The organism is Niallia endozanthoxylica (assembly GCF_008710145.1).
GTDB lineage: Bacteria > Bacillota > Bacilli > Bacillales > Cytobacillaceae > Bacillus_BD > Bacillus_BD endozanthoxylica.
Genome location: NZ_VYKL01000006.1, coordinates 1 through 57,671 on the forward strand (window position 1 = coordinate 1; position 57,671 = coordinate 57,671).

53 protein-coding genes and 3 pseudogenes (1 of these 56 running past the window's edge) are annotated in these 57,671 nt (G+C 39.1%); 25 read left to right on the top strand and 31 right to left on the bottom strand.

Annotated features, from left to right (window positions below; genetic code table 11):
• Positions 1-235: 235 nt before the first annotated feature.
• Genes F4V44_RS02045 through F4V44_RS02055 form a run of 3 tightly spaced genes read right to left on the bottom strand, consistent with a single transcriptional unit; the run spans position 236 to position 3,191 of the window.
• A complete protein-coding gene (locus tag F4V44_RS02045; protein WP_150438329.1) occupies positions 236-1,540 on the bottom strand; it encodes a TRAP transporter large permease in 1,305 nt (434 codons plus the stop codon).
• Entirely contained in the window at positions 1,530-2,102 is a 573-nt protein-coding gene (locus F4V44_RS02050; RefSeq protein ID WP_150438330.1) for a TRAP transporter small permease, read from the bottom strand. The genes F4V44_RS02045 and F4V44_RS02050 overlap by 11 nt, the downstream gene beginning before the upstream one ends.
• A 24-nt stretch (positions 2,103-2,126) precedes the next feature.
• Complete coding sequence (locus F4V44_RS02055; RefSeq protein WP_223881760.1) at positions 2,127-3,191, bottom strand: TRAP transporter substrate-binding protein; 1,065 nt, start codon at positions 3,189-3,191, stop codon at positions 2,127-2,129.
• A 628-nt stretch (positions 3,192-3,819) separates the two neighbouring features.
• Here F4V44_RS02055 and F4V44_RS02060 point away from each other — a divergent pair.
• Both F4V44_RS02060 and F4V44_RS02065 read left to right on the top strand, forming a co-directional pair.
• Complete coding sequence (locus F4V44_RS02060; RefSeq protein WP_150438331.1) at positions 3,820-4,755, top strand: AEC family transporter; 936 nt, start codon at positions 3,820-3,822, stop codon at positions 4,753-4,755.
• Between the two features lie 166 nt (positions 4,756-4,921).
• Complete coding sequence (locus tag F4V44_RS02065) at positions 4,922-5,389, top strand: GNAT family N-acetyltransferase (protein WP_150438332.1); 468 nt, start codon at positions 4,922-4,924, stop codon at positions 5,387-5,389.
• An 81-nt stretch (positions 5,390-5,470) separates the two neighbouring features.
• Here the strand turns inward: F4V44_RS02065 and F4V44_RS02070 are convergent, their stop codons facing one another.
• The 7 genes from F4V44_RS02070 to F4V44_RS02100 form a co-directional block, all read right to left on the bottom strand.
• Positions 5,471-6,349 carry an alpha/beta hydrolase gene (locus F4V44_RS02070; protein ID WP_191090524.1) on the bottom strand — a complete coding sequence of 293 codons (879 nt, stop codon included), beginning with the start codon at positions 6,347-6,349 and terminating at the stop codon, positions 5,471-5,473.
• 692 nt (positions 6,350-7,041) lie between these two features.
• Positions 7,042-7,803, bottom strand: coding sequence for an isoprenyl transferase (locus F4V44_RS02075; protein WP_150438416.1), 762 nt, complete (start codon positions 7,801-7,803; stop codon positions 7,042-7,044).
• Between the two features lie 124 nt (positions 7,804-7,927).
• Positions 7,928-8,779 (bottom strand): DUF817 domain-containing protein, encoded by an 852-nt coding sequence (locus tag F4V44_RS02080; protein WP_150438334.1) that lies wholly within the window; start codon positions 8,777-8,779, stop codon positions 7,928-7,930.
• A 99-nt stretch (positions 8,780-8,878) separates the two neighbouring features.
• A complete protein-coding gene (locus F4V44_RS02085; protein ID WP_150438335.1) occupies positions 8,879-9,100 on the bottom strand; it encodes a helix-turn-helix domain-containing protein in 222 nt (73 codons plus the stop codon).
• Between the two features lie 10 nt (positions 9,101-9,110).
• Positions 9,111-9,602 carry a DUF2975 domain-containing protein gene (locus F4V44_RS02090; protein WP_150438336.1) on the bottom strand — a complete coding sequence of 164 codons (492 nt, stop codon included), beginning with the start codon at positions 9,600-9,602 and terminating at the stop codon, positions 9,111-9,113.
• Between the two features lie 285 nt (positions 9,603-9,887).
• Positions 9,888-10,889, bottom strand: a complete 1,002-nt coding sequence (locus F4V44_RS02095) for a DUF3231 family protein (RefSeq protein ID WP_150438337.1) — start codon at positions 10,887-10,889, stop codon at positions 9,888-9,890.
• Positions 10,890-11,086: 197 nt separating this feature from the next.
• Positions 11,087-12,289, bottom strand: coding sequence for an iron-containing alcohol dehydrogenase (locus tag F4V44_RS02100; protein ID WP_150438338.1), 1,203 nt, complete (start codon positions 12,287-12,289; stop codon positions 11,087-11,089).
• A 366-nt stretch (positions 12,290-12,655) separates the two neighbouring features.
• On the opposite strand from F4V44_RS02100, the gene F4V44_RS02105 reads away from it, so the two are divergent.
• Positions 12,656-14,497, top strand: a complete 1,842-nt coding sequence (locus tag F4V44_RS02105; RefSeq protein WP_150438339.1) for an SLC13 family permease — start codon at positions 12,656-12,658, stop codon at positions 14,495-14,497.
• Between the two features lie 350 nt (positions 14,498-14,847).
• Positions 14,848-15,300 (top strand): DUF2269 family protein, encoded by a 453-nt coding sequence (locus F4V44_RS02110; RefSeq protein WP_150438340.1) that lies wholly within the window; start codon positions 14,848-14,850, stop codon positions 15,298-15,300.
• Positions 15,301-15,515: 215 nt separating this feature from the next.
• On the opposite strand, the gene F4V44_RS02115 is transcribed toward F4V44_RS02110, so the two are convergent.
• From F4V44_RS02115 to F4V44_RS27155, 3 genes are all read right to left on the bottom strand, one after another.
• Positions 15,516-16,250 carry a CAP domain-containing protein gene (locus tag F4V44_RS02115; protein ID WP_150438341.1) on the bottom strand — a complete coding sequence of 245 codons (735 nt, stop codon included), beginning with the start codon at positions 16,248-16,250 and terminating at the stop codon, positions 15,516-15,518.
• A gap of 571 nt (positions 16,251-16,821) precedes the next feature.
• On the bottom strand, positions 16,822-17,706 hold the full coding sequence (locus F4V44_RS02120) for a VOC family protein (RefSeq protein ID WP_150438342.1): 885 nt from the start codon (positions 17,704-17,706) through the stop codon (positions 16,822-16,824).
• A gap of 489 nt (positions 17,707-18,195) precedes the next feature.
• Positions 18,196-18,336, bottom strand: a complete 141-nt coding sequence (locus F4V44_RS27155; protein ID WP_191090525.1) for a hypothetical protein — start codon at positions 18,334-18,336, stop codon at positions 18,196-18,198.
• Between the two features lie 90 nt (positions 18,337-18,426).
• Between F4V44_RS27155 and F4V44_RS02130 the strand changes: the two genes are divergently transcribed.
• The 8 genes from F4V44_RS02130 to F4V44_RS02165 all read left to right on the top strand — a co-directional run bounded on the left by F4V44_RS02130 (position 18,427) and on the right by F4V44_RS02165 (position 25,708).
• A complete protein-coding gene (locus tag F4V44_RS02130) occupies positions 18,427-18,735 on the top strand; it encodes an HMA2 domain-containing protein (RefSeq protein WP_150438343.1) in 309 nt (102 codons plus the stop codon).
• A gap of 24 nt (positions 18,736-18,759) precedes the next feature.
• Positions 18,760-19,290, top strand: coding sequence for an HMA2 domain-containing protein (locus tag F4V44_RS02135; protein WP_150438344.1), 531 nt, complete (start codon positions 18,760-18,762; stop codon positions 19,288-19,290).
• A 70-nt stretch (positions 19,291-19,360) separates the two neighbouring features.
• A complete protein-coding gene (locus tag F4V44_RS02140) occupies positions 19,361-21,364 on the top strand; it encodes a heavy metal translocating P-type ATPase (RefSeq protein ID WP_191090526.1) in 2,004 nt (667 codons plus the stop codon).
• A gap of 18 nt (positions 21,365-21,382) precedes the next feature.
• Positions 21,383-21,961 (top strand): HMA2 domain-containing protein, encoded by a 579-nt coding sequence (locus F4V44_RS02145; protein WP_150438346.1) that lies wholly within the window; start codon positions 21,383-21,385, stop codon positions 21,959-21,961.
• 19 nt (positions 21,962-21,980) lie between these two features.
• Positions 21,981-22,205: a hypothetical protein gene (locus tag F4V44_RS02150; protein ID WP_150438347.1), complete on the top strand. Its 225-nt coding sequence runs from the start codon at positions 21,981-21,983 to the stop codon at positions 22,203-22,205.
• A 471-nt stretch (positions 22,206-22,676) separates the two neighbouring features.
• Positions 22,677-23,432, top strand: a complete 756-nt coding sequence (locus tag F4V44_RS02155) for a metal-binding protein ZinT (protein WP_150438348.1) — start codon at positions 22,677-22,679, stop codon at positions 23,430-23,432.
• Between the two features lie 316 nt (positions 23,433-23,748).
• Positions 23,749-24,747 (top strand): permease, encoded by a 999-nt coding sequence (locus tag F4V44_RS02160; RefSeq protein ID WP_150438349.1) that lies wholly within the window; start codon positions 23,749-23,751, stop codon positions 24,745-24,747.
• Positions 24,748-24,760: 13 nt separating this feature from the next.
• Entirely contained in the window at positions 24,761-25,708 is a 948-nt protein-coding gene (locus F4V44_RS02165; protein ID WP_150438350.1) for a TIGR03943 family putative permease subunit, read from the top strand.
• 169 nt (positions 25,709-25,877) lie between these two features.
• On the opposite strand, the gene F4V44_RS02170 is transcribed toward F4V44_RS02165, so the two are convergent.
• From F4V44_RS02170 to proV, 6 genes and pseudogenes are all read right to left on the bottom strand, one after another.
• Positions 25,878-26,603: an MOSC domain-containing protein gene (locus F4V44_RS02170; protein ID WP_150438351.1), complete on the bottom strand. Its 726-nt coding sequence runs from the start codon at positions 26,601-26,603 to the stop codon at positions 25,878-25,880.
• Between the two features lie 112 nt (positions 26,604-26,715).
• Positions 26,716-27,603, bottom strand: a complete 888-nt coding sequence (locus tag F4V44_RS02175; protein ID WP_150438352.1) for a glycine betaine ABC transporter substrate-binding protein — start codon at positions 27,601-27,603, stop codon at positions 26,716-26,718.
• Positions 27,603-27,719, bottom strand: a pseudogene (locus F4V44_RS28345) (glycine/betaine ABC transporter); the annotation flags it as partial. The pseudogene F4V44_RS28345 and the gene F4V44_RS02175, both read right to left, overlap by 1 nt.
• A gap of 78 nt (positions 27,720-27,797) precedes the next feature.
• On the bottom strand, positions 27,798-28,685 hold the full coding sequence (locus F4V44_RS02185) for a glycine betaine ABC transporter substrate-binding protein (RefSeq protein WP_150438354.1): 888 nt from the start codon (positions 28,683-28,685) through the stop codon (positions 27,798-27,800).
• The gene (locus F4V44_RS02190) at positions 28,685-29,533 is read right to left on the bottom strand and encodes an ABC transporter permease (protein WP_150438355.1); all 849 of its coding nucleotides are present in this window, start codon (positions 29,531-29,533) and stop codon (positions 28,685-28,687) included. Before F4V44_RS02190 ends, F4V44_RS02185 begins: the two co-directional genes overlap by 1 nt.
• 1 nt (position 29,534) lies before the next feature.
• A complete protein-coding gene (gene proV, locus F4V44_RS02195; protein WP_150438356.1) occupies positions 29,535-30,776 on the bottom strand; it encodes a glycine betaine/L-proline ABC transporter ATP-binding protein ProV in 1,242 nt (413 codons plus the stop codon).
• Positions 30,777-31,036: 260 nt separating this feature from the next.
• On the opposite strand from proV, the gene F4V44_RS27730 reads away from it, so the two are divergent.
• Positions 31,037-31,579 carry a GbsR/MarR family transcriptional regulator gene (locus tag F4V44_RS27730; protein WP_223881761.1) on the top strand — a complete coding sequence of 181 codons (543 nt, stop codon included), beginning with the start codon at positions 31,037-31,039 and terminating at the stop codon, positions 31,577-31,579.
• A gap of 418 nt (positions 31,580-31,997) precedes the next feature.
• Here F4V44_RS27730 and F4V44_RS02205 read toward each other — a convergent pair whose 3' ends face one another.
• From F4V44_RS02205 to F4V44_RS02220, 4 genes are all read right to left on the bottom strand, one after another.
• Positions 31,998-33,425, bottom strand: coding sequence for an RNA-guided endonuclease InsQ/TnpB family protein (locus F4V44_RS02205; protein WP_150438357.1), 1,428 nt, complete (start codon positions 33,423-33,425; stop codon positions 31,998-32,000).
• Between the two features lie 191 nt (positions 33,426-33,616).
• A complete protein-coding gene (locus F4V44_RS02210) occupies positions 33,617-34,750 on the bottom strand; it encodes a glycerate kinase (RefSeq protein ID WP_150438358.1) in 1,134 nt (377 codons plus the stop codon).
• Positions 34,751-34,779: 29 nt separating this feature from the next.
• The gene (locus F4V44_RS02215) at positions 34,780-36,054 is read right to left on the bottom strand and encodes a GntP family permease (protein ID WP_150438359.1); all 1,275 of its coding nucleotides are present in this window, start codon (positions 36,052-36,054) and stop codon (positions 34,780-34,782) included.
• 119 nt (positions 36,055-36,173) lie between these two features.
• Positions 36,174-37,295, bottom strand: a complete 1,122-nt coding sequence (locus tag F4V44_RS02220; RefSeq protein WP_150438360.1) for a sugar diacid recognition domain-containing protein — start codon at positions 37,293-37,295, stop codon at positions 36,174-36,176.
• Positions 37,296-37,394: 99 nt separating this feature from the next.
• Between F4V44_RS02220 and F4V44_RS27735 the strand changes: the two are divergent.
• The 12 genes and pseudogenes from F4V44_RS27735 to F4V44_RS02280 all read left to right on the top strand — a co-directional run.
• A pseudogene (locus F4V44_RS27735) lies at positions 37,395-37,648 on the top strand (ABC transporter ATP-binding protein); the annotation flags it as partial.
• A 196-nt stretch (positions 37,649-37,844) separates the two neighbouring features.
• Positions 37,845-38,435: an MSMEG_1061 family FMN-dependent PPOX-type flavoprotein gene (locus F4V44_RS02230; protein ID WP_150438361.1), complete on the top strand. Its 591-nt coding sequence runs from the start codon at positions 37,845-37,847 to the stop codon at positions 38,433-38,435.
• A gap of 331 nt (positions 38,436-38,766) precedes the next feature.
• Complete coding sequence (locus F4V44_RS02235; RefSeq protein ID WP_150438362.1) at positions 38,767-39,840, top strand: S-layer homology domain-containing protein; 1,074 nt, start codon at positions 38,767-38,769, stop codon at positions 39,838-39,840.
• Positions 39,841-40,172: 332 nt separating this feature from the next.
• Positions 40,173-41,279, top strand: coding sequence for a phosphatidylglycerol lysyltransferase domain-containing protein (locus F4V44_RS02240; protein WP_150438363.1), 1,107 nt, complete (start codon positions 40,173-40,175; stop codon positions 41,277-41,279).
• 93 nt (positions 41,280-41,372) lie between these two features.
• Entirely contained in the window at positions 41,373-41,747 is a 375-nt protein-coding gene (locus tag F4V44_RS02245) for a GtrA family protein (RefSeq protein ID WP_191090527.1), read from the top strand.
• 86 nt (positions 41,748-41,833) lie between these two features.
• Positions 41,834-42,637, top strand: a complete 804-nt coding sequence (locus F4V44_RS02250; protein ID WP_223881762.1) for a serine/threonine protein kinase — start codon at positions 41,834-41,836, stop codon at positions 42,635-42,637.
• A 1,122-nt stretch (positions 42,638-43,759) separates the two neighbouring features.
• Entirely contained in the window at positions 43,760-44,821 is a 1,062-nt protein-coding gene (locus tag F4V44_RS02255; RefSeq protein ID WP_150438365.1) for a tartrate dehydrogenase, read from the top strand.
• A gap of 37 nt (positions 44,822-44,858) precedes the next feature.
• Entirely contained in the window at positions 44,859-46,001 is a 1,143-nt protein-coding gene (locus F4V44_RS02260) for a glycerate kinase (RefSeq protein ID WP_150438366.1), read from the top strand.
• A gap of 188 nt (positions 46,002-46,189) precedes the next feature.
• Positions 46,190-46,414: a hypothetical protein gene (locus tag F4V44_RS02265; RefSeq protein WP_150438367.1), complete on the top strand. Its 225-nt coding sequence runs from the start codon at positions 46,190-46,192 to the stop codon at positions 46,412-46,414.
• 207 nt (positions 46,415-46,621) lie between these two features.
• A complete protein-coding gene (locus tag F4V44_RS02270; RefSeq protein ID WP_150438368.1) occupies positions 46,622-47,266 on the top strand; it encodes a hypothetical protein in 645 nt (214 codons plus the stop codon).
• Between the two features lie 213 nt (positions 47,267-47,479).
• Positions 47,480-47,968, top strand: a complete 489-nt coding sequence (locus tag F4V44_RS02275; protein ID WP_150438369.1) for a DUF2975 domain-containing protein — start codon at positions 47,480-47,482, stop codon at positions 47,966-47,968.
• 10 nt (positions 47,969-47,978) lie between these two features.
• Positions 47,979-48,074 (top strand): annotated as a pseudogene (locus F4V44_RS02280) (helix-turn-helix domain-containing protein); the annotation flags it as partial.
• Positions 48,075-48,229: 155 nt separating this feature from the next.
• On the opposite strand, the gene F4V44_RS02285 reads toward F4V44_RS02280, so the two are convergent.
• From F4V44_RS02285 to F4V44_RS02320, 8 genes are all read right to left on the bottom strand, one after another.
• Entirely contained in the window at positions 48,230-49,549 is a 1,320-nt protein-coding gene (locus F4V44_RS02285; protein WP_150438370.1) for a hypothetical protein, read from the bottom strand.
• On the bottom strand, positions 49,518-50,867 hold the full coding sequence (locus F4V44_RS02290) for a hypothetical protein (protein WP_150438371.1): 1,350 nt from the start codon (positions 50,865-50,867) through the stop codon (positions 49,518-49,520). The genes F4V44_RS02285 and F4V44_RS02290 overlap by 32 nt, the downstream gene beginning before the upstream one ends.
• A 288-nt stretch (positions 50,868-51,155) precedes the next feature.
• Entirely contained in the window at positions 51,156-52,586 is a 1,431-nt protein-coding gene (locus F4V44_RS02295) for a helix-turn-helix domain-containing protein (RefSeq protein WP_223881763.1), read from the bottom strand.
• A gap of 89 nt (positions 52,587-52,675) precedes the next feature.
• Positions 52,676-53,128 carry a hypothetical protein gene (locus F4V44_RS02300; protein WP_150438372.1) on the bottom strand — a complete coding sequence of 151 codons (453 nt, stop codon included), beginning with the start codon at positions 53,126-53,128 and terminating at the stop codon, positions 52,676-52,678.
• A gap of 2 nt (positions 53,129-53,130) precedes the next feature.
• Positions 53,131-53,952, bottom strand: coding sequence for a DUF3100 domain-containing protein (locus tag F4V44_RS02305; protein ID WP_150438373.1), 822 nt, complete (start codon positions 53,950-53,952; stop codon positions 53,131-53,133).
• 61 nt (positions 53,953-54,013) lie between these two features.
• Positions 54,014-55,192: a M20 family metallopeptidase gene (locus tag F4V44_RS02310; RefSeq protein WP_150438374.1), complete on the bottom strand. Its 1,179-nt coding sequence runs from the start codon at positions 55,190-55,192 to the stop codon at positions 54,014-54,016.
• Between the two features lie 434 nt (positions 55,193-55,626).
• Complete coding sequence (locus F4V44_RS02315; RefSeq protein WP_150438375.1) at positions 55,627-56,643, bottom strand: acyltransferase family protein; 1,017 nt, start codon at positions 56,641-56,643, stop codon at positions 55,627-55,629.
• A 287-nt stretch (positions 56,644-56,930) separates the two neighbouring features.
• Positions 56,931-57,671, bottom strand: partial view of an L-lactate dehydrogenase gene (locus tag F4V44_RS02320; protein WP_150438376.1) — the 3' portion only. 177 nt of this gene lie beyond the right edge of the window; 741 of the gene's 918 nt are visible here — the last part of the coding sequence; the start codon falls outside the window, past its right edge; the stop codon is at positions 56,931-56,933.

Here is a 57,671-nt window from a genome sequence, read left to right on the forward strand (position 1 = left end):
AATGTGGCGTTCTTAGTCTGTGATTCCACGAATGGACCTTTACGGGCAGTTGAATCTCCCACCTATCTTCTTTATATCCTTAGAATCTTGAGGTGGGAGTCTTACTGTCCGTTAAGAGTGGGATACACTAGAAGGCGCTAGATACCCTCCAGCTTATGCTGCACTGCACCTTGCCTTTCAATAGAAACACTCCCCTTATTTTCCTAGAAGGGGAGCATTTTAGGACAGATTATTGTCACTTAATCATATTCGGCAAAAAGGTGACGATTTCTGGGAAGATAATTAAAATAATGGTTAAAGCAAACATTGTGATAATTGCTGGGATAACTCCTCTGAAAATCGTTTGAATCGGTATGTCCTTTACAACACCACTGATAATATAAACACTTAGTCCAAGCGGCGGAGTTAATACACCAATATTAATCAGCATGATCATGATAATACCAAACCATAAACCATCAAATCCTAATTGTGTGATTAATGGATACACAATGGGAAGTGTCAGCGTCATAATCGCAATACCCTCAAGAAACATCCCCAGGATGAAATATACCACAAGAATCAATGCCAAAATTAAATAAGGTGAAACATCTAAAGTTCCAACAACATTTGTTAAATACATAGGAATCTGGCTTAATGCTAAAAACTTACCAAATAAGCCTGCCCCAATTAAAATCAAAAACAGCATAACCGTTAATCTAAGCGTTTCATCTAATGAAGAGATTAATCCTTTTAGATTTAGACGCTTCGTTATCAAAGTGAGGAAAAAGGCTCCAATGGCTCCGATTCCGCCAGCTTCACTTGGTGTAAATATCCCAAAATAAATACCACCAATACTAATAGCAAAGATTAAGAGAAATGGCCAAATACTTTTTAAAGAAGCAAACTTTGCTCCAATAGATGTAACTTCCGTTTTTCTAGGTGCAATTTCCGGATTTAGACGAACTTGAACATTAATCATCAGCATAAACATTAAGGTCATAATAATACCTGGAACCATTCCGCCAATTAATAATGGCCCAATAGGTTCCGACGTAAGAGCTCCATAGATAATCAAAAGAACACTTGGAGGAATCAATACTCCTAAAGTCCCCCCTGCAGCGACCGCTGCTGTAGAAAAATTCGTTTTATATTTGTAATGATTCATTTCAGGAATACAAATTTTTGCCAATGTTGCTGTTGTAGCATTGGATGAACCAGAAATAGCTGAAAAAATAGACGCAGCCCCTACCGTTGCAATGGCCAGGCCGCCACGCAAATGTCCAATCCACTTATCTACCGCATTAAATAAATCTTTTCCTAGACCGGTATTAGACATAAACATCCCCATTAAAATAAACATCGGGATTACACTTAATCCATAGTTATTAGATGTACCAAATGCTGAAGCACCTAATTGGGATAATCCAACACTCCAATCGGACAGCCAGGATACGCCCAAAAATCCAACTAAAAATAGCGATAGACCAACCGAAACTCTTAATAAGATTAATACCAATAATAAAATGATACCAATTACACCAACTAACTCAGGACTCACTCTTTTTCACCACCTTAAGTATGGACTGTAACGTATCTAGTAAATAGGTAAGCGTAAAAGCTACAGCACCAACTGCGCACACAAACATAAAGATATATAAGGGTAATCCAAGATCACCACTCAACTCCCCGCCCTGCATCGTTCTCATAGAATATAAGAACAGCTGCCAAGTCGTTAAAGTCATAAGAATAAATAAGATGAACGATGCAAGCGCGTATAAAGCTGCTTGTGCTTTTTCCGACATCATATTGGTTAAGAAGTCAATTTCAATATGGTCCTTTGAAAGCTGCCCTGAACCTAGGCTAAAGAAGATCATTAACGCTAAAGCAAGTCCTGTTAATTCATAGGTTCCTGTAATTGGGCTATTAAAAAAATACCGGCCAAGGACATCAGCGGTTGTTAAAAACATTAACAAGAAAAGGATAACACTAGAAATTTTATGCATTATGTTGTTGATAGACTTTGTAATCTTCTCTACCGTCAGTGTTAGTTTTTGTAAAAAAGACACCTCGTTAGGAGGATGAACTCCTAACGAAAGCGTTTTTTCTGTTTCATGGTTCATTCTAGAATCACCCCCGTTATTCTACTATTTGGATTCTATTAATTTTACTGCTTCGTCATAAATCTTTTGTCCATCAATTCCCTTTTTATCCATTTTTTCTATCCAGCTGTCTGTAACTGTCTGTGCACTTTCTTTAAACTTGGTTAATTCTTCTTCTGGTAAAGTAATAAATTCAGCACCAGCATCTTTTGCTTCTTTTTCAGCTCTTTCTTTTTGACCATCAAAAGCTTGTCCAGCTTGTTTTGCCATTGGTAAGCCTAAATATTTTTCTTCAATTAACTTTTGGTCTTCAGGTGAAATCTTGTTCCAGCTGTCTTTATTCATTGATACATAGAATAGATTTGTATTGAAGTTTCCAATTGTTACATAATCCACTAAATCAGTTAAATTAAAGTCCTTGATAGCTGCAATCGGTAAAATTCCCCCATCAATTACACCTTTTTGCATGGCATCATAGATTTCTGGTGCTGGAATGGAAACCGGCGTCGCTCCCCAAGCTTCTATCATTTCGCTGCCTTCAGTAGATGGAGTTCTCAATTTCAAGCCCTTCATATCTTTAAAACTTCTAACTGCTTTTCCTTTTGTAATAATGGCATATGGATCTGCTGCATGAACCCATAAAAGCTTAACGTCAGAGTATTCTTCCTGAATTTCAGGGAACTGATCATGTAATTTTTGCGTAACAATACTTAGTTCTTCTGCATTCCCATCTGCCATAAATGGTAAAAGCATAACAGATTGAGCTTCAAAGGTTCCCGCATTATAACCATGGATTCCTCTTCCAACATCCATAATCCCTGTTTTAATATTCTCTAAAGTATCCTTCGGTCCACCCAGCGAACCACCTGTATACATCTCGAAAGTTACACGGCCATCCGTTAATCCCTTAACATCTTCTGCGAATGTTGTGAAAGCTTCAGCGTTCTGTACATGGTCAGGTGAGTCCATACTGCCAAACTTGAACTCTATTGGTTTTACTTCACCATCTCCCTTGCTTTCACCGCTGGTACTGCCGCTTGAACAGGCTGAAACCATTAGCATAGATGCCAAAATCCCTGTTAGTGCAAATTTAAACTTTTTGTTCAACATTTCTTCTACCCCCAATAGCTATTTTGATATTTCTTTTTCATTCCTTCTAAAACGCTTACAATTGTTTCGGGAATTTCTATAAATATCTTTTAATCCAAACACTCCTATTTGACTAGTTTGAATTTTCCGTATTTTCATAATATATGAGTTTTTTACCTAATACAATAATCGATTTTCTCTATGCGGAACAAATGATTATTTTCTACTATTTTGCTGTTGCTTATATAATTATTTAAAAATAAAAAAATAGAGATTTATTCACATGATTAGTCTTAACAGTTATCTTATTCCGCTAGAAATTCATGCTTCCTCCTTTCAAGAAGAAATAGTTACAATCCGTATCTTATAATAGGAATTTTCTGAATAAAATATTATTTTTTCTCTATGCGGAATATATTAACTTTTTTTTGAATTACATTACTAAAAAGGGCGCTTCTTGGCACCATCTTCAATAAAAATACCAAGACGAATTATTAACACTTTTTCGAATATTGTGTTATTTTTTAAAATACAACTTAAAATTCACTAGAATACTTGAAAGGGGATAGAAAGACTTCATCCATAAATTACTATATAGATATATATTTTAGACAGAATAAATACAGTTTAAAAAGGAGATTGAAGGGACATGGATTATACCATATTAATATTTACTGTTCTAAAGTTAGCTGTGTTAATCGGGATTGGAATGTGGCTTGCAAATAAAATTGCTTTAACAAAAGATGTAAAAGGATTCTTAATCTTTGTCATAATAAATATTGCACTGCCTGCCATTATCCTAAGCGGATTCTTTCAGGTCAAAATTGATAATAGCTTATTGCATCAGATTGTGATTATTTTTATTTTCTCTCTTTGCTTTAATATTTTAGCGCTTCTAACAGGATGGGCATTCTCCAAATCGATTGGATTAGGAGCACTAAAAGCTCGTGAAACGGCCTTTTTATCAACATTCGGCAATTCCGGGCCAATCGGTATTCCTTTGTGTGCTTCTTTGTTTGGAGCTAAAGGGGCTGTGTATGCAGCTGTTTTCGATGCAGGCATGTCATTAACGCTGTGGACGGTTGGTACTCTGTTTGTTCAAGGAAAAACAAAAGTGACATTAAAAAACTTCAAGTCTATGATTTCTGCACCAAATATTGCGGTAACCATTGGGTTGATTTTCACCTTTTTCAAAATAGATCCGGGTGTTTTCGTTAAGGATGTAACCTCATCCTTGGGCGCAGTGGCAAGCCCATTAGCGATGATCTATATAGGAATGTTAGTGATGACAATCATTAAAGAGAAAAGAAAAGTCCCAGCAAAATTGGTTGCTATACCTGTTTCGTTTAAGTTAATTGTTTTTCCGGTAATCGGAATTTTAGTACTGACTCTATTACCTATTGCAGCAGACGTAGAACAAGTTCTACTCATTGAAATGGCCATGCCAGCAGTTACCGCAGCTTCGGTCATACTGGCACTATATAATGCGGATGAAAATTATGGAGTGATGCATACTTTGGTATCAAATTTGATTGTTCTTGTTTCATTACCGGTGATTGTCTTGCTTGGGGGAATGCTGCTTTAAGAAATAAGGGTACAGTCCTACTGAAACAGATAAAGAAGAACTCTGTTTCAGTAGAGCACCTAGTCTTGCAATTATTATCTTATAATAATAATAATAGAAGCAGGATAATCAACTATTTTTAGTAATAGTAAAAAATGAAGAATCTTTTATCTGAAGGAGTTTTTGTATGATTGTAAGACAAGCAACCGTTGATGAGATGCTGGCACTCTGGTATAAATTTTATACCTCTGAATTTTTTTCAGACCAAATAACGAAGGGCAATGCAGAGTTTTGGGCAATTGAATATCATGCGAGACTGATTGGTGAACTCTACCTATTCAAGTCCCTTGATGATCCTGATTTTGCTGATGGGAAGACAACTGCCTATCTTTACGGCTTCCAAATCGAAGAAATTATGCGCAGAAAAGCCCTTGGAACGATGCTGATGAACACGGTGTTGGATCGATTATGTGAGCTAAATTTCAACTATGCCACCATTGGTGTTGACCCTGATCACGAAGATAATATTCGATTATATAAGAGGATGGGGTTTACAGAAAGAATCAAAACACTTCGAGTAAACCCATGTGATGTAGACGAGAGCTTTCAGCCTGTCATCGGTCCGGAATACGTATTATTACGTAAAAAGCTGTAATAACGTTGAATTCAAATATGCCATTGTTTGTTATTTATTGAATGGCCTTGGCTGCTATAATTCGGGTGGTTCTCCCACTCGTTATAGTTCAGCCAACCATTTTTCCACTTCCTTATAAGTTTCAGAACTAAATAAAATCCCATCATGGTTATGATTGGGTAAAACCTTAGTAACGATATTTTGATTGGGACTAAACAGAGAATCAAACTTTTCGCTATAGAATAATTCATCTTTATCGCCTATAACAACGAATGAAGGTTTTGTGATTTTTTTTATATTTTGTTGGTAGTTCTGGGGGATACGTGACATAAGCAGACGAAAGCTCAAATTCAATGTTTCACCGCCATGTTGAATGTCCATAGGTTTAGTTACGTTTAAGATGTTCCAATGATGAAAACCTCGTATCCGTAATGCCTCAAATAAATAAAGAAGAATCAACTTTGCTAGAGACACTTTGGAGTTGCCGCCTTCATTTTTTCGATTTGTTGGAGCATTCGGATGAATATACGGCGCTATGAAAAGAAAGGCATCAATAAGGTCGGAGTACTGACTCCCTGAAAATCGCAGAACCGTTCCCCCTCCAATGGAGTGTCCTCCAAGAATAATCTTCGCGTGATTATTTTTTTCCTTTATTAAGTGAATCAGACCCGCTAGGTCATCATCTAATTGGCCAATATAATCCACATCGCCCTTACGTTCAGCATATGTACCATATCCTCTCAAATCCGGTGTATACACTTGTGCGAGATGATTGGACGAGACATACTCAGCTAAGCGAAATAGGTATTTACTATCCTCCGAAATACCATGCAGCAAAATTAATATTCTATTTGAATCAGAAGGATAGTGTCTAAAGTATAATTTACTTTTATCTCTTGTTACATAAGCTTGCTGCTGAGGGAGATTTGCCTGACAAATAAGTTCATACATCTCTTCTGGTTTGATTTCACTATAATTCATAGACCCGACCTCCTTCACCATCTTAGATTAATATGTTTATATTTTATAAGCTATCCTTTCCTATTCAATAATCTTGCTTTATCCGCGGAAAGCTGGTCCCTGTGCCCGCTAACGAGTTAATCAAACGTTTGTTTAATTTATAACTAACGCATTGCCCTCGACGCCGTGCGCTTTTAGGCCCCTCTTTTACAACAAAATACGAAAAGGTATAACCATTCGAGGATGATGATAAGAAAAAAACTCAGACCTTGTCTGAGTACCTATACTAATATTGAGTTTAGCTGTCTGCTTAGGATGACAACACATAGGCATCGATTCTTCAATTTATAGGCGACTGAGTTTTAGCTATTCGTTTCTTTTCAGGAGCCTATCAGGACTATAGGCGACCGGCTTTCTCCTTCTTACTTCTTTTTGGGCGCCTAGCAGGTCTATAGGCGACCGGCTTTCTCCTTTTTACCTCTTTTCAGGACCCTAGCAGGCCTCTAGGCGACCGACTTTCTCCTTTTTCCTTCTTTTCGGGCGCCTAGCAGGTCTATAGGCGACCAGCTTTCTCCTTTTTCCTTCTTTTCAGGAGCCTACCAGGCCTCTAGGCGACCGGCTTTTGGCTTTTTCCTTCTTTTAGGGCGCCTATCTGTCTCTAGCAGTGGGTGGATTTCCTCCAGTTCCCCCTCTGCAGCAGTACACTGATCATTCTATATTCCTCCATACCTTCTCTTGCGTTGCCTGTATTCTTCAAGCGCGTGCAGAAACTCCTTTTCAGAGAAATCCGGCCATAGTACATCGGTAAACCAGAACTCGGTGTAGGCCAGCTGCCAGAGCAGGAAATTGCTTAGACGTTTCTCCCCTCCGGTGCGAATCAGCAAATCAGGCTCTGGCAGGCCTTCTGTATACAGGTATTTTGAAAACTTCTGTTCATCCAGCTCATCTAGTGACAATTTTGCCTCATTTATATCCGCATACATTTCTTTTATCGCATGAAGAATTTCGTTCCTGCTTCCATAGTTGAGGGCAAAATTGAGCTGAAGACCGTCATTGTCCCGGGTGCGGTCAATGGCATATTGTATTGCCTCACGTGTGTGGGCCGGCAGTTTTCCCATATCACCGATCGCTTCAATGCGTACATTATTGGAGATTAGCTCTGGCAGATACACTTGTAAAAACTCCTTAGGAAGTCTTAATATCACATCTACCTCAGTCTTCGGACGTTTCCAGTTTTCCGTGGAAAACGTATAAAGTGTCAAGATCTTCACTTTGCATTTGACCGCTGCCTTGACGATTTTCACGACCGCAGATATGCCTTCTTTATGTCCGGCAACCCTTGGCAGGCCCCGCTTCCTGGCCCAGCGTCCGTTTCCATCCATAATGATGGCGATATGTTCCGGTGTATGACCCTCCATATAACGGAAGGATTCTTTCGATTGTTTATAATTAAAAAAAGGAATTTTCATTGACATCATGTGTCCCTCCGAAATGTTGTTAACCCCTCCAAGTACCTTTTGCATCCATTTCAGGAATGCAAATGGATTGGACACTGAATGGAATTCAGGCGTCTTTAGTTTTTATGCTTCCAAAGTCTCTTTATTGCTTAATATTTAAATCTTGCTGATAGGATTGTTTGTCGTTTCTTGAATATCTTCCCTCAGTTAAAATAGAACGCTCTCTATTTCGCGGAACGTTTCCCTTCACCTGCTTTAAGGTTGCTACAATAAGAAAGCTAACAATGACTAATAAGAGCCATGAACTCACCTTTCCTAGATGAACAAGACTCCATGCATCGGTTTGGTTTGGATACTCCCAGGCTCCAAAGAACGTTGCGATATTCTCGGCAATCCAGATGAAAAACCCAATAAGTACAAATGAAAATACGATTGGCATACGATATTGTTTTCCGCCAACCTCGTAAGTGACCCATGATGGCCAAAAGACGATGATGACCAGTCCTGATAACCACCATCGAACATCCATCCAATAATGATGAGTGAAAAAATTCAAATAAATCGCAGCAGCAAGTGGGACAACGGCCAAAAACGGCGGCCACTTAATCAAGTTAACGTTAAGCCTTCTCCACGCCTGGCAAAGATAACTCGCCACACTTGCGTACATGAATCCACTATACAATGGCACTCCCCAAATTTTGAAATACGCTTCCTCCGGATACGACCACGAGCCCATATGTACTTTGAATAGTTCAAGAGCTAATCCGATAAGATGGAACAATGTAATCACCTTTAGTTCATCTCGTGTTTCAAGGCCTGAACGCACCATCTGCCACTGCATAAGCAGGCAGATGATGAGCAGCCAATCATAACGAGCAAGGAAGGGAAGTTGTATGAATTTTGTAAGAGCTAACGAGGCAAAAATAACGACTGGAAACAAACAGGATAATGCCTGCTCCCAGCCAAAACGAACGAGCTGTTTTAATGCTCTCATGATTTGTGCCCCCCATTTTTGATGAGAATACATAAATTCCCCCAATCCACCATCTATCCTTTAATAACCACCTAAAGTTGGTAAAGTCTAAAACACCCGCTACCCTTGTGTTTCTTCATCATTTCTGTATTCTAAAATATCCCCTGGCTGGCAATCTAAAGCCTTGCAAATAGCCTCTAAAGTGGAAAATCGAATCGCTTTTGCCTTGCCATTTTTTAATATAGAAAGGTTAGCCATCGTAATTCCAACTCTCTCTGACAGTTCGGTTACACTCATTTTTCGTTTCGCCAGCATCACATCGATATTGATTATTATCGCCATTGTTATCACCTCAGACCGTTAAATCGTTTTCTGATTTTATATCTATCGCTTCTTTTAAAAGCCTCTGCAGAACTGCCGCAAAGACCGCGATCACCAACGAAGCACCAACAATGACCATTCCAATCAAGACGAGACCCGGTGCATCATCCCACTGGGCTATGGGGAAGAGCAATGGCAGGGCTGCCACATACAAACTGCTAATGGTAATCGCACAGTTTTTAATTTTCTTTAAAGCAATAACAGATAAATCCGAGAACGCTTGATTCTTGTCAATATAAGTTAAAAGTCTAAATGCTTGATACAACGCAAAGTAAAACGGTATCGCGGATACATACATAATAAATAAAAGGCCAAATACGATATAAGCCAACTGTGCCCCTTCTTTGGCATGTTCAAATGCTGTGCTTGCTAACTGTGGCAGCAAAAATACGCATAAAGCCAGAACTGGAATACCAATAATGATAACAGCTGCCTTTAAAAATAAAGTTGAACCTTTTTTCATAAAAAGCACCTCTCTTTTTTATTTACGATTTGATATTATCATGCTATTTATCGTTTTTCAATAAATTTTTATCCTTTTTAATTGATTATTTATTGCAAAACAAATGATACTCCAAACTTTTACCAGATAAGCATACGCACCATCCCTTTATCTATCTGTACAAAAAAAGACTGACTCAAAAAGTATGAACGAACTTTTGAGTCAGCTTTTTTAGATCAGTTTTATTCAAGGGGACATGAAGGCAGATCCCTAAAACAATCTTTAAGCATGAAAACCTTTCTCATGCTATTTAACTAAATGATCTCGGTCAGCAGCTTGTGGAGGTTGTTCCATCCAGCCATGTTCAATCATAAGATTCGCTGCCTCTTCTGTAAACAGAGCGATTTCTGCCATTAAACGTGTATAATGGGTCCCAACATCTCTTCTTGAACTTGAAGAAATCGCTGATCCATAGTTACCTATTCCTAATGCATTTAACGAGGTAATATGAAATAACATTAATTTATCGGAAAATGGAGAAGTCGTTGAATCGGTTGCATAGATCGCCGGAGAATCAAAGGATGAAAGGCCCTCCTCTTTTAAGACAGCTGTAAATATATTAGAATGTTTAGCGGCAATCTCCTTGCCCCTAATACATAAATGACGAATATCCTTGGATTTAGCTACTTGACTGAACCCTGTCATGACTGTAATACCTATGATGTTTGTCATAGCATTTTTAAATAAATGAGTGATTTCAAGTGCATTTAAAGGTCTTCTTTCACCAAACCACCCTGTTAAAAAGCTTTTCTTTTTGACAAAGTCTATTTTTTGGGGAATGGGAATGTATGGTGCACGAACGAATAATCCTTTTTTTAAAGCTAATTCCCGTGCTTTTGTATCTGTATCAGCAGAACCATTTAATACTTCCCGGTAATAATCGTTCACATCTGACCTGCTGCACAATGACAGTGATAATGAGTAAGCCTGCAATTCCACACTGCTCATGAGCCAAATATAACACAGATAGAAAGGATCAGAAAAAAGACGGGGAGCTTGTAAGTTTACATCTTTTTCAGTAAATCCTCGAGGAATAGGAAAGTTCTCTTTCAGAAGAATTTCTTTAATTTTAGGAATACGTTTATTACAAATAGTTAATCCATGCTTCAGAAGTGACTCAATATCTGGGTCTTCGACGTTTTCTAGGAAATGAAGAAACATACATTTTGTGATTGTTTCTGAAAAATAGGAGCTCCACAAGGCACCCATTTCTGCTGAAGTTAGATCCATATGTTGGTTGTTTTCCATTGAATTTTCCCCCCATTATAATTTCATAAAAACTTCCAAGTAATGGTTAGTATTGTCCAATGAAAAACATTATTATGCTCAGATTGATGAACTCAGCCTTTTACTAAAGAAAAAAGAACTCAAGTCTTTTCATCCCTGAGTCCCTTCGATCGATTCCAATATCAATTGGTATGATTTGCCTCTCCACCCGCCAATTCTTATTCAAATACTTCCTCATACATACGAAGTACCTCTTCAGCTGTTAGAGGGTGTGTCGCAGCGATTGAGTCCTGACCTAATCCTGATACGCGTATCGTTTCTTCTGCCATCAGCTTCAAATCTTCTTTTTTCACTCCAACATTTTTCAATGTATCGTAGGTGCCAATGTCTTTAAACCAGCTTACTAGTGCTTCAATTGTAGCGTCACAGGCCGCAGCATCATCCTCCTGTGTAATGTTAAACACTTGCCGGCCCAGTCTTGCCAGGCGATGCGGGCGGTCCTTTTTAATAATTTGACGAAAATAAGCTGGAGTGAGAATCGCCAATCCGCGCCCATGGGATATATCATAATGTGCGGACAACGTATGTTCTATTTGATGAACCGGGAAAGGACCGCCTCTTCCTGCATTTGCGATGCCGATTAAAGCGAGCGTACTTGTCCAAAGAAGATGCGCGCGGGCGTTATAATCCTCTGGATGATTAAGCGCCGTCTTAGCATATTTGACTGCGTTTCGCATCAACCCTTCTGTAATCTCATCTTGAACATTTGCATTCTCATCACCTGTCATATATCCCTCGTACAAATGCGTGAACATATCGACCGCTCCATCCGCCGTATAGCTGGCAGATACAGTATAGGTTAATTCCGGATCAAGGATGGCTGTACGTGGGAAAAGAGCTGGACCTGCGATTCCTGATTTTTCCTTCATTTCCCAGTTCGTAATAACAGCATTGGAATTGGCTTCAGATCCTGTCGCTGCTAACGTTGGGATCGTTATAATAGGGAGCGCCTCTTGAATTGGCAGCAATTCCTTCCAAAGACCGGTTTTATTTCCTCTTATATATTCATGAATCGGTCTGGCGGAAACAGCCACAGTTGCAATGGCTTTAGAAGCATCCATGGCAGAACCGCCGCCTAAAGCGAGAATTAAATCACATTGTTCCTCACGAGCAATTTGTCCGCCTCTATCCACAGTTTCTGCCCGTGGATTCGGTTCTACTTGATCGAACACAACAAAATCAACACCTGCCTCTTTGAGAGACTCAGTCACTTTATTCAGTGATCCTGTTTTTTTCGTTGAAGTACGACCCGTCACCAATAATACTTTCTTTCCGTATTCTTTGACAATCTCTCCAGTACGACTAACCTCGCCTTTACCAAAAATAATCTTCGTCGGAATGTTTAAAGTGAAATTTAACATACTAACTCTCCTTTTCACATGGGTGATGGAAGTTGTTCAGAAGTTTTCTCTTGTGCAATAGACATGGAACGTTCACGATTGATGATTACCTGCTAGTTTCAAGCATATGTAAAAAACAACCTTCCATTAACAAACATATATTTTTCATCTAGCAAAATCAATTATTCCATCTTCATGGATGGTATCCCAAGCTTTAAAGGTTGCCGAAGCAAATGCGCCAATTACCCCCATTCTCCTGTATTACTCTCTGATGGCCAGTCTATTCCCCAGATACCTTTATTTCTTTTTCCCTGTACGTTACTATTAACTATGTATACCCAATATTTGGAACCTGAAAAAATGACTAATGAAAGGATTTCCCGATACATGCAATTAATCATGACCTTTATTATCCTTGCTTTAACCATTTTTCTTTTTATGAGTAATCGTGTGCGGGCTGATTTTGTAAGTATCCTGGCGTTATTAGCGCTTGTCCTCTCGGGTATTCTAGAGCCGGCAGAGGCCTTAGCCGGTTTTTCAAACTCAGTCGTTATTATGATTGCCGCACTATTTGTAGTTGGAGCCGGCATCCGGAGGACGGGACTTGCCCAAAAGGCTGGAGATTTGCTGCTGCATTGGTCAGGCAATAGCGAGAAGAAGCTATTTATCTTTCTGTTACTGATTGTCCTGTTTGTTGGATCCTTTATGAGTAATACAGGGACAGTGGCTATTATGCTGCCGGTGGTCATCAGTATTGCCATCAGCATCAAAAGGGATGTATCAAAGTTTTTAATTCCCCTTTCCTTTACAGCCAGTTTATCCGGATTAATGACATTGATTGCTTCGCCGCCCAATCTTATTGTGAGTCAGCTTCTGTCCGATAACGGATTTGAAAGGCTTAGCTTCTTTTCTATTACACCAATTGGAGTCGTTGCTGCGATCACTGGGATCACTTATTTGTTTCTCGTTCGAAATATCCTGCTGCCGGACAATCAAAGTAAAAAGCAGGTAGAGAATCATCAGATTACACCGAAAGAGCTTATTCTCAATTATAGGCTGGAGAATAATTTACACCGCGTTCATGTATTGGATGACTCACTATTGGTAGAAAAGCGCTTATCACAATTGAAAATCCCTTCGAAGTATCATTTAGCGATTTTAAAAATCGAACGCAAAATGGCAGAGGGGCGAATGCTTTTACCGATGACCTATCAAGAAATGGCTGGGCCGGAGAGTGTGATTCACGAAAAGGATATTCTCTATATTCAAGGCTCCCTTTCCCAAGTAGAAAGGCTGGCAAAGGATTTTGAACTCATTATTGAAAAAAAGGATCCGTATGATGAGGTTTTGGTCTCAAGTAAAATGGGGATTGCCGAAGTACTGCTGACACCTGATTCACGTTTGATTAATAGGACCATTTCAGATGTTGATTTTCGCAAAAGATACAATGTGAACGTGATTGCCATTAACAGAAAAGGACATTATTTGATGAAGGATATGTCTACGGTAAAGCTGCGTTTCGGAGATGCCCTGTTAGTACAAGGCTCATGGGAGGATATTGAGTATCTTTCCAGAGAAACGAAGGATGTAGTTGTAGTCGGGCAGCCGAAGGAGCATGCAAGCCTGGCATCTGCAAGCGGCAAAGCACCTGTTGCCGGTTTGATTCTTCTGCTCATGGTTGCCTTAATGGTATTCGAGGTCTTTCCCGCTGTCATTTCTGTCTTAATTGGTTCAGTCTTAATGATTGTGACAGGATGCTTGCGTAACATGGATGATGCCTACAATCAACTGAATTGGGAAAGCATTGTATTAATCGCCTGTATGCTTCCGCTGGCAACAGCATTAGAGAAAACAGGCGGCATGGTATTTATATCTGAAGGAATCATTGACCTATTAGGAGGATTTGGTTCGATTGGAGTCCTCGCTGGAATCTATTTACTCACAATGATATTCGGCCAATTTATCAGCAATACAGCCACAGCCGTTTTATTTGCACCTATCGGAATCAATGCTGCACTCAATTTAAGTGTCAGTCCGTATCCTTTTCTGATAGCTGTTGCAGTTGCCGCTGGTATGTCCTTCGCCACACCCGTAGCATCGCCGACAAACGCATTAGTCATGACAGCAGGGGGCTATAAATTTATTGATTTTGTAAAAATCGGCATTCCCCTGCAGGTAATTATGTTTATCGTCATGATGATTACCATTCCGATTCTCTTTTCGTTCTAATGTCCAAGAAGTGACAAGATGACAAGTCTGAACAGCCCCCTTAATTATTCTAACAATTGGGGGTGCTGTTCACTTTTAGCCCTGCTTTATTTTCCAATAAACATTTGTGTTCAGTAGTAAAAAATGGACTTAGATCTCCTTCTACCAAGATCCACTTTAACATTCCATTCAATGATAGGAACAACGTGAAATAGTTTGCAAAACAAGATTTTCCCGGATGCCACAGCGACAAACAACATTACTAATGTAAAAATTATGTAAATTTTATTTTTTCGACATTTTTCCACAAGACCCTTCTAAAGTCCTGTGATATGATGACTAGGCTAAAACAAACTTAGGAGGTAAGAATTATGTCTTTATATGGATTTATCCTTTTAATCCATGTTCTTGGTGCGGTATGTGGAATTGGGGCGTCATTCGCATCACCATTTTTATTAAACAGAGCAAAAACAGCAAAACAAGCAGAGTTTGCTATTCATGTTAATCATTCAATTGATAAATTAGTAGTTATAGGAACTTTTACACTACTTGGAACAGGTTTAATTTTGGGTGCGTTAAATTCTAGTTTATTTGCACAAGGCTGGTACATCGCTTCACTTATTCTTTTCGTAACCATATTGCCCGTTGCTGGCTTTATCGTCCCTAAAAAAACAGCCCAACAAGTAGAAATCCTAAAAAATCATAATGGGGATGAACTCCCGGATTCTTACATGAAGGTAAAAAAACAAGCAGCTCCGTTCAATCGCTATACATATCTAGCAACAATCATTATCATTATTTTCATGGTAACAAAGCCGTTTTAATTTGCGCTTTGTCCACTTGAATAGCCGATAAACCAAACATCGTTTTTGGGGGCTAAGATAGACAAATACAAAAAGGGCATGGAACATTCATGCCTTTTTCGTATTCTATTTTGTTAATTATGAGAAATTTTAATGTGACAGGCCCCTCTTCCCGTATTTCGCCTAGAAGGACCGAGGTCATGGGACCTGTTCTTTTGGACCGCTCTTAGTCTTGTTTATTTTCCAATAAACATTTGTGTCCAATAGTTTCCTTGCTGTGAGTGACCGACACCGATGTGAGTAAAGTTTGCACTTAAGATGTTTTTACGATGTCCCTCACTATTCATCCATGCCTGGACAACTTCCTCAGGTGATCGTTGACCCATTGCAATATTTTCACCTGCCGCTCTATAGGAAATACCAAATTGTTTCATCATATCAAAAGGTGATCCATAGGTTGGGCTTGTGTGGCTAAAATAGCCTTTGTTAGCCATATCGAGTGACTTTTCACGGGCCACTTTACTTAACTCTGTATCTACTTGTAATGGAGCTAAGCCATTTTTAGCACGCTCTTGGTTAGTCAAATCAACTACCTTTTGTTCGTACTCGCTTAAAGCACTCGTCGTTTGCGGTGTTTGCTGCTCCGTTGCTGGCGCCTGTTGCTCAACAGGTGTTTGAGTGGTTGGAGAAGGGGTCTGAACGACCGGCGCCTGCTCAACAGGTGTCTGCGTTTCCGGCGTTGTTGCAGGATTCTGCTGTGTTGTCGTATTCGTTGTTGTCTTATATCCTAAACTAGCAAAATATTTTTGTAAGTAATTATTCCATTCTGCAAGATTATGTCCTTGATAGACGTATACCTTTTTTTGTACGGTCATTGTATTTTCGGCTGCACTCGCTTTTTCTACCACTGGACTTGCCATAGCGATTGTTGCAGCTGCGGCAATCGTAAGCATTACTTTTTTCTTGAACATCTTTTTACCTCCTAAAATTCGAACCTATCGTTCCTAACAGCCTTATCGTAACATATGCTTTTTTGTCATATTTCAGGAAGAAATTAACAAACATTTCCCCACGCTGCAGCTGCAAAACCTTCTTACCTCATACAATCCATTGTGTATAGGGCAATTGTTCACTATTCGAGCTTCAAATCTTTCTCACCTATAAATCTTCCAGTCATTTAAAGATATTCCAATAATTATGTAAAAAGTGGGGCTTGACAGTTTTTTAGATAAAGGGTTTTTTTAACGTTTATTTCAGAATCATTTCTGAAATAACGAAATCTAGACAGGGGTGAAACGCGGGAGGCGGTTCATTATGCAGTGCCATTCTCATCAATTGACTCGTATGATAGAACGACAGAAAAAATGAAAAGTGGACCTAGAATCCTTCTATCTAGGTCCACTTTAACATTCCATTCAATGATAGGAACAATGTGAAATAAGATTATTCGAGATGTCACAGTGACAAAATTTAGCTTAGACGAGTCAGAATCAAGCTCTCTTTCTGACAAATTTTCTCTTCTTAAATTCCACTTGTCTTTTATTATTTTTCAAATCGAGCTTTTTCTAATGCATTTATATCGATTTTTTTCATTTTTAAAAGCTCTTGATTCACTCTTTGAATTTCCTCTTTTGAACCTTTATTCAAAATCTCATCTATGTTATCCGGTACGATTTGCCATGAAAGTCCATATTTATCCTTCACCCATCCGCATTGTTCTGCCTCAGGTACGGCAGAAAGTCTATCCCAGAAGTAATTAATCTCTTGCTGATCTTTACAGTTTACAATTAAAGAAAATGCTTCATTAAAGTGGTAATCTACATCAAATGCATTATCCATTGCGGAAAAATTCAGGCCTCCAAGCTTAAAAGCAGCATAATTTACCTTTGCTTTTGGCGACGCCGCTTCCCCTTTCCCATACTTGCTTAAGAATTCAATTCCGGAGTCCTTAAATATTTCTGTATAGAACAGCAACGCTTCTTCAGCCTTTCCACATGAATCATTTGAAAAAAGTAAGTTTGGTGTAATTTTTTGAACTGCTTGATGATTGTCCATAAGCATCAGCTGCCAAGACAGTCCATATCGATCTTGAACCCAGCCATACCACTTACAAAAAGGATACTCGCCTAAGGCCATTAATTCGGTACCGCCTTCTGATAGTGCCTTCCATTTAGTATTGACTTCTTCTACAGAGTCGCAAGCGACCATCAAGGAAATGGACGGATTAAATTTGAAGTAAGGTCCCGCACTAATGGCTTGAAATGGCTGTCCGTCCAATTCAAAGCTTACCCATTCTGCATCCCCAGAAGGAGTGTTTTCAAGGACGGTCACACTTAAAAGTTTTGATCGATCAAATAAACTGACATAAAACGATGCAGCTTCTTTCGCTTCTTTGTCATACCATAAATGTGGCACTATTTTTTGCATAAGGACCCTCCTGCTAAATGAACTCTTTTATTCGTTACCATTAGGTTTAAATAATCATAGTTTATCCTTTAAAAGAAAATTATAAAATGGAGGGGAAGCCCCGGTTCTGAGGTTTCCTGAAAAAGATGTGCAGAGGTTTCCCTGCAATCTCTTTCACACAAAAAGCCCCTGTAGAGTAGTCTTGTTTAAGTGTCTACTCTACAGGGGCTAGTTTAAGGAACTGGTCTGCTTCATTATGTAAAGCCACCTTTGCCGTATTTAGTATAAGAAAGTTTTAAACCACCACTCCTAAAAGTGGGTGTTCGCAGAAACATTTCTGCCTGTCCTCCTTGTCATATAGACAGAGGCTTGTCATTCCTGTTTCAATTAAAACTCCCTGTTACAGCTTATAAGGTTAAAACTTAATTATGAATACGAACAATGTAGCTTATGAGACTATATTACTATAAAAATGCTGTTCATTCAATGGTAATTGTTTCTGACGTTTCACTATGGGATGGGTTTACCATTCAACGGTGAAACGTCAGAACCGGCAGACTTTTCAAGACTTGAGCGGTCCCCTTGTTTCTTTGGAACAACGGACCTGTCCCCACGATCCAACGAAACTTTTAGATAGTACCTAGTACTCAAGAAAGGCGCATTCCTCTTCTAGATTATCCCCATTGCTAATTATTTGAATTATCATTATAATTTGGATATAGATTAATTTTAGGAGGCATCATGTTAAAGGAAGCGCTTTATTTTCAGCAATTAAAAAAGTATGAGCGTAGATTAAACATACATCACATCAGAATCGTTCATTTTATTCCAGGAAGAATCCGTTTGAAAAGCGAATTATGGAAACAAAATGAACCTCTGTTACAAAAGGTGGAGGCTGTCATCAAAAAAGAGCCTTTTGTAAAAAAAATCAGTTTCGAAGTTTTTACAGGCAGTCTTGTCATTGAATTTCAACTCAAGGAACCGCCTCCACTTGAAATCGTTAAACTGTGGGTTGAACGAATAATAAAGTTACATAGGATAAAAGATTAGTAAGTTCATAGGAGGTTTTTTCTATTGTGGTCAACGATACTCGGTCTTGGTGCATACCTCGTCATCCCTAAGGTGGTTGGGAAATTAAGAGAACAAAAGATTCAAGTTATTCATGCCATTCCAGGACGGTTAAGACTGCAAAACAATCGCTGGAAAGATCAGCAAATCGGCGCATATCTTGAAAAAGCACTTCAAAAGCATCCACTCATTAAATCCTGTCGCGCCACGCCCATTACAGGAAGCTTAACTCTAGAGTTTACAACCCCCTACCTGCAGCAAGAGGACTTGGATCACATTTTTCAAATCATCACAGATACTACCATTGAAAGCTTCTCTCATACAAAAGATAAAGCACTGCAAACCATGAGCAGCCTCTTCAATGGAGTGAATAAAAACGCAAAAAAAATGACAAACGGATATGCAAGTATTGACAGCATGATGATTGTTTATTTTATGTTCCAAGGACTTCGCAGCTTTCCGACAAATCCAGCATTCGCCAGCAGCTTATTCTATTGGGCTTATACCGTTTTAAAAAATAGTGACGAGAAGGGATGAGGTCAAGATTACAAAAGTGGTTGTTCTCCATTCAGTACCTGGAAGAATGCGCCTCTACCTGGATTCAGCCTTGCCTAGCGCTAAAATTGAAGCATGGTTTCGTACCATTCCCGGCATTTATTCAGCAGCCTATACGGCTTGCACGAAAAGTCTGCTCTTCTATTATGACCAAAATTTCCAGCCAAAGCGATTACACCGGTTGCTAAAAGAATTAGATAAAACGGCAGAGATGCAAGACGGGAAGCAACCATCTGTCAAAAAAAGACTCAGTCAGGTAAGCTTAGCTTCTTTATTATATGCGCTGCACTGGTTTCTCTCTAAAAATCCTGTTCCTTATATCCGTCTAGTGGATCGTTTGATTGGCGTCATCGTTTTACTGTTGTCGGCCTCTACCATTAAGGATGCGTATACAGGAATTGCGAAGGACCGTAAGCTTAATTCAGATTTTTTAACAGTCTGTTCTCTTCTTGCCTGTCTGTACTTAAAGCAGTCGTCATCAGCACTGATTATCTATATCATGTCGACAGTGAGCGAGCTATTAACAGATATGACAACGATGAAAACGAAACGTCATCTAGAATCGTTAATAAAGCTGGAAGCGCCTCATGCTTGGAAGGTAGAAAAAGATGGAACGATTCATAAGACTGCAGCTGAGAAGATACAAATAGATGATCTCGTGAAAGTTTTTCAAGGGGAAAGAATCCCTGTCGACGGTGTAGTCGTGACTGGAAACGCCCTAGTCGATGAATCTGCGATTACCGGTGAGTATAAACCTAAGAACAAATTCCCGGAAGATGAAGTGTTTTCCGGCAGTATTTGTAAAAAAGGTGAAATGACGGTTCGGGTCACGAAGACCGGCAGAGAAACGGCCCTAGGGCGGATGATTCAACTGATCGAAGAAGCTTATTCATCGAAAGCACCCACACAAGAGTATGCCAATGCAATCGCCGAAAAAATGGTCGGGGTCTCGTTTGCGCTTACTATCGGAACCTATCTAATCACCCGTAATGTAAACCGCGCGTTAAGCATGCTGGTCATTGACTTTGTGTGTGGAATTAAACTATCCACAGCAGCAGCCTTTTCGGCGGCAATTGGAAAAGCCGCAAAAAAAGGCGCACTGATAAAAAGCGGGAGCCACATTGAACAGTTAGCAGATATTGAGACGATTGTTCTTGATAAAACCGGTACCATTACAGAGGGAAAACCTTATGTACAGAAAATTAAATGCTTTAATGGTTTTACTCCGGGAGAGGTTGTATTCTATTCCTCCTCTTTAGAGCAAACCTCCACGCATCCGCTAGCCCATGCTATTTTAGAGGCAGCCAAGCGGCGCGGAATCACTCCTGCCCAGGTAATCGAAGAAAGTAAGATCACAGAGGTTACCGGTAAGGGGCTGTTCGGCATGATTAAAGGGCGGGACATAAAGGCCGGCAGCTTAGCCTTCTTGCAGGAGCAGGGAGTACAAATAACAGAACAAACGACAAAAGAGCTGTACTCTGTATACACTGCCATAGATGGAAAACTCGCCGGTGCATTTTTGATTCAAGACATCATAAGACCCGGAATGAAGCATACAATTAAACAGTTGAGGCTACGGGGGGTAAAGAAAGTCGTCATGTTAACCGGTGATATGCTAGAAAGTGCCAATCGAATCGCCCGTCAGGTCCAGGTAGATAAGGTATTTGCCCGTATGCTCCCGGAGCAGAAATTACGTTTTATTGAAAAAGAAAAGAGAAAAAGAAAAGTAGCTATGGTGGGGGACGGCATGAACGATGCTCCTGCGTTAACAAAGGCCGATATTGGCATTACCTTTGGAGGTAAACGAACAGATTTAGCTGTTGAAGCAAGTGATGTAGTTATATCCAATGATAATCCGTATGTTCTTACCGAGCTTATTGATTTGTCTAAAAAGACGAAAAGGACGGTAAAACAAAATGTGATTGCTACTTTTGTGATTAATGGAGGTGCGATTCTGCTTGGAGCATTAGGTCTCATCTCATCCGTTACAGGAGCGGCCATTCACAATTTAACCACCATCGGAGTAGTACTGAACAGCATGAAAATTTTAGTTTAGTGAAAGGAGAGAAGGATCGTGCCGTCTTATACGGTTCTACACGATATCCCTGGAAGGCTGCGAATTCAAGTCCCATTGCTGCGTAACTACTCCTCCTTTGACGTAATAGAAAGGTATTATTGCGCAATCAAAGGTATTGAACAGGTACGGATTGAACCGGCTATTATGACTATGGTGATTATCTATAATACGCAAAAGATTTCGAAGAGAGAAATCTTTCAATTCATTGCCTTATTTTTTCAACAAAGAAATTGGGATCCCGTACAATCGATCTTCATTAATTCCACTCCCGGAATTAGAAAAGCCATTGTTCGTTCAGCTGTTACAGGTCTTATGCTACTTGTAGCCGTTATTAAAAAACGATATACAAGAAAAATAGATGTTTTTGATTATTTAGTCGTCATCTCGACGGCTCACACAGTTTTATCACACGGAGAAAGTGATCGCTATCGACACCCTGATATTTTAACCGGGATTATCAGCTTATTCTCACTCGGAGCCAGTAATCTGCTTCACGTATGCATCGTAACCTGGGCCGTTAACGTACTCGAAATTTTACATGATATCAAACGGGCGAATCATCGCCCGATTCAATAATGAAAAGGAGAGAAAAAATATGGCAATTAATCAAGATTTTTTATTAGGATTTGTTTCAGGAACAGTTGTAGGAGCAGTAGGCTATCGTCTCTATGAACAAAACTCAGGGCAACTGCAGCGCCTGCTTCAACCATCACAAGGCTTCCACCCGCAAGTACCGGCACAACAGCCTTCATTAGAGGAACTTGTCGCGCAAAAAGAAAGATTAGAAGACTTAATTGCAGAATTACAAATTAGCAGGTAATAGCGTGTTGGAAACGTAGAGACGCTCTTCGCGTTCTAAACGAACATTTTGTAACAGGACCTTTCGAGGAAGGTCAAGCACCATTCCAATTAGAAGGGGCTGTCCCATAAGGTGTCTAGCATCTACCATTTATCTATATCCAGTGCGATATTACGCAAAGTGATACTAGATACTGTATGTGATGCCTGACACCTTTGCTTTTGGGACAGCTCCTTACTTATTCCCTGAGGGTCAAGGGACTGTCCCCATATCCCTCGACAACGTGAAACAGTTTGTGAAACAAGATTCTCCAGGGTGTCACAGTGACAGAAATTCATTCGGCTTTCCTACATAACAAAACCATCATTTAAATCAGAATCATTACGTTTTATATTGACAGAATAATTTAAACATAGTATATTCATGAAGGTGTAAATAGTAATAATAACGATTTGCATTAACCTTCAAAAAGAAAAAGGAGAGATTTTATTTATGAAAAAAAGGCTTCCCAAATCATTACTTGTGTTTTTCTTATTTGGTATTTTCCTTATAGGCTGTCAAGAAAACGAAGGTACCCCCAACGAAAATACCTCGTCAAACGCTCAACCTGCTTCATCGGACTCAAACTCTGAAAACTCAAATTCTACATCAACAGAAAGCAGCAATCATCGCCATGATCATAACCATAGTCATGAGGATGAAAAACAGAAGGAAATCTATTCTGGGATATTTGAAGATAATGAAGTTAAGGACAGAGAATTATCGGATTGGGAGGGAGACTGGCAATCCGTCTATCCCTACTTATTAGATGGGACGTTAGATTCGGTCTTACAGAAGAAAGTAGAAACAAAGAAAGATAAGACCTTTGATGAATACAAAGAATATTATCAAGTTGGATATGAAACAGACATGGAACGAATTGTGATAAAAGATAATACCATAACCTTTTACCACAATGGCGAAGGAAAAACAGGAGAATATACGTATCATGGATACGAAATTTTGACGTATGAATCCGGAAATAGAGGCGTTCGTTATTTATTTGATTTAGTAGGAGAAGCCGATGGTGTACCCAAACATGTTCAATTCAGCGATCATAGTATTGATCCAACAAAAGCAGAACATTACCATATCTATTTAGGAAATGGAGACCATGACACTCTTTTGCATGAATTAGACAATTGGCCAACTTATTATTTTTCTCATTTAAGCGGTGAAGAAATCGCAGAAGAAATGAATGCACATTAATTTTTATCAAACGGTTATTCTATTTTACTATTCTTTTAAGTTTACTATTAAAGAGCAACTTTAAATCGTAATGATTCCTAAACTCATTGAAGTTTATTTCTTTCTCCATAAACTTAGGACTGATAAAGACCGTAATAATTGGTTCACAACTAACAATGAAAAAAACATCTATGTTTTTCTACATCCCTGCTCATTCTTTTACGGCAGGGATTTTCTATTAAATGATGTTTTTCATGTAAAAATTACTCATACTCTATCAATCCTGAAATATATTAAGGTAGAAACCAATGGCTCAAATAATATATGGGAGGTTATCATGAATCGCATTTTGCGCAGTAATATGATGGAGATTACAGGTTTTTTGATGATTGGACTGGCTCTATTACTTCTTTCTTACAGCATCCATTTTAAACTTCCACTAGATCTACCAGCTTCCTTATTAAATTTAAACAGTATATTTCTTAGTATTTTAATAGAAGCACTGCCCTTTGTTTTAATAGGGGTTCTGGTTGCGGGCTGTATTCAAATCTTTGTTACCGAGGATCATATTCAAAAATGGATACCTAAAAACAAAGGAATGGCTGTCATCATGAGCTGTACCATTGGAGCTCTATTTCCTGCTTGTGAATGTGGGATCGTTCCAATTGTTCGCAGACTGATTGGAAAAGGTGTCCCGATCCATGCAGCAATCGGCTTTATGTTGACAGGTCCGCTTATTAACCCAGTCGTGATTGCCTCTACATACATGGCATTTGGAAACAATATGAAAATGGCTGGATTGAGAATGGGTTTAGGCTTTATGATAGCCCTTATGGCTGCTTTTGCTGTCAGCAGGCTATTTAAAGGAAACCAACTAAAGGCAGCTATAAAGTCAACGTCCTCCCCTGAACATCCGAAACAGCATTCCTTTACGAACCGATTTTGGTCGATGCTGACGCATTCGATTGACGAGTTTTTTGATATGGGAAAATACCTTGTTATAGGAGCCTTTATCGCTGCTGCGGTACAAACCTATATGCCGGCAAGAGCTTTATTAGAGACCGGCAGTGGTCCGGCATCCTCACTGCTTGTGATGATGGGTTTGGCTTACATTTTATCTCTTTGCTCTGAGGCAGATGCCTTTATAGGTGCTTCCTTCAGCAGCATATTTCCACAGGCCTCTATCCTTGGCTTCTTAATATTCGGCCCAATGATGGACTTGAAGAATACGATTATGATGCTAAGCGTATTTCGATGGAGGTTTGTAATGGCTGTGTTGTTATTAATTGTTTCCATTGTCTTTTTTACATTAATGATGGTACAAACCTTTATATAAGGAGGTCAAAGGCATGCAACTGCAATTTCAGCAGGCGGTAAGAGCATTTATTTTACTGGCTTTTTCAACGATGCTTTTCAAACTGCATTATACCGGAGACATTTACAAGTTGATTAATCCCAAATACGAGAATTTAAGTCAAATCGCTTCTATTATTTTTCTGATTTTATTTTTCATCCAAATAACGAGAGTGTGGACTGCCCGGAAAAGTCATTCCCATCATTGTCATGAAGACCAATCCTGTCACCACGATCATGGAGATTCCCCTTTTCATTCAAAAAAATTATTTTCGTATGCAATCCTCCTTTTCCCATTGGCAACCGGGCTCCTCCTTTCTCCTAAGGTACTCGATGCCTCTATAGCCGATAAAAAAGGCGCCATGCTGATGCTATCTAACCAAGAACAGGTATCTCAAGGTGATAATAATAGATTAGATAGCGAATCGTCTGTACAAGAGGAGAAAAACGAAAAATACCAGGAAGAAATCTCTAGTTTTCATCAACCTGTAGATTCAAGTAATGGGGAAAATCAGCTGGAAATCTCAGAGGAAGAATATAATAAACTGATAAACCAGTTAATACAAAATGACACGATTGAGATGAACGATTCTCTTTATGCGGCTTATTACGATGAAATAGGAATGAATATTTCAAATTTAAAAGGGAAAACAATTAAATTAAAAGGATTTATCTATAAAGATAAGGACTTATCCCAAAACCAGCTTGTCATTTCCAGATTTTTAATCACCCACTGTATTGCTGATGCCAGCATCATCGGATTTCTTTCTGAATTCACCGAAGCCCCCTCCCTTAATCAGGATACATGGGTTGAAGCTGAAGGGATCTTAGATATCACAACCTATAACGGAACGGAACTTCCACTCATTAAAATAACAGACTGGAAAAAAGTTAATGAACCTAAAACACCTTATGTTTATCCAATCAGTATAAAAATCATGTAAGAAGCATGGGGATGTAACGTTTCACCCTTTTTGTGCTCTTTCTCCATTGATGAAACGTAAACACCGGCCTTTGTTTCCCCATTCGTATAATCCTTCGTTAACAACACGCTTTTTTGAAAAACTGAAAGGGACCTTGATAGCCAAGGTCTCTTCCGTTTTTTATTTATTTTTACAAAAGATGCACTTCATCATCCACATGAATGTCACCTGTTTTTATCACAGAAGCATAAACACCAAAGTTACTATTTCTTTCTTTTATAATAGTCTTATGCAAACTTGGATCGCGTTCGGCGTTATCAGGATCAACCGTAATAATCATACACCGCTTACAATGCCCGACTAATTCCATTTCTACTTCAGTTCCGATTCTAAGTCGTCTTCCAATCCATTCTTCTTCAATGTACGGTATTTTTTCATTTAATGAAATAAATAAATTTGGGCGAAAACGTCGAAAATCAACCTCGTCTTTCCCCCATATTTCTTTTACATGGTTTAATGAGGCATCTGTCGCAAGCAGAATGTGTTCGACTGCAATGGGGCCAATAGGTACATGTGAGGGAGTATATTGAATAGTGGAAATTTTTCGTTTAGATTTCCTTTCCAATTCGTTCATTAATTCCTCATCTTCCCAATCGAAAACCTTGCCTTCAGGTGTCATTACTTCTACTTTAGGATATTCTTCTAGTAACTCTTCTCCTGTAAATCTTGCTTGATAGCGAACCATTTCTGGGAATCTAGTGATTGTGAGGAAATCTCCCTTTCTTGTTTCATCTAGATAAGCATGACTGCGGTCTCCGTATAGACCATATTCCATTATTTTCGTTTTTTGAACAAATTCACCGCCAAAGGACTTAATAGGATGACGAACAATTTCCTTAATATGGCCGACTAACATTTCATTCACTTCCTTACTAATTTGTTTTGAAACATGGAGACGGTTCGTGTTTCATAGTTAGAAGAAAAGACAGCGGATGAAAGGTTCCAGCTGTCATTTCTTCAGTTATCCTTTATTCTTTTAAATCTTCAATCGAATCAATATCCATATAAGCAGGTACGACTAGTCCTTGCTTTGTACCGGTAAGGTTCGGCCCTAGGTCCTCAAACTTTCCTTCGTATTCAGCATAATAATCCTCGTGAGTGGTTGGCAGCCATGCACCTACCATCGCATCGCCGCTTCCATCCGCTACACCAGCCCACATTGGACCTGCATCAACCTGTACTAATTCTACTTCATAGCCAACACTTTCAAGAACATTCTCTACCACATGCGAGCTGGCGATAACATCATCCCATGCGACATAAAGCAACTTAAGCTTTTCACCGTCCACATTGTTGACTCCTTCAGTCCATTGACTTACTAAGTCTTCATTTTCACTTACCCATTGTGCCGCTGCATCAGTTGGATCTGTTCCATCCTGAATGAAGCCCATAACGGTTTCCATATGCTCTGGTTCCCAGTTAAATTGATCCAATAATAAATACGCATCTGGATGATCTTCTTTCAATCCTAGACGTGCAATGGTATTAATATCTTCAGCTCCACCATAAACGCCTTTTGGATCCTCTAAATATTTCAAGTCAAATTTTGAAAACTTCCAATGCGGACTCCAGCCTGTAATAATGATTGGCTCCTCTTTGTCATATGCTTTCTTTAAAGCGGCTGCCATAGCAGCACCCGAACCCTCTACTACTTCCCAGTTATCTAGTCCGTATTCAGGCAGCGCTTTATCGACTGTTAATTTCATTAATCCTGCACCCGGATCAATCCCGACAATTTCATACTCTAGTTGTTTCCCGATTGAATCAAAAGAACTTCCCGTTTCCTCTGACCCACAAGCTGCTATTCCCAAAGTTAGTGCCAATGCTGATGTGATTCCTGCTACTTTTTTAAACATTAAGCGGTTCCCCCTTTTTTCTTTCCTATATTTTGTGTCATACAGTCTAGTAAAATAGCGATAACGACGATGACCAATCCAGCCTCAAATCCGATACCTGTTTTAATTTGTGAAACATGGAGACGGTTTATATTCATAGTTAGAAGAAAAGACAGCGGACCAAGAGTTCCAGCTGTCTTTTCTTCAGTTATCAATTATTCTTTTAAATCTTCAATCGAATCAATATCCATATAAGCAGGCACGACTAGTCCCAGCTTTGTACCGGTTAGGTTTGGACCTAGGTCTTCAAACTTTCCTTCGTATTCAGCATAGTAATTAGCGTGAGTGGTTGGCAGCCACGCACCTACCATCGCGTCACCGCTTCCGTCAGCGATACCAGCCCACATTGGACCTGCATCCACTTGCATTAATTTTACTTCATAGCCAACACTTTCAAGAACATTTTCGACCACATGTGTGCTGGCAATAACATCATCCCATGCGACATAAAGAAGCTTTAACTCTTCACCGGAAGCCTTGTTAACCCCTTCCGTCCACTTGCTAACCAACTCTTCATTTTCACTTACCCATTGTGCCGCTGCATCCGCTGGATCGTTGCCTTCTTGGATTAAATTCATCACAGTTTCGATATGCTCAGGCTCCCAGTTAAATTGATCAAGAAGCTTATGAGCATCCGGGTGATCTTCCTTTAACCCTTGACGAACAATCGTATTCACATCTTCTGCCCCGCCATAGAGACCTTTTGGATCTTCTAGGTATTTTAAGTCAAAGCTTGCAAACTTCCAGTGCGGGCTCCAGCCTGTGATAATGATTGGCTCTTCTTTATCATAGGCTTTCTTTAAAGCGGCTGTCATCGCAGAACCTGAACCCTCTACGACTTCCCATTTATCTAGTCCGTAACCCGGCAGAACCTCATTAATTGTTAAATCCATAATCCCTGCACCTGGGTCAATTCCAACAATTTCATAATCAAGCTGTTCACCAATAGAATCAGAAGAACTTCCCGTTTCCTCTGACCCACAAGCTGCCAATCCCAAAGTTAATGCCAATGCTGATGTAATTCCTGCTAATTTTTTAAACATTAAGCGGTTCCCCCTTGTTTTTTCTTTCCTATATTTTGTGTAATACGGTCTAGTAAAATAGCGATGACGACGATGGCCAATCCAGCCTCAAATCCGACACCTGTTTTAATTTGTGTAACGGCACGATAAACCTCTGTACCAAGGCCTGGAGCCCCAACCATGGAGGCAATAACGACCATGGATAAAGCAAGCATGATGCTTTGATTAATCCCTGCCATAATCGTCGGCATAGCGAGTGGCAGCTGTACCTTTAACAGTCTTTGCTTCGTTGTCGAGCCAAATGCTTCTGTTGCCTCAATTAAATCGGAAGGCACCTGCTTAATTCCAAGAACGGTCAAACGAATCGTTGGCGGCATCGCAAAAATAACGGATGCAATGACCCCCGGCACTACCCCAATACTAAAGAAAAAGATCGCTGGCAGTAAGTAAACGAAAGCCGGCATCGTTTGCATTAAATCCAGTATCGGTGTAACAACCTTTCTTACTTTTTCACTTTGTGAGGCCCAAATACCAACCGGCACCCCTATGAGGATTGAAACCAATACCGCCGTTAAGACAAGGGCGACTGTTTCAATCATTTCTTCCCAATACCCTAAATTATCAATAAGTAATAAACCAATTAGAGCGAAAATAGCAATTCTTATATTACAAACCTTCCATGCTAGCAAGCTCACAAGTATAATCAGTAAAATAGTAGGAATAAAGCCTAATCCTGCGACAATTCCTTCAACAAAAAATTCAACCCCAGAAGATATGCCTTCAAACATTCCAGAAAATGTTACAGTCAGCCAATCAACTAAAGAATCAATCCAATCCGCTAAAGGAAGCTTTGGTAACATTCCTTCCATCTTATATCGCCTCCCCGGTTATTGCTGCCTCTGTTTCGGCAACATCATTGATGTATTGTTCGTTCCCGGTAAGCGCACCAATTACAGCGCCTTTAATGAGGATTCCTTTTAATCGGTTAGTTTCATCTGTCACAGCAACTGGAATCGCTGCAGAGGATACTTTTTCAAAACAATCAATTAGTAATGTTTCTTTTTCAACTACATTAATATCTTTCTCTAAAAAGGCACTTATTGACTGATTCGTTTCTGCTGCTAATGAAGCATCTTTTGCCGTGATGGCACCGAGAAGCTTATGCTGTTTGTCTACCACATAGATGGATGAGATTCCGAGATTTCTCATTAATTGAAGTGCGACACGCGGACCCTTCTCCACTTGAACCGTTTCCGCACGCTTCATTACATGCTGTGCCGTCAGTACCTTTGAAAGATCCACGTCCTCTACGAATCTCTCTACATATTCATTGGATGGATTCATTAATATTTCTTCAGGTGTTCCGATTTGCACAATATTTCCATCCTTCATAAGCGCAATTCTGTCACCGATTCGGAGAGCTTCATCTAAATCATGGGTAATAAAGACAATTGTCTTTTCCATTGTGGACTGTAATTCTAGCAACTCATCCTGCATTTCTTTTCGAATTAACGGATCCAATGCGCTGAAAGCTTCATCCATTAAAAGAATATCAGGATCATTTGCCAGTGCTCTCGCTAGCCCTACCCGCTGCTGCATGCCGCCGCTTAATTGGCTCGGATACTGATTTTCATAACCCTTCAAGCCTACCAATTCTAATGCTTCTAAAGCCTTTTTGCTTCTTACCTCTTTTTCCACCCCCTGAATTTCCAACCCATACTCTGTGTTATCAAGCACGGTTTTATGAGGGAACAAGGCAAACTTTTGAAAAACCATACTGATTTTCTTTCTTCTTACTTCTCTTAGTTCTTCCTTATTCATCTTCACGACATCTCTGCCATCAATCTGGACCTGGCCGATTGTAGGCTCAATCAGACGATTCAAAAGACGGACTAAGGTCGACTTGCCGCTTCCAGATAAGCCCATGATGACAAATATTTCTCCTGCTTTTACTTCGAAGGAAGCTCGATTAACCCCAACGGTTGAACCTGTTTCCTTTAATATTTGTTCCTTGGATTTACCCTCCTTGATTAACTGTAAGGCCTTCTTCGTTGATTTACCAAAAACCTTGGTCACATCACTTACCTTTATCTTAATCAGGTTTTCTTCCATGCTTTCACCTCATTTGTTTTGTCGCACTATGACTATATTAAGTGTAAACCACTTGTTTATTTCAGTTCAAACCGCATATTCCGTGTTTATTGATTATATAATACGAACAGAAATAACTGTACGAACTATATTCGTAATATTCTTATACATCCTCCACTTTCCTCCCTTTTCCATACCGATGAGAACCTTTACTTTTCAGTAGCGAATATGTAGTCTAGATTCAAAACACTAAAAATCTACTTTTTTAGGATGTGGACGCATTGGAAGACAATGAAAGATTAGAAAGAACGAGAATGGCAGTGATCGATGCAATAGCACATAATATGCATCTGTATGGAATTAGCCCCTCCGCAGGAAGATTATACGGACTCCTCTTTTTTTCTGAAAAACCGCTTACGCTTGATGAAATGAAAGAAGAGCTTGGTATGAGCAAAACAAGTATGAGTAATGCAGTGAGAAGCTTACTTGATTTAAATATGGTAGAAAAGGTTTGGGTGAAGGGAGCAAGAAAGGATTTATATGCCATTAAAGAAGATTGGTATCAATGCTTTTTTGATTTCTTCACACTCAAATGGAGATCAGCCATTACCATGAATTCTAGTGCGATGGAAAAATCGATAGCCAAATTACAGGAACTGATCGCCGATCCAAAGACTTCTGAAGAAATCCGCGAACGTGCCCAAATAGATGAGAAAAAGCTAGAGGAAAGATTGCAATACTATGCATGGCAAGACAGACTCATCGACAGCTTTGAAACAAAAGAAATTCTAAACTATGTTCCGATTGAAAAGAAAAAAGCATAAGCAGGTACGAGGGGCGCTGGATCTGGACTCGGACCAAGGCGGACCATGGGGACAGGTCCGTCGCCCCAACAAATACAAATAAAGGAGAGTTCTGTAGAAAGTTAAATTTCTGCGGAACTCTCCTTATTTATATCGTTGGCATTCTTCTATTATACTAGGATACGGTGCCGCTCAAATTTTCCTACTCAACTCTACTCAACCCTATCTAACATGATAGATTTTGTAGAATTGTCACACCTTCGTACTCATCTTTTCCCCATATCAAGACCAAAAACAGTGTGAAGGTCTTGATGGCAGGACAACATTTTTTTCAAGTGCGAATGGGCACCGTCATGCTCTCGAATGAGAAAGCAATATGATCGAAGTATAGTTAGTCCAATCGTGTCTAGAACACTCCTAACTAGCCTGAGCGTGGCAATTATAGATTGTCTTTGTTCTCTATCCAGAGGACAGGTTTTCCGTATCGTGCTTCGCCTATGTGGGTGAAGCCTTTTAGTTTATGTTTATACTTTTGAATATTTAATGAGAAGCCCATTTTTCTCCCAATATTGACACTAGAATTAGTATCCCTCATGAATTCGGTCCCGCATTGAATACAAACAAAGCTTCGAATGGAAGGGTCTTTTTTCTCATTATGACCACATACGCAGCATTCTTTAGTCGTGCTGTGTTCATTTGCCAAGAGATAATATTTTTCTAGTTTCATAGCCACCCATTCTGCAATATGACGGAATTCCCCTATTTTTTCTTGGTTTAGCATCCTTCTTTTCATATGGTTAAAAGGAGCCGTACCGTTGGTTGGCGTATAATCACCAATAATGACTAAATCATATCTCCGATACAGTTCATGCGATATGGTGTACAATGCCGTCTTTATTTGTTCTCGACGTTTATGATAGGCCTTATCTAACGCATGATTAAAACGGTTCCATCGTGGACTATGGACCTTGTAAGTATTTCCGTGTTTCGTTTTTCTTTTCCGGTAATTTTTTTCACAAGCGTCGCGAAGGGATTTGAGTTCATCAATTTTTTTATCCCAATAGGTCATCATAGTGAGTTTTTTAAATTCGATTGAATTCCCTTCATCATCTACTCCTACAAAGAAATTCTTATGATTAGGGTCCAATGCAATCCATTTAAAGTTCATTGGGATGTTCACTTTCTTTTCTGGAAGTTTTGGTTTGATTGGTTTTTCTTTTCCTTCCTTTTTTGCAAGATTGAAAGCCTTTCGATAGTCGGACATGACTTTTTTGAACTCTAATTCTTGGTCTGAACATCGTTCGATTGTAAAAATGGCATAGAATTGATTGCCTTGTTGTTTGCAAAGCGTAAAAGTTTTAATAAGTTCCCCCTTTTTTAATTCAATCCTTTCTTTTAACGTACCAGTAACGGAAGGATTTCTTTTTCCCTTTTCTATTTTCATACCAGGGATCGTCCCTAATGAAATAGAAATAGTTTTTCCTTCATTTAGGATTTCCCACCCTTTATTCGGTTCATCAAAGACTAAGCTGAACCACTTCTTTTTCCAGCTTCTGAATTGAGGATAGTCTGTTCTTCCTTCAAAAAAGCTTTTATATGCGTTGACCAGTCTAGTAGAGGGTTCTTTTAAAGCGGAGGAAAAAACGGTATTTAAAAAAGGGTGTTTTTCCTTTAAAGAAACCCCATAATTACGAAGATTTCTGTTCTTTAATAATTTCAAGGCATGATTATTTTCCCTATAGTCTTTTTGACAGGCATCTAATAATTGATTATACAACCAATTACAAATTTTACTTTGTCCGTCTAGAATGAGTTCAGCTTCTTTTACAAAATTCACTTTGATTTTTCTACTATATGTTAAACTCACTATTTTCACCTCCCTTATTAACATTATACCAAACATATGTTTCATTCACTAATAAATACCATCTAAAGTTTACATAAAAAACCTAACCAAAATAAAGTAATTTTGATTAGGTTTAAATGATTTTAGTTAAACTGTTTTGTAGCCCCCTTTGTCCTATTGGCGACCGAACTTTCGTATTCGTGGTGCAACTGTCACCCCTTCATTTTAAAAACAGCAGCTATATTAGCAGCGGTTCTTTCGACGTATTCTCCTGCATGCTTAAAAGCATCTTCTAATACTACTACGCCTGGGACTATGCTGAATATCGCATCAATGCCATGTTCATGAACAACATGACTATCATTGGCCACGTTTCCCGCAATTCCCACGACTGGAACTCCGTATTTTTTAGCTGTTTTAGCAACCCCTATTGGTGTCTTTCCAAAGATGGTTTGTCCGTCAATCTTTCCTTCTCCAGTGATGACCATATCTGCATCTTCAACGATCTGTGATAGACCAGTAGCTTCAATTACAATTTCGACGCCTCGCTTTAATTCTGCAGGTAAGAAGGCCAGTAATCCTCCTCCAAGGCCACCGGCAGCACCGGCACCAGGTACATCATTTATTTTTTTACCGAGATCCCGTTCAATAATCGCAGCATAGTGAGCAAGACTTTTATCCAGTTGTACGATCATTTCTTGAGTCGCTCCTTTTTGCGGCCCAAAGATAACAGATGCCCCTTTTTCACCCGTCAGCGGATTATCCACATCACATGCAACCTCGATTTTAATAGTCTCTAAGCGCGGGTCAAGTTCTGACAGATTAATAGAGGCTAAGTCGACAAGGGAAGCGCCGCCTTCCCCGATTTCCTTTCCATCCTTATCCAGCAGATGTGTTCCAAGGGCCTTTGCCATTCCAGCACCGCCATCATTTGTCGCACTGCCTCCGATACCAATAATGATGTGGTTAACGCCGTAGTCAAGAGCAGAAGCAATTAATTCACCTGTACCTCTAGTCGTTGTCATAAGTGGGTTTCGTTTCTTAGCAGGTACAAGGTGCAACCCTGAAGCAGCAGCCATCTCAATTACGGCCGTCGTTTTGTTTCCAAGGATTCCAAAGAAAGCTTCTACTGGTTCTCCTAACGGTCCTGTCACAGTTTTTGAAATAATTTCACCACCGGTTGCATCTACTAGAGATTGGACGGTCCCTTCTCCACCATCAGCCATTGGTACTTTTATATATTCAGCATCAGGAATAACCTGTTTAAAACCTTTTTCAATTGATTCCGCTACCTCTAATGCTGATAAACTTTCTTTAAATGAATCTGGCGCAATGACAATTTTCATCTTTTCTTCCCTCTCCTGTCTATTGGATACTACCCAAAGAATTGAAAGACACCATAAATTAAAGTGGAAATAATCGCTAATGTTAGCCCGACTAATGTTTCATATGGCATTACTTTTAAACGCTCTTTAATTTCCATGTTTACACTTCCACCTGTTGCATGGAAGAAGCTTCCGTGTGGTAAGTGATCGAGAACAGTAGCACCTGCATGAACCATCGCTGCACCAGCAATCGCAGACACACCCATTTCTAAGATCGTTGAACTAAATACCTGGCTGGCTACAGCTGTACCCGCTGTTGTTGAAGCAGTTGCTGCCGACATAAAGATACCGGATACTGGTGCAAGTACATACGCTGGAAGTCCAACAGCACTTAATCCGTCAATTAAAACATCCTTTAATCCAGAGTTTGCAATAATACCAGCTAGTGTACCGGTTCCAAGCAACATAATGGCTACGCCAGTCATTCTTCCTAAACCTGAAATCGCATACTCGTTTATTTTCTTTCCTTTCCCCATTACAAGTGCTCCTACAATTCCTCCAATTGGTAAGGCAATCATTGGGTCAATACTAATATCGAACAAAGGTCTTAAGGCTAATAATAAAATCGTTACAAGCGGTGCGATAAGAGCTGGCAAGAAAGCAGGCAGCTTTCCGCCTTTATTCGCTTGAACTTCTTGTTCTTGAATCATTGTACCTTTTTTTACAAGTTTTTTAGCAAGAATATACGTTACTGCAAGTCCGAAAACAGCCGGAATCATCCCTGCAGCCATGATAGAAGTTAATGGAACATTAAAGGCATCGGAAGCTGCAATAGCATTTGGGTTTGGTGACATAATGTTTCCTGCTTTACCACCGCCGATCATAGCTAGCAGGATTGCCGTTTTAGATATTCCAGCTCTCTGCGCAATGGCAAGGGCAATCGGAGCAACTGTGATGACAGCCACATCAACGAAAACACCAACTGTAGTTAAAATCATTGTCGCAATCGCTAGAGCAAGCAATGCTCTCGTTTCCCCTAACTTTTTGACAATCGTTTCAGCAATGGTAGCCGCAGCACCTGATTCAATTAGGACTCCAGCTAAAACACCCGCAGCTAAAATTCTTAATACGGCTGGGATAATCCCTTTAGCCCCTTCCATCATTAATGTTACTGTATTGGTTATATCAACTCCGCCAACTAGACCGCCGACTAATGCCCCGGCTATCATTCCATAGGCAGGAGATACTTTCTTTAAAATAAGGACAATCGCAACAACTAGGGCAATAATAGCACCTAAAGCGCTTACTTGAATTTGAGCATCCATTTGATAACTCCTCCTTGTCTGTTATAGACTCATTGTAAGCGTTTCCTTAACTTTTTACATTGTCTCTTCTATCAAAAAAAGGCCAGAAAGAACCAGGCCTTTTTGTGCATTTGCACAAATTATTTCATTTGATTTTGCAATATAGATAAATAAAGTTCTAGCAAATCCTTAACCTTTCGCGGATCCTTTTTTGTTAATTCAGTAATTCGTTCTAAACGGTATCTCAAAGTGTTACGATGAATAAAGAGTCTCCCGGCTACTTTATTCATATCGCCATTCTCCTCAACATAAGCCAATAATGTCTCCAACAGTTCGCCTTTTTTATCATGGTCTTTTATTTGTTGATAGTAAGGCCCTATCTGCTCGCCAATCCCAAGCTGATTAGCTCGCGCAAGGAAAACAGGCAATTTATAATCCCCATAGCAATAAATCGCTTTATGAGGATCTATTTTATTCCCCACAGACAAAGTATAGACAGCCTCACGATAAGACTCGGAGATGCCTTCTATTCCAGGGTGGTAGTTACCAATGGCCATTTTATAATGCAATTGATGGGATTTTTCTAATCCTAAAATCCAGTTATCAATTTGTTTTAATGTTTTAGAATAGACCCACTGATTGCCCTGTAAATCTATCTTTTTCAGAAGAATGATGTGATCTGAATACATTACATATAAATCGTCACTTTCACGTTTTTCACGAATCCATTTGTATCCCTTTGATATGTTATCAGCCGCTAGGATTACCGCAACTCTTGGTATGTCTAAGTTGATCCCAACTCGTTTTACTCTTTCAAAATATAACGAATTTAAATTTTTTGTCCCGTTCAGCAGCTGTATAGTCAGTTCTTCCTTTAATCGTTCATCCCACTGCATTTCATCGATTAGAATGGCTTGCTGAAGAATCATTTCTGCAGCCATTTTGACCAATTCCCCGTAGTTTCGTATCTCGTCAGGCGGCCCTGTAATACCAATGACCCCAACCACTTTATCATGAAAGTTAATCGGCAGATTAATTCCCGCCTTAACTCCGTGAAGCTGTTCGGCATCAGATTCACTAATTTCAAAACCAGATTTGGTCTCTATTACCCTTACTGCCCCTTCATGAATCGAATCTATCCTTTTTTTATCACCTGAACCAATAATAACTCCTTTCTCATTCATTACATTTATATTTCGGTTTATAATTTTCATGGTTCGATTGACAATTTCCTGAGCCAAGGACTGATTTAAAAATCTCATATAGATCCCTCTTTTCAATCTTTGCTATAAAAAGGCTGCTAGAGATATTTCATGATAATTAGTATATATAATATCCTCTTCTTTATTAGAGAGACCTGATTATACCGAAAGCACGGAACGACCATAGTAATGGTTCTTCATGATATAAACTTGTCAGCAAGATATGCAGACTATATTTTTGCCTGCATAAAGGAAGGCTTACTGCTCAAAGTGAGCCATTAAAGATGATAACGAGCATACTAGTTAAAGATATTTTCGGGCTGGATTGCACGGTAATACATGACCCCATTTCGGCTTCTCCTCTAGTCATACCAAAAGGACGACACCATTTTATTAATGAATGCACGAGTTAAACAAGGCAAAAACCGCAAACGCTGAGAAGGTCTCCTCACTGGCACGTCGAATAATCATTAAGAAGATCGCTTGCATAGTGATCTTCCGCAAGGGGTGCGAAAAAACTGCCTCCCCCTAGCAGAAAGCCTTTTCACGCCTCTTACGGAAGTTAGATTAGTCTTTTGCATGACTTAGATATAGAAAGGATATTATGAAATGGAGATAATCAATTTTTCAAATGGAGCGGTAACTTCTAAGGAAGAACTGAGAGAACTAGTCGGCTTCCCTCATGAACATGTTATAAAAAAAGAAATTTCAATCATCGATGAACATTGTAAAAAGTTCATTTCGATGTCACCTCTTTTTTTCCTTTCTACATCAAATGCCGAAGGAAGATGTGACGTTTCCCCTCGAGGTGATCGACCAAACGGAATTAAAATATTAAACGACCATCAATTGGTGATCCCTGTACGTCCTGGTAACAAAAGAGTAGATTCATTGATGAATATTTTAGAAAATCCACACGCGGGACTGGTTTTTCTTATTCCAGGGTTAGATGAGGTACTTCGTATAAATGGAAGAGCCACCGTCATCACAAACGAAGAGCTCTTAGACGATATGGGTGGGAAGGCTCCCTTCATTGGAATTGGATTGGATGTTGAAGAATGTTTTATCCATTGTTCTCGAGCACTGCTGAAATCAAAAATTTGGAGCCCAGATACTTGGCAAGACAAAGAATCACTCCCATCAGGCCTCGATATATTCCTTGCCCATCTCAGCATTAATGGAGTAGAGATAAAGAAATAATCTTCTTCCTCAATCACTTGTTATCATTCTAGGATCTTTTAGTTAGAAAAAGACTACGGTCTACTGAAACAGAGAGCCGTTTAAGAGAGAACTAGTGAATAAGATTACCTGCCTGTCTGAATAAAAACAGAGAAAAGAGAGTTCTGTGAGAAAGTTACATTTCCGCAGAACTCTCTTTATTTGTAAGTAAGATTCACGTTTTTCTTCTATCTTGTTATAGGTTGGACGATGCACCTGTTCCCACGTTTCACCTGGAACGATAGACTCCTTACCAGAAATACTATATCATTAACATATCAATAGAATGCTAGAATTCTGAGAGGAGAGAAACATGAAAGCCGTTAAAATGTTATTGCTTGTAGCGTTATTTGCTTTAATGCCTATTCAATCTGCCTTTGCATCAGGAACGAAAACACTAGACTCTTATATTCCTATGGATGATGTTTTTTATGACCATTGGGCACTTGAGGAAATGACTGATCTCATCAATGCTGATATTATTGATGGATACTTAGATGAAGAAAACAATATGTATGTGATGCCAAATGATAACATCACACGTGCACAGTTCGTCAAAATTATCGTATCTGCTTTAGGATTAACTAGTAATGGCCCTGGAAAAACCTTTACAGATGTTAAACAAAATCACTGGTACACGGATTCAATCAGAATTGCGAGTGACCTGGGAATTATTAGCGGAAACCAAGGTAAGTTCTATCCAAATGACAACATTACCCGCGCGGAAATCACGAAAATTATTGTGTTGTCTTTTGAAAAGACAGTGAATTTCCAAAATACAAACAGCAAAGTCTTTACAGATGTTGATCCAAAAAGCTGGGCATACGAGTATATCCGCAAGGCCTCTTCAGCTGCTATCGTGAATGGAAACGGAAGCCACTTCAACCCAACGAAAAACGCTACAAGAGCCGAGGCCATGGTCATGATTCACCGCGCACTGCAAAAGGAGCAATCAGCCTTACCAAATGATGCGGACCTTACAGCCTTCTTAAAAGATCATATTACTCGTGAAAATTCTCTTGCTGAAACCAATTCATTAAATGAACTGGCCGCTTTATATAATGAAAATGGAACAGGATACTATTTAATAGAAGCTCTTATGATGATGGAATGGCCGCTTCAAGAGGAAGATATGGAAGTAACCTACCAAATCGATGATGAAAACCTGAATTTACAAGTCCTTCAAAAATCTAACTCCTTTGCGACAGTAGAAGCCACTGGCATGAAGGTTTCAATCGTCATCAAGAGTCCTGATTTTAATATGGACATGAGAGAAGATATGGATGGTATCTACCATTTGAAAAAAGATCTAGCTAGCGGAGAATGGAAGATTTATAACTACCTGCCAAGCTTTGATGAAGAAGAATTTATCGCTGAGAATCTATAAATCTAAACAAATAGGAGAGTTCTGGAGATTAAATATCTGCGGAACTCTTCTTCTTTATTTTTTTGGCATCCTTTCAATAAATCAGCAAAGACTGCTGCAAATTTATCTATTATTTCCCCCTCACTTATCCCCTTTTTCATGACAGTGCACAATGATATTTTACCAATTTATAAGCATCATTTTTTCTAATCTGTGCTATCGAAATCCAATCATTATGGTATTATGGAAGAGTGATTTTTATCCCACTCTTAACGGGCAGTGAGACTCCCGCCTCAAGATTCTGAGGATACAAAAAAGAATGGAAGTTTCACTTTATCAGGAGGAAAGCTTCAATGATTGATATCCAAACTCTTAATCCCTTTAGAAAAAAACATTCTGTCACCGCTATATTATCAGAAGATTGCAATAAATTTTACGAGCAATTAGACACCTTTTTAAGTAAAAAAGGCGGCAATCATGCATCACATTTAATCTTCTTACAAGATAAAGAATTATTCTGGACTAGTCAAAAAAATGTACTAATCGCCTATAAAAGAATTTCCAATAAATTAGTCGTGCTTGGAGACCCAATAGGAGAAGAAACCGAAATCAAGGACGCTATTAAAGAATTTTGTGAGTATAGTAAAAACCATGGACTCAAACCTGTATTCTATCAAATAAGCCCAAGGTATATGCACTATTACCATGATTCCGGCTATCGTTTTCTGAAGTTAGGAGAAGAAGGGCTCGTTCATCTTAAGCAATTTAGTTTAGCAGGAAAACAAGGCGCAAAATTACGAACACGATTCAATAAGTTTGAAAGAAACTCTTACAAATTTAACGTTTTCTTTCCTCCTTTTACAGATCATCTTCTATCAGAGTTAAAACAGGTATCGGATTCGTGGTTAAATGGACAAAAGGAAAAAAGCTTTTCGGTTGTCTCCTTTAGTGAAGAATATGTATCTCGTTTCCCTATTGGTGTCTTATCCGACCCCAGCGGCAGCATTATTGCCTTTTCAACATTAGCAACAGATTATAAATCTACGATTACTATTGATTTAATGAGAAAACAATCAGATAGTCCACACGGAACAATGGATGTATTATTTATTCATATATTTAAATGGGCAAAAGAACATGGATACCAAACTTGCAGCTTAGGAATGACACCACTATCAAATGTGGGCCATTGCAAGCATTCTTTTACAAGTGAAAAAATTGCACGCCTAGCGTATCTTTATGGTAATTCATTGTATAATTTCAAAGGTCTCAAAGAATTTAAAAATAAATTTGCAACCGAATGGGAACCGAAATATTTAGCCTATAAAAAAACATCACTTCCCATTACTTGTTTACAATTGCTGCTGCTAATCAATCGAAGCTATCAGCCTATGAAGAAGGAACCGAACGAAACATACGAATATCTTTCAAAAAAACAGGACAACAAAATTGCTTTTTGAAAAATGCTCTTGTAGCTTGCGTTCATGGCCCTATGCTTCCTGAGTGCAGTCTCTTAAGTTCTTCGTAATTGAAAGGACATGAGTATCGTGATTATGAAAGAAGTTTCATTTAAATTTATGAAATATAGTTTAATTGGGTGTATAAGCACACTCGTTTATTTTCTATCCGTCTATTTGTTAGTGGAGTCTCTTCACCATGACCCTGTATATGCATCGGCCTTATCGTTTATTTTCATGACGATCATTTCCTATTTGTTAAATAGAAAATATACCTTTAAAAGTACCTTTTCAACGAAAACGCTGCTTCGTTTTCTCGTTGTATCAACGATTGGTTTCATCCTGAACTTTATCATTATGTATGTAATTGTAAGAGTATGTGCTCTCCCCTATGTGATTGGAGAACTGATAACCACACTGATCATACCAGTGATTAATTTCACTTTAAATAATTATTGGGCTTTTAAATGAAACGTGGGGAAGGTTCTCGCGTTTCACTCATAAGTGAAACGGCAGAACCTTCCCCATGTTTCAAAGAAGGGAGGTACATTCCCATTTTGCGTGCCATTCGAAAAATCTATCAGTTTTTTGTGGATAAACCTGTAAAAGAAGAGACGGTTTTAAACGGTCGCTACAAGGTTTTGAATGTTATAGGAACAGGTAGCTACGGTATTGTTTATCTCTGCGAAGAGTTGAATACCAATGAGAATAGGGTGATTAAACAACTGCGGCCGAGTAAACGCCGTAGCAAAAAAGAGGTTGAGATGTTTGAAAAGGAAATCGCTGTTTTGCGTATGCTGAATCACCCAAATATACCAAGGTTGTTTGAGGCCTTTTCAAATAATGGAGATTTATTTTATGTGATGAGTTTCATTGAAGGAGACAATCTGGAAGATCAGATCTTTTTCAAGAAAAAAACATTTAATGAGAAAGAGTCGCTGCTTTTTCTTGTTCACCTGCTTGAATTAGTAGATTATCTCCACAAAAGAGACATTTATCACCAGGATTTACGTATTCCAAACATTATACTAAAAAACGAGGATCCTTTTTTAATCGACTTTGGTTTGACTAATCAAGGACTCTCAATGGATTCCTATCACTCAACCTCCCCTTCTTCATCTGACAAACAAAGGAGTATCCTAGAGATGAAACAGCAGGACTACTATGATTTAGGGGAAATCCTTTTATATTTACTTTATACGACATACTCTTCAGAAAGTAAAAAAGCCCTTCCTTGGACAGAAGAACTTTCTTTAGAAAAAGGAACGGTTTATTTACTAAAAAGACTATTAGGAATAACCGAACCTTACTCAAATACAAGTGAAATTTCAGCTGATCTTCATGCTGCCCTTTTAAAATAACAGAAAAGGGCAACATGTGTATAGGGATGGTTAGCTGCTGCTGCGGCCCTTGCGTTTGTAGTATTTACTTCCTCTCATAGGAGATTGTTTATACCGACGACTGCTGCTGCTTCCTTGTCGATAATAATCATGCCTTCGTTCACTACTGCTGCCACGACGATAATGATCATGTCTTCGCTCACTGCTGCTGCCACGACGATAATGATCATGTCTTCGCTCACTGCTGCTGCCACGACGATAATGCTTATGTCTCCGCTCACTGCTGCCTTGGGAAAGATTCTGAATTTGTTTCATTATTTTTTTAAACATAACTTACCTCTTTCATTTTAGAATGGGGTATTTACCTTTTTAGTCTAACATAGTTGAAAGAATCGGTTTAAGCATTTCAACTGTGTGAATGGATAAACCATTCTTTTTGTCTAGCTGTGGGGCTTTATGCTGTTTCAGTTTTCATGGATTTGTGAGGCTGTAAGATCGTTAGGATTCAGTACTAACCATTACAATAGAACCAGTTATAGCATGAACAATGCAGATTGTATTCTTTTCTTCCTTCTTCCATTTCGAGCCTATAGATTTTAGACGTGGAAACCTTCCTGCTACATAAAATTAATTGCACCATCGACCGAAAAAATAATTAGCCAAGAATGAGATGACTAGATATCGTCTTATGCTTGGCTAATTATATTTATATACCTTGGTGTTTATACATTAACAGGGGCATTGCCAATTTAATACGTCAGAAAATCAGATTATCTTACTCTATTCATTTTTTCCATCATGATAAAACAAAAACAAGAGCCCTCATCTATGAAATATAAGGCTCTTGTTTTATTTATGTGTCATCAATACGATGTTTAAACTGCCTGTCATTATCGGATGCCATTCATCCTTTTTAACGAGGCTCCCACTTTTTTTATTTACAAAATCTATCAAAATATGGGTTATGGTACTAAGATATAGATAAAAGTGAACGCTTTCATAGGTGAAGATATCTGAAATAGGGTGTAAGGATATTCTCAGTTTTTCAGGAGAGAAATTGGGGTTGGTGATTGCACTAACGTTATTACAATTAGGCATACCTTCCCATACTAACACTAGCAGCCAAATAAGGAGGAACAATAAATGAAAACATTAAAAATTGCAGCGATACCCGGTGACGGAATAGGAAAAGAGGTTGTACCGGCAGCCATCGATGTTTTGAACACCATTTCAGAGATTCATGGCGGGCTAAAGTTTGAGTTTACAGAATTTCCATGGAGCTGTGAATATTACCTAGAGCACGGAGACATGATGCCAAAGGATGGCCTTGATATCCTGCAGAGTTTTGACAGTATTTTCTTAGGAGCCGTTGGAAACCAACATTTAGTGCCCGATCATGTTTCGTTATGGGGATTATTAATTAAAATTCGTCGTGAGTTTGAACAAACAATTAATATTCGTCCAGCTAAAGTGATAAAAGGCATAAGATCCCCTCTTTTAAATCCGAAAGACTTTGATCTCATTGTGGTAAGAGAAAATAGTGAGGGTGAATACAGCGAAATTGGCGGGAAAATCTATCGTGGTGAAGATGAAATTGCGATTCAAAACGCTGTCTTTTCAAGAAAAGGTACAGAAAGAGCGATGCGCTATGCGTTTGAATTAGCCTCAAGGCGCAAGAAACATGTAACAAGTGCAACGAAATCAAATGGAATTGTTTATTCAATGCCTTTCTGGGACAGTGTGTTTAAAGAAGTATCAAAGGATTATCCGGACATTAGCACAGACCATCAACATATTGACGCATTATCTGCCTTTTTTGTTACTCAGCCTGATAAATTCGATGTGATTGTAGCCAGCAATTTATTCGGTGATATTTTAACAGATTTAGGCGCAGCCATTATGGGCAGTATTGGTATCGCTCCAGCAGCTAATATCAATGTAAATGGGAAGTATCCTTCTATGTTTGAACCAGTCCATGGATCTGCACCGGATATTTTCGGAAAAGGAATTGCTAACCCAATGGGTCAGATTTGGACAGCCAAAATGATGTTAGATCACTTTGGCGAGGAAGAGCTCGGAACAACCTTACTAGATGTTGTCGAAAGTGTAACAAATGATGGATTTTTAACACCGGATATCGGCGGACAGTATACGACAAAAGAAGTAACAGATGAAATCATTAATAGATTAAAAACTTTCAAATAGAAAAACCTGTGAAACGCGTGAAAAGTGGGTGTGAAAGATGAAAGTATTAATTGCTATTGATTCCTTTAAAGGAAGCATTTCTTCTCTAGAAGGGAGTAAAGCGATTGCCTTAGGAATCAAAGAGGTCTACCCTGCTGCGGAAATCGTGACCCTTCCATTAGCTGATGGCGGGGAAGGAACTGTAGAAGCACTAGTACGGGCAACAGGAGGAAGATTAGTTAAAAAAGAAGTGACAGGCCCGCTGCAAGAAAAGATACAGGCTGCCTATGGAATTCTAGGTGATCAAAAAACGGCAGTCATTGAAGTAGCTGAGGCTTGTGGACTTCCACTTGTACCATTAGAAAAACGTAATCCTTTCTATACAACAACCTATGGTGTGGGCGAACTTATTTTAGATGCAATGGATCATGGCTGCCGTGAATTCGTAATTGGACTTGGCGGCAGTGCTACAAACGATGCGGGAGTTGGTATGCTTCAGGCATTAGGGTATCGCTTTTTAGATAACATGCAAGAAACGGTTGGTTTAGGAGCAAAGGAGTTATCACGTATTGTTACAATCGACGTGAGCCAAGTAACTCCACTTTTAAAACAATGCTATTTTAGAGTTGCTTGTGATGTCAATAATCCGCTTTACGGACCAGATGGGGCTTCACATATATTTGGACCGCAAAAAGGAGCCACACCTGAAATGGTTGAGGAGCTTGATCTGTGGGTAAAACAGTTAGCGGAGATTACGCTTAAGGAACTTAACGTGGATATCCAAAGTATTGCCGGTGCTGGAGCGGCTGGTGGCTTAGGAGCGGCATTTTCGGGATTTTTGGGTGCACATCTCGAATCAGGTATCAATCTAATTTTAGACATGGTCCAGATGGAGAAGCATTTGGAAGGTGCTGACTTTGTTATTACAGGTGAAGGGAAAATAGATGGACAAACTTCCAGGGGGAAAGCACCTCTAGGAGCAGCAAAGCTCGCCCAAAATCATCAAATCCCGGTTATTGCACTGGCCGGAAGCGTGACAGATGAGACCAACGCCTTACATTCGCTTGGAATGACTTCGATTTTCTCTATCATTAGCTCCCCCCTGTCATTGGAAAAAGCAATGGACCCTAAGGTGACTTTCAATCAATTGCAAATGACAGTGAATCAAATATTTAGGCTGATTCAGGTGTTAAAAGGGTAAAACGCGGGGAGGGTTTTGATGTTTCACAAAGTGAAACGCTAGAACCCTTCCCATGCTTTAGACAAAGGAACATCCTCCATTTGTTTCGGAAAAAGACCATGCAAGACCTGTCACGGCATTTCATTTCACAGAAATTTCTGTTACTATTTTACATAATAATATGTATTCCAAAAAATGGAGGGACAATCATGACAGGGACGATTGCTGTTATTATGGTATTTGGAATTCCCATCATCGCTATTATCACAGGTCACTTGCAAAAACAGTCAAAAATAAAGGCCAGCATGGTGAAAGACCAAGTGGAGCTAGAAAAACTCAAACACGAAAACTATCTAATCGAAACGGAGAAAATGAAGCTTGAGCTTGAAAAGATGATGTTGAATAGTCCAAAAGATAAAGAAAATTTTATGTAACAGAAATTCAGCGAACACAAGGGCCGTCACGATACGATTTAATAAAATCTAATCATAACAAGTAGATTGGGCCAACCGAAACAAATAGGAGAGTTCCACGAAAACTTGTATTTTCGCGGAACTCTCTTTTTCAAGCGCCTAAAGAGAGGTTACTTTAATAGGTAGTTATAATTTTATGATAGATTATTAATAGAAGGGGGAGATTTTTTGAATAAATTTCTAAAAATTATACTTGGTGTTTTGAGTGTGATCGTATTAGGAGTTGGACTGCTTGTTGCTATCTTTTTAGCAGAAATGAAACCTGATAAAGAGGAAGAGGAAAAGGTAAAGATTCAAGCAGAGCAATATTTAGAAGATTACTTTAATGATAACTTCGAAGTCTATGACACTTTGTATGATAATATGGGGAACTTTGGTTTTGAATATGCCGCTAAGGTAAGGGACAAGAAAAATGATACAGCGTTTTTTGTTTATTATGATGAGGAAACAAAACAAATGGCAGACACGTACATTGCTGATAAATGGGAGGATGATTTAGCAACTGAACTACGACCTTATATGAAAGAGAATTTTGGAGAAGCATCAGATTTCTTCGTTTTCTTTACTAATGAACAAATTGGACAAGAACTAGGAATTGACCCTCTTCATCCTAGCAGTTATAAGGAGTTTGAAGTTGCTCCTACGATCCGTATTACTGTTCCTCGAGAAAAGAACAACGAGGATGAAACCCTTCTTAATGAGTTCATCACCTATCTAAAAAGCGAAGAAATCCTGCAACATGGTTCGGTTATTATGGAATACATCGCTGAAGATGGTGTCATTTTAGATGATGAATGGGGCAAAGAGTTTTAGTAAACCGGAGAGACGTTTCTCGCGTTTTTACTATTACATAGCGGACGAAGATAAAGCATTTCTAAGTAATCAGAAATGCTTTTTATTTTTCACAAAAAACTGAAGAGTATTTGTATAACAACAATAAAATAATAAATATCAATAATATTTTATTGATAAACAATAAATTATATTTTATAATCAAATTAACATTATTTAAGTGAGGTACTTTTTATGAAACATAGCTCAACTCTCTTTTTAAAGTTAGCTGTTTTTCTTATTGGAACTCCAGTTCTTGCTTTGTGCATCTTTGGATTCCCTGAGATGGCGACTAGAGATGCAGCAACTCATCCAGAGACTGCCTACTTGCAATATCCATTTTTGATATGTGCGTATATAACGGTCACGCCGTTCTTCTTTGCCTTGTACCAAGCATTAAAACTCTTAAAGTATATTGACCAGAACAAAGCCTTCTCGGAACGATCTGTTAAAGCCTTGAAGTATATCAAATACTGTGCAATTACCATCAGTATATTCGTTCTAACAGGACTAATATCTGTGATGATACTGACGGCAGGTACAGATGAAGACACAGCAGGTGTGATTAGCTTAGGGTCCATTGTCATTTTTGGTTCATTGGTGATTGCATTCTTTGCTGCTGTCCTTCGAAGACTTTTAAAAGAAGCGATTGATATAAAATCAGAAAATGATTTAACGGTCTAAAGTTACAAAAATGGCGATTATGATTAACATGGATTGGATGTTAGCAAAACGAAAAATGAGCGTAACAGAACTTTTGGACAAGGTTGGACTAACAATGGCTAACCTTTTATATAAGTTAAGCCATCCCATCATAGAAGTCCCTATGCATGTTTCCCACCTTTTTAGCCCCCTTTTTCACCATACACCACCAAGATAGTAGGATTCATTTGAATGAAAGGTACCTGCTTTCTTTTACAATTCGCAGGTACCCTCTCAAATTCCTCAGCTCATTTCTTGAACTAACAATTGGTCATTTTCCTGCACCAATCCTAATATGCCTTTTTGAATAAGTTTAAATAGAGAAAACTGAGGCTTTAATTGGAGCTGTGCAAGTAACGAGTCCATTTTTTCTAACGGTGATTGACCGCCGCAAAATGCCTCAAACTCCTCCTTATTAAAATCGGCAAAACCATGGCCGCTTACTCCCTCATGTCTCAGCTCTAAGATGTCTTCCAATCCTTTATCCTTAAAAAACAAATACAAATCGGCAAAATATCGATCCCTTGCAGGCAGCCGTTCCAATCCGACACATTTATCCCTTCGAATCGTGACTCTGTATCGATCTTCTATCCTTCTTACCTCGCGTCTTAACACTTTCATATAACTATGGAGGTGATTGGTCATCCGCTCATTTGGGACCTGAAGGAAAAAGGGCTGGTCTTTCCGTACAAAAACGGAATTTCGATTGGGTACAGAATACGGTCGAGTATCCCAACCCAGTGAATAGAGCAACGTTTCTTCCGCTAATCGGTAAAACAACACAATAAAGTCAATCAGATCATTGGCCTCATACACAATCTCTGCATAATTATAAAGATAGTGAATAAATGCTTTTTGATCGCCAGCCTGTATTTTTTTCAGATTTTCCACATAGTGGACCTCTGCTCTTTCCCCATACTTTTCTAATTGTGAGATCAGTAAAGTAAATGGGTCATCCATTCCGTTCTTACCTTTTCTTACTTGAAGCGACAAAAGTTCCTGACCGAAATCCAGTAATCTCTCCAGTTCATGTGGCAGCTCACGATTACTGATTAAGGATTTGGCTGCTTTAAAATTATTGGAAATCACTAATTCGTAAAAATGATGACTCAGACCTTCTTCCGATAAATAGGGTTCTATTTTAATAGATTCAACTTCACTTCCTTGCTTGCCCATTGGATCAGAAATAACCGTTAATTGATGATAGAAAGTTGAAACACAGTAATGCATCACCATTTGCAGAAAAGAGGATTGGCACTGATTAAGGATTAGGTACAGATGATAATCATTTTTCTTCATTACATTTAATAAAGCTGTCTCTACTTTCGCAAGCCGCTCTTGGATGGATAATTCATGTTCATCCTTGATCTCCAAAATTTGAACCTCTTCTCTATCAGATAATGATACGGCAATTTTTTCACGAATCACTTCCTGACTTGCATTCATATCAAGCTCTACTAAGAATAAGACCGCTACTTCATCAAGTTGACTTTCCTTCATCCATTGGATCAAACCATCGTACTGCCCTTCCTTATTTAACGGATAAATGACTAGATTTTTCATCCTTTTTCACCTCTTTTCTCTCTAGTTTGCGGCTGACTGCCAGCAATAGACGTGTGATATGCTCATAATTGTCATCCAATTCAGCTTCTAAATCCTTCAACATCAGAGTCGAATCCATCCTAAAACGATGTCTCGCTTTTTTAACCGTAGTACTTGCCGTCCCATAATGAGCGGTTAATAGGTCTCTATGGTTAATTCCCTTTCTGCCATGACCAATGAAACTATGATTTCGAACTTGCAAGGTATCGGCGACATTTTTGCTTTTTAGATAAAAATAAGCTCCGTAATATTGTGTAATCGCACCACTTTCATACTTTTCTTCTAGCTGATCAACCACTTGGTAAATGGATGAATTTTTCCCTATTTTAACTGGGGATGATACAGGCTGGCCATGCTGCGATAAATAATAAAGGACTGCTTCTCTTGCTCGATAAAATCGTACGAGAAAAGAAGGATAATCTTCTTTTTCGAAATAGACCTCTAGTTGACGATACAACTCAACAATTCTAGCAAGGTCTCTTTCTTTGCTCGCTGTTGATTGAAGAGAGGTTAAGATAGAATGTGTCTCCTGGTAGACTGTATGATTAGATAAGTATTCTTTCGTTTCTTCTAAATAGTTTAATGCCTCATCAAAAGAAAAGTTAAGCCGCTTAATCATCATTTGCAGCAAGGACTTGAGTGTTTTCGTCATGTTATTCCCTTCTAAATCCTTTAACAATTCTAAGGCCGCTTGATAATCGTGATCGACCACAAAATCACGAAATTGTTTACGCCAATCCTGGACATTCTTTCGAACACGAATGTGATGGCTGACCGTTTGCTCGTTGTCCCAATATAAGCTAACGTAGCGATCTTCAAATTGTTTGACACCTTCTAACGTCATAGCCTGTGACAACAGAGCATCTCCAAAACCGACCACATGGGTAAAGATTTCGAATGGATAACGAACCGCCAACTTATGGGTTTGCTGCTCTACTGTCTCAAGGATATCTTCAAAATCCTTCTCTTCATTAATGGGAACGAGAAGAACCTCCACTTCCCAACCTTCTCCAAACTCAGGCTGCATTAGTTTCTCCAACTGATTTTCGATTTTCATAAAATCACGAAATGGGATAGTATCATCTACTTTAAACCAGGCATGGAGGATGCCTTCTTTTTGATCCAACCTTTCTATGATCCTTGCAAACTGATTGGCTTGTTGCAGAATAGTATCGGAATCTAGTTTCCATAATGATTGGGTTAGGTTTCCTTTACTTGATTTAGCTGCTTTTATTGTCTCTATGAAAATGAATTGGGGGATACATTTGATCTCTTTCATGTAAAAACCTCTCTTGGTATTCTTTTGGATTAAAACGACCTTCTTAAAAATAGCACAGTCCTCATGATGCAGGAATGCGCCTGTATGAATCCTTTAATCAAGGTCTATAACCTTTTAATAAAAAGGAACTTTATATGTCCCAAATCCAAAGGCAAACTGTCTTCCTCCAATTTCTGATGTTGCCTTGTGGATGTTCCTTGAAAAAAACCACAAAAAAATAAGCAACCCCTGATGAGATTGCTTCACTAACTGATTGAAACGGCAGAACCAACCCTGCGTTTCCCTAAATCAACGGACTGTCCCTCTCAACAATACCCGATAGACTTTTCTGGGCCTGCCGCGCGGGTGTGGGGTTTCTTCGCCGATTTCCTCTGCATAGCCGCTTTTCTCGAGCTGCGACATAATTCTCCTTGCGCTTCTCGGCAGGATTTGCAGCTTCGTCGCAAGATCTTGGCAGGTGATTTCGGAACGACCCATTTTTGATAGAATGGAATCAATTTTACTGATGGTCGCCACACTTAAAGAAGTTCGTTCACTTATCACTTGCATATCTTTGTCGTTATAAGAATAGGTAAGGCTTTCTTTTTTTCCTAATGGACCTTTAAACGTTTTATTATCAAAGGCAACCATCCAGTTTTCTTTTCCATGTTTACGAGCCTGTAACAGTGCGTTTCTTGCCATCATCTCTGCATCGTAGGCAGACGGACCAATGCCGATCCCACAGGTAATATTCCCTTTCGTGATATCCTGGATTTCATCAAGATTAGGTATGACACTAAAATTATCAGTAATATCGCTTAATTCACCACGTGTGGTAAAAATAACATAGCATCCAGGGCTTACTGTTTTCAGCGAACCTTGTATCCTCTTCGCATATTTTAGCAGCTTTTGCGTGTTTTTTATTTCCATATCATACATCTCATCAGAAGAAAAGGATGAAATCGACATCGATGAAAATAAATCCATCTCAAAGATTTGGACAGCAATTTGTCTATCTTTAAATCGCAGCATTTCCTGTGTTTTTAGAGCTTCATTCAACACCGATGTAACGGCTGATTTTGTGTGCTTCACACGAAATACAGGAACACCCCGTTTTTCGAGCTCTTTTTGCACCTGCCATGCACATGTCACAGCTGCGCTTGTTTCACCCTTTTTCCATAATTGTTCATGATACTCTACCACATCTTCTATCGATTTTGGTTCTTCATATAAATGGGAAGAAGAATCATCAATATCCAATTCCTCAAATATTTGCTTTAATTCAGACGTCTTTAACGCATCAAAGCTTAGCTGATTGATGTCCAGATGATGATGATACAAAATACGATATAACGTTTTATATAAACTAGTCCCCGTATAAGGAACATAAAACATGGGCTTTTGGACTCTCCCCCATTTTTCAGCGACGGAATAAGGGAAAATCCCTGAGAATAACCACATGTCCACCTTATGAGAATGAGCTTCTAGTATACTAATAACATCTTTTTCATAAAAATGAAGAAAGGGGATGCATTCAAATTCTGAATACTCCTTTACCACGGATTGGATCCATTCTAGATTATCCTCAACACCAATGAGTCCTAATCGGATGCTCAATTCATCACCTACAATACTATTACTCTCATCAAATTCGCTCGTCGAATTTGCGTCGGGATTACCTGAGCCCGCTCGATCAATTACCGTAAAAAATCGCATAACTCGCCGGAGGCTTAACTTCATTCAGCTGGGTTTAATCCCCCACTGAATCGAAGTGGAGAATTTGTGTACCTGTTGCAAGCTTTCGGTACAAAAGCATTTGCTGAATGAAGTTAAATAATGCCTTGCCAACGAAGAATGATTTCAGCAATAACTGCAGAACCAAGATACGTTCCCAGTAATACACACATGCCGACGATGATACTTCTCCAGCCTAACTTTCTAAAATCTGCCCAAGAACGGCCGATGGCAATCCCTGCGTAAGCGAGAATCGGTGTACAAATCGCAAGCATGTTCACGTTTGACGTCCACTTGACCACCTGCTCTGAACCTGGTACACCAGGAATCGATACGATAATGGCGATAAGAGAAATGTAGGCAACCGCAGGAATTTGAACCGGAATCATTTTTCCGAGAATTAAACCAACTAATGAAATGGCTATAAGAACGAGTATACCAGGAATCGCCTCAACAGGCATTACATTGTAGCCAACCCAGTTCCCAACAAGGGTAATCGCTCCAACAATTAATAGAACCATAATCCATTCTTGTATATTTTTTAACATGATTACCCCTCCACATCTGCCTGAACATTGGATGATTTTCTTGCCCGTACTTTTATAAGTATGGAATACAGTTTCTCTGTTAATGGGAGAGCTAGGAAGATACTGATATATAGCCCAATCCCTGTCGAAATCAGATTACTTGCACCCGCTAAGGCGAGAATATCGGCTTCTAGTTCAGGAAAGCCGGCTATTAAGGAACCACTTGCTGCTGCCATCATACTTCCGCTTCCTACTCCAGACGCCATGGCAAAGGATAGTGGGTGGAGCGGTGTAGCACTAGCTAAAATACCTGCAATCAACCCCATGAAGATCGCTCCAAAAACGGTACCAAAAATATAAATAGACATGACTCCTCGGCCTTCAGGAGAGTTTAGACCAAACTTATCCATAATTAAAGCAACATTAGGTTCACGAGCAATGGAATGGGTCATTCCAATACTTTCACGCTTTAAACCTAAAGCGACTGCTACAGGCAGTGCGATTAATATCGTACCGAGATTTCCGATTTCTTGGAGAATTAATGCCGGACCCACTTCGATAATCGTTTCAATGGACGGACCAATCGTAACGCCAAATTTCGCCATTAATAAGCTTACTGCTAAAAAAATAAGAGATTCAGCATTTTTCGATTGCTTTTCTTTTACAACAGGTGTGAAGTATAACCCTAATCCAATGACAATGGCATATAACATCGGCAAAAATGTAACAACCCCGACGCCAATCGATACCGATTTGGAGCCAATCATTTCTGTAGCCATTACAACAACTAATACAATGAGGTGTAAACGCCAATCTTTCCATAATGAATATTGTTTTTCAGCCATCTTTTTTGGCTCCTTTCTATGATAATAGAAATTCCCCAGAATCTATTAGGTTATTTTCTATTTAACTATGATTCTTCATATATTCTATCGTCGCCGTACCAAGCACTTGCGCCGCAATTAATAAGGCTCTTTCATCAATATCAAATTTCGGATGATGATGTGGATAAGAGCTTTCCCGGCCCGCCTTCTCAGCACCTGTGAAGAAAAAGGTTCCTTTTACATGCTGTAAATAATAGGAAAAATCTTCCCCTCCCATTTGCGGAGCATATTCTTTCACCGATTCTACGCCTGGAGCCAATCCAGCCACCCTTGCTAAAAGCTCTGTTTCTTCTTTATGATTGACCGTTGGAGGGTAGCCTCTTGTATAGGTATAGGTATAGTCCGCATCTGAAACAAGGCATGTTCCTTTTGTTACGCGATCAATTTCCTTTTCCACAAACGAACGAACCTCTTCTGTAAATGTTCGAACGGTTCCTGTCATAGAGACAGAATCGGCAATAATGTTATACGGATTCTTGGCTTCAATGGAACAAACTGAAACCACTGCTGTATCTAAGGGGCTTACTTTTCGACTGACAATTTGCTGCAGATTTCCGATTAACTGGCCAGCAATCACAATACTATCCTTTGTCAATTCCGGTTGAGAACCATGGCCGCCGTATCCTTGGATTTTAATATCAAATCGATCGGGAGCTGCCATAAATGGACCCGTACGATACCCAATTTCACCTAGCGGACAGGTTGCCCAAAGATGGGTTCCAAAAATCACATCGACTCCATCGAGACATCCATCTTCAATCATGGCAATCGCACCGCCTGGAGGCAGTTCTTCCGCATGCTGATGAATAAAAACGACGTTTCCAGGCAAGTCTTCCTGCATTTGATTCAGTACCTTTGCCAGTCCTAAGAGTGATGCGGTATGTCCATCGTGACCACAAGCATGCATCACACCATCGACCTTTGACTTATAAGGAACATCATTCTCCTCTTGAATAGGCAATGCATCAAAATCTGCCCGTAGTGCAACGGTCGGCCCAGGCTTTCCTCCCTTTAGAGTAGCGACAACTCCTCGTCCGCCTACACCTGTACGAACTTCATGTCCTAATTTCTCGTGGAACCTAGCAATGTATTTAGGCGTTTCGACTTCCTCAAAGGATAATTCAGGATGCTGGTGAAGATGGCGTCTGATTTCTACCATTTCCCCATATTCCTGTTCTAAAAGTTGATATAATTTTTCCACTCTCTTTTACCTCCCCTTGTTCTAATTTTTAAAAAATTCACAATAAATAAGGTCTAATTTCGGTTATGTCCCTAATTATACGTACAGACTTTATTTTCAGTCAATAATATTTTTAGAAATGTCAATAATTTTTGTGCATAAGGAAAGGTCTATTGTACTTTATGGATGGACAATAGAGTGCAGTGGATCGGCTGATTATTAGGGATAAACTCCTCGTTCCATCAAGAAAAAAATAAAAGAAAGCTCTGCGAGAAGATAGAATCTCTGCAGAACTTTCCTTGTTAATTTTTTATATTTGAACCTTATTTTACTATATCTTTTTATTCTTCACTTTTTAATTTTATAACTGGTGCGAGGTGCCTGCCGTGTTATTTCTTCCGATATCTTCGACCGTTCGAATGACTTGCTTCGATTAATGAACCCCCGTGTCGCGCTTAGATTTTTGACTTTCCTAAGATATAAGGGAAGTCTTTTCTTATAAAATAAGCTACAGGTGCAATGCTTATAATGGAAATAACCGTATAAATGGTTCCAATCAAAATACTGATTATCAATGATTCAGTGTCCAAAAGCTTTTTGAATACCATATCTAGTATACTAAAGACAATACTTTGATGCAGTGCCAGGTAAATGAGAGAGTTTTGACCTATATACTGAAAAACTGCATTCGCTCTGATCTTCTGCACGGCAATGAGGAAAGCAATAATACCTGAAAATGCTGAAATGACAAACAACACATAATTACCATATTGACTCTCATACATATCAATCCTTTCACCCGAAAGCTGATAGTTAACATATCCAGTCAACATATTAAGGAAACAAAAAATCAGTAATACCTTTAGATTGATAAACCGACTTAATTTCTCTGTGCTGTCTTTATACATATAACCCACACCGAGAAAAAGAACCGCCATACTAGCGGCATCGATATTCCAAGGCAATGGTGTTTCTAAAAATTCACTATACAAATAACCGATAAGAGACGAAATAATGAGTGCAATAGCAACGAATAGATTATTTTTGAGCCTTGTTTGTATGAAATAAAACAACAGTTCAGTTATAAATAGACATGTTAGGAACCAAAGCGCCCCACTATGAACAGTCCAGTCTGTATTTCTTTCCCCAATGATTGTACCTAGTAATGGTTTAAACAAACTGCCAGAATAATCGGTATCCCCCATTTTATATCTAAATAGAAACCAAACATATACGATAAGGGAGAAAGAAAAATAGGGGATAATCAGGGATTTAAATTTGCTGGTAAAAAAAGCTGAAAAACGTTGATACTTAGCTGGTGAAAACAGATAGCCTGATAAGAAAAAAAATAAAGGCATGTGAAAGGTATATATGTAAGCCTTTAGCGGCTTCGGAATGTGATCATGAGCAAAAATCACTAATACCATCCCAATTCCTTTCCCCATATCTAGCCATTCCAATCTCCTCTTCACAAAAGGCCCTCCTTAATAATCAAACCAACCCAGCTTGTTATTAACTTTTATTATTGCCCCTTCATTAGTAAATATTGCTTCTTTTTTATCTATGATCTAGGAAAGGCCTCGGGGACGGTTCGAAGCTGCTGAAAAAGTCCATGAAAGAAAATAAGGCATTGATTACTTACTATATGTAGATAATCAATGCCTTTTATTTCCTGTATATTGATGACACTTCTCATCCATTGTTCAAAGTGAACACTTTTTCAGCAGTCTCGGACGGTTCTGATGTTTCCCTACCCCAGTTATGCTGACTCAATCGAGTTGATTAGGTCTTTCATTTTGTTTGCTGATTTTTGCAGGAGCTCTTTTTCTTCTGTTGTGATGTCTAATTGTAATACCTCTCGAACGCCTGAGCGGTCGACGATGGATGGGACACCAAGGTAAACATCTGAAATGCCGTGATAATCTGTCAGCAGTGTGGAGATATTTAGTACAGCCCCTTCATCCCTAAGGATAGCAGTACAAATCCGATCAAGGGCTAAGGCAATGGCATAATAGGTGGAGCCTTTTGTATTGATGATCTGGTAGGCTGCATCTCTTGTGTTGGTGAAAATATATTCTTTTGTGTTCTCCGCCAATTCTATTTCGGAACCGGCAACGTTCGCAAGACTCCACAATGGAACCTCCGAATCACCATGCTCTCCAACGATATGGGCATGAACACTGCGGGGGTCAATGTTTAGATTTTGTCCGAGCAAATAGCGAAAACGTGCGCTGTCCAATAATGTACCGGACCCAATGATTCGTTCCACAGGCCAGCCGGATTTTTTCCATGAAAAATAACTCATAATATCAACAGGGTTTGTCGCAATTAACAGAATCCCATCGTTATTATACTTTAAGACCTCGCCGATGATACTTTCATAAATCCCAACATTCCGCTTCAGCAATTCAACCCGCGACTCTCCTGGTTTCTGTGCAGAACCGGCTGTAATAATGATAATATCCGCATCCTCACAGTCTTTATAGGATCCTGCCCAAAC

Bases quoted from the DNA above. Each gene is read 5' to 3' on its own strand.
- F4V44_RS02050 (WP_150438330.1), bottom strand. From the start codon at position 2,102: ATGAACCATGAAACAGAAAAAACGCTTTCGTTAGGAGTTCATCCTCCT.
- F4V44_RS02055 (WP_223881760.1), bottom strand. From the start codon at position 3,191: ATGTTGAACAAAAAGTTTAAATTTGCACTAACAGGGATTTTGGCATCT.
- F4V44_RS02060 (WP_150438331.1), top strand. From the start codon at position 3,820: ATGGATTATACCATATTAATATTTACTGTTCTAAAGTTAGCTGTGTTA.
- F4V44_RS02065 (WP_150438332.1), top strand. From the start codon at position 4,922: ATGATTGTAAGACAAGCAACCGTTGATGAGATGCTGGCACTCTGGTAT.
- F4V44_RS02070 (WP_191090524.1), bottom strand. From the start codon at position 6,349: ATGAATTATAGTGAAATCAAACCAGAAGAGATGTATGAACTTATTTGT.
- F4V44_RS02075 (WP_150438416.1), bottom strand. From the start codon at position 7,803: ATGTCAATGAAAATTCCTTTTTTTAATTATAAACAATCGAAAGAATCC.
- F4V44_RS02080 (WP_150438334.1), bottom strand. From the start codon at position 8,779: ATGAGAGCATTAAAACAGCTCGTTCGTTTTGGCTGGGAGCAGGCATTA.
- F4V44_RS02085 (WP_150438335.1), bottom strand. From the start codon at position 9,100: ATGGCGATAATAATCAATATCGATGTGATGCTGGCGAAACGAAAAATG.
- F4V44_RS02090 (WP_150438336.1), bottom strand. From the start codon at position 9,602: ATGAAAAAAGGTTCAACTTTATTTTTAAAGGCAGCTGTTATCATTATT.
- F4V44_RS02095 (WP_150438337.1), bottom strand. From the start codon at position 10,889: ATGGAAAACAACCAACATATGGATCTAACTTCAGCAGAAATGGGTGCC.
- F4V44_RS02100 (WP_150438338.1), bottom strand. From the start codon at position 12,289: ATGTTAAATTTCACTTTAAACATTCCGACGAAGATTATTTTTGGTAAA.
- F4V44_RS02105 (WP_150438339.1), top strand. From the start codon at position 12,656: ATGCAATTAATCATGACCTTTATTATCCTTGCTTTAACCATTTTTCTT.
- F4V44_RS02110 (WP_150438340.1), top strand. From the start codon at position 14,848: ATGTCTTTATATGGATTTATCCTTTTAATCCATGTTCTTGGTGCGGTA.
- F4V44_RS02115 (WP_150438341.1), bottom strand. From the start codon at position 16,250: ATGTTCAAGAAAAAAGTAATGCTTACGATTGCCGCAGCTGCAACAATC.
- F4V44_RS02120 (WP_150438342.1), bottom strand. From the start codon at position 17,706: ATGCAAAAAATAGTGCCACATTTATGGTATGACAAAGAAGCGAAAGAA.
- F4V44_RS02130 (WP_150438343.1), top strand. From the start codon at position 18,427: ATGTTAAAGGAAGCGCTTTATTTTCAGCAATTAAAAAAGTATGAGCGT.
- F4V44_RS02150 (WP_150438347.1), top strand. From the start codon at position 21,981: ATGGCAATTAATCAAGATTTTTTATTAGGATTTGTTTCAGGAACAGTT.
- F4V44_RS02155 (WP_150438348.1), top strand. From the start codon at position 22,677: ATGAAAAAAAGGCTTCCCAAATCATTACTTGTGTTTTTCTTATTTGGT.
- F4V44_RS02160 (WP_150438349.1), top strand. From the start codon at position 23,749: ATGAATCGCATTTTGCGCAGTAATATGATGGAGATTACAGGTTTTTTG.
- F4V44_RS02165 (WP_150438350.1), top strand. From the start codon at position 24,761: ATGCAACTGCAATTTCAGCAGGCGGTAAGAGCATTTATTTTACTGGCT.
- F4V44_RS02170 (WP_150438351.1), bottom strand. From the start codon at position 26,603: ATGTTAGTCGGCCATATTAAGGAAATTGTTCGTCATCCTATTAAGTCC.
- F4V44_RS02175 (WP_150438352.1), bottom strand. From the start codon at position 27,603: ATGTTTAAAAAAGTAGCAGGAATCACATCAGCATTGGCACTAACTTTG.
- F4V44_RS02185 (WP_150438354.1), bottom strand. From the start codon at position 28,685: ATGTTTAAAAAATTAGCAGGAATTACATCAGCATTGGCATTAACTTTG.
- F4V44_RS02190 (WP_150438355.1), bottom strand. From the start codon at position 29,533: ATGGAAGGAATGTTACCAAAGCTTCCTTTAGCGGATTGGATTGATTCT.
- proV (WP_150438356.1), bottom strand. From the start codon at position 30,776: ATGGAAGAAAACCTGATTAAGATAAAGGTAAGTGATGTGACCAAGGTT.
- F4V44_RS02210 (WP_150438358.1), bottom strand. From the start codon at position 34,750: ATGAAAATTGTCATTGCGCCAGATTCATTTAAAGAAAGTTTATCAGCA.
- F4V44_RS02215 (WP_150438359.1), bottom strand. From the start codon at position 36,054: ATGGATGCTCAAATTCAAGTAAGCGCTTTAGGTGCTATTATTGCCCTA.
- F4V44_RS02220 (WP_150438360.1), bottom strand. From the start codon at position 37,295: ATGAGATTTTTAAATCAGTCCTTGGCTCAGGAAATTGTCAATCGAACC.
- F4V44_RS02230 (WP_150438361.1), top strand. From the start codon at position 37,845: ATGGAGATAATCAATTTTTCAAATGGAGCGGTAACTTCTAAGGAAGAA.
- F4V44_RS02235 (WP_150438362.1), top strand. From the start codon at position 38,767: ATGAAAGCCGTTAAAATGTTATTGCTTGTAGCGTTATTTGCTTTAATG.
- F4V44_RS02240 (WP_150438363.1), top strand. From the start codon at position 40,173: ATGATTGATATCCAAACTCTTAATCCCTTTAGAAAAAAACATTCTGTC.
- F4V44_RS02245 (WP_191090527.1), top strand. From the start codon at position 41,373: ATGAAAGAAGTTTCATTTAAATTTATGAAATATAGTTTAATTGGGTGT.
- F4V44_RS02255 (WP_150438365.1), top strand. From the start codon at position 43,760: ATGAAAACATTAAAAATTGCAGCGATACCCGGTGACGGAATAGGAAAA.
- F4V44_RS02260 (WP_150438366.1), top strand. From the start codon at position 44,859: ATGAAAGTATTAATTGCTATTGATTCCTTTAAAGGAAGCATTTCTTCT.
- F4V44_RS02265 (WP_150438367.1), top strand. From the start codon at position 46,190: ATGACAGGGACGATTGCTGTTATTATGGTATTTGGAATTCCCATCATC.
- F4V44_RS02275 (WP_150438369.1), top strand. From the start codon at position 47,480: ATGAAACATAGCTCAACTCTCTTTTTAAAGTTAGCTGTTTTTCTTATT.
- F4V44_RS02285 (WP_150438370.1), bottom strand. From the start codon at position 49,549: ATGAAAAATCTAGTCATTTATCCGTTAAATAAGGAAGGGCAGTACGAT.
- F4V44_RS02290 (WP_150438371.1), bottom strand. From the start codon at position 50,867: ATGAAAGAGATCAAATGTATCCCCCAATTCATTTTCATAGAGACAATA.
- F4V44_RS02295 (WP_223881763.1), bottom strand. From the start codon at position 52,586: ATGAAGTTAAGCCTCCGGCGAGTTATGCGATTTTTTACGGTAATTGAT.
- F4V44_RS02300 (WP_150438372.1), bottom strand. From the start codon at position 53,128: ATGTTAAAAAATATACAAGAATGGATTATGGTTCTATTAATTGTTGGA.
- F4V44_RS02305 (WP_150438373.1), bottom strand. From the start codon at position 53,952: ATGGCTGAAAAACAATATTCATTATGGAAAGATTGGCGTTTACACCTC.